Origin of the sequence: Salmonella sp. 32010601201800023SM, from assembly GCF_017572235.1 — a bacterium.
Classification (GTDB): Bacteria; Pseudomonadota; Gammaproteobacteria; order Enterobacterales; family Enterobacteriaceae; genus Salmonella; species Salmonella enterica.
On record NZ_JAGEQS010000007.1, the window covers coordinates 1 to 57671 of the forward strand.

At 53.2% G+C, this 57671-nt stretch carries 50 protein-coding genes and 1 pseudogene (1 of these 51 running past the window's edge); 25 read left to right on the top strand and 26 right to left on the bottom strand.

Features of this window, described 5'->3' with window-relative positions:
- The 3 genes and pseudogenes from J4617_RS18780 to citS form a co-directional block, all read right to left on the bottom strand.
- Positions 1-376, bottom strand: a pseudogene (locus tag J4617_RS18780) (oxaloacetate decarboxylase); the annotation flags it as partial.
- Between the two features lie 15 nt (positions 377-391).
- A complete protein-coding gene (locus J4617_RS18785) occupies positions 392-631 on the bottom strand; it encodes an oxaloacetate decarboxylase subunit gamma (protein WP_001001155.1) in 240 nt (79 codons plus the stop codon).
- A gap of 158 nt (positions 632-789) precedes the next feature.
- Positions 790-2130: a citrate/sodium symporter CitS gene (gene citS, locus J4617_RS18790; RefSeq protein ID WP_000183596.1), complete on the bottom strand. Its 1341-nt coding sequence runs from the start codon at positions 2128-2130 to the stop codon at positions 790-792.
- A 244-nt stretch (positions 2131-2374) separates the two neighbouring features.
- On the opposite strand from citS, the gene citC reads away from it, so the two are divergent.
- The 7 genes from citC (at position 2375) to dapB (ending at position 8576) form a co-directional block, all read left to right on the top strand.
- A complete protein-coding gene (gene citC, locus J4617_RS18795) occupies positions 2375-3418 on the top strand; it encodes a [citrate (pro-3S)-lyase] ligase (RefSeq protein WP_072095630.1) in 1044 nt (347 codons plus the stop codon).
- A 29-nt stretch (positions 3419-3447) separates the two neighbouring features.
- Entirely contained in the window at positions 3448-3741 is a 294-nt protein-coding gene (gene citD, locus J4617_RS18800; protein WP_000691461.1) for a citrate lyase acyl carrier protein, read from the top strand.
- A complete protein-coding gene (citE, locus tag J4617_RS18805) occupies positions 3738-4607 on the top strand; it encodes a citrate (pro-3S)-lyase subunit beta (protein WP_001247811.1) in 870 nt (289 codons plus the stop codon). Before citD ends, citE begins: the two co-directional genes overlap by 4 nt.
- 10 nt (positions 4608-4617) lie before the next feature.
- Positions 4618-6138, top strand: a complete 1521-nt coding sequence (gene citF, locus J4617_RS18810; protein ID WP_000665574.1) for a citrate lyase subunit alpha — start codon at positions 4618-4620, stop codon at positions 6136-6138.
- Positions 6138-6689 (top strand): citrate lyase holo-[acyl-carrier protein] synthase, encoded by a 552-nt coding sequence (citX, locus tag J4617_RS18815; RefSeq protein ID WP_017466090.1) that lies wholly within the window; start codon positions 6138-6140, stop codon positions 6687-6689. The genes citF and citX overlap by 1 nt, the downstream gene beginning before the upstream one ends.
- The gene (gene citG / locus J4617_RS18820) at positions 6667-7575 is read left to right on the top strand and encodes a triphosphoribosyl-dephospho-CoA synthase CitG (protein WP_017466089.1); all 909 of its coding nucleotides are present in this window, start codon (positions 6667-6669) and stop codon (positions 7573-7575) included. Before citX ends, citG begins: the two co-directional genes overlap by 23 nt.
- Positions 7576-7754: 179 nt before the next feature.
- Entirely contained in the window at positions 7755-8576 is an 822-nt protein-coding gene (gene dapB / locus J4617_RS18825) for a 4-hydroxy-tetrahydrodipicolinate reductase (RefSeq protein ID WP_000544030.1), read from the top strand.
- Between the two features lie 127 nt (positions 8577-8703).
- On the opposite strand, the gene J4617_RS23110 is transcribed toward dapB, so the two are convergent.
- Positions 8704-8979 (bottom strand): hypothetical protein, encoded by a 276-nt coding sequence (locus J4617_RS23110; RefSeq protein WP_001748914.1) that lies wholly within the window; start codon positions 8977-8979, stop codon positions 8704-8706.
- 638 nt (positions 8980-9617) lie between these two features.
- On the opposite strand from J4617_RS23110, the gene carA reads away from it, so the two are divergent.
- The 3 genes from carA (at position 9618) to caiF (ending at position 14681) form a co-directional block, all read left to right on the top strand.
- Positions 9618-10766, top strand: coding sequence for a glutamine-hydrolyzing carbamoyl-phosphate synthase small subunit (carA, locus tag J4617_RS18835; RefSeq protein ID WP_000597276.1), 1149 nt, complete (start codon positions 9618-9620; stop codon positions 10764-10766).
- Positions 10767-10784: 18 nt separating this feature from the next.
- Positions 10785-14012 carry a carbamoyl-phosphate synthase large subunit gene (gene carB, locus J4617_RS18840; RefSeq protein WP_001126302.1) on the top strand — a complete coding sequence of 1076 codons (3228 nt, stop codon included), beginning with the start codon at positions 10785-10787 and terminating at the stop codon, positions 14010-14012.
- A 273-nt stretch (positions 14013-14285) separates the two neighbouring features.
- The gene (caiF, locus tag J4617_RS18845; protein ID WP_000333324.1) at positions 14286-14681 is read left to right on the top strand and encodes a carnitine metabolism transcriptional regulator CaiF; all 396 of its coding nucleotides are present in this window, start codon (positions 14286-14288) and stop codon (positions 14679-14681) included.
- A 77-nt stretch (positions 14682-14758) separates the two neighbouring features.
- Here caiF and caiE read toward each other — a convergent pair whose 3' ends face one another.
- From caiE to caiT, 6 genes are all read right to left on the bottom strand, one after another.
- A complete protein-coding gene (caiE, locus tag J4617_RS18850; protein ID WP_000122863.1) occupies positions 14759-15355 on the bottom strand; it encodes a carnitine operon protein CaiE in 597 nt (198 codons plus the stop codon).
- A gap of 108 nt (positions 15356-15463) precedes the next feature.
- Complete coding sequence (caiD, locus tag J4617_RS18855) at positions 15464-16249, bottom strand: crotonobetainyl-CoA hydratase (RefSeq protein WP_000004385.1); 786 nt, start codon at positions 16247-16249, stop codon at positions 15464-15466.
- Positions 16250-16302: 53 nt separating this feature from the next.
- Positions 16303-17856 (bottom strand): crotonobetaine/carnitine-CoA ligase, encoded by a 1554-nt coding sequence (gene caiC / locus J4617_RS18860; RefSeq protein ID WP_017466088.1) that lies wholly within the window; start codon positions 17854-17856, stop codon positions 16303-16305.
- Positions 17857-17918: 62 nt separating this feature from the next.
- Positions 17919-19136 (bottom strand): L-carnitine CoA-transferase, encoded by a 1218-nt coding sequence (caiB, locus tag J4617_RS18865; RefSeq protein ID WP_001016212.1) that lies wholly within the window; start codon positions 19134-19136, stop codon positions 17919-17921.
- A gap of 111 nt (positions 19137-19247) precedes the next feature.
- Positions 19248-20390, bottom strand: coding sequence for a crotonobetainyl-CoA dehydrogenase (gene caiA / locus J4617_RS18870; protein WP_000347134.1), 1143 nt, complete (start codon positions 20388-20390; stop codon positions 19248-19250).
- A 34-nt stretch (positions 20391-20424) separates the two neighbouring features.
- Complete coding sequence (caiT, locus tag J4617_RS18875) at positions 20425-21942, bottom strand: L-carnitine/gamma-butyrobetaine antiporter (RefSeq protein ID WP_000787073.1); 1518 nt, start codon at positions 21940-21942, stop codon at positions 20425-20427.
- A gap of 480 nt (positions 21943-22422) precedes the next feature.
- Between caiT and J4617_RS18880 the strand changes: the two genes are divergently transcribed.
- From J4617_RS18880 to J4617_RS18910, 7 genes are all read left to right on the top strand, one after another.
- Positions 22423-23193 (top strand): electron transfer flavoprotein FixA, encoded by a 771-nt coding sequence (locus J4617_RS18880; RefSeq protein WP_000692189.1) that lies wholly within the window; start codon positions 22423-22425, stop codon positions 23191-23193.
- Between the two features lie 15 nt (positions 23194-23208).
- Positions 23209-24150 carry an electron transfer flavoprotein subunit alpha/FixB family protein gene (locus tag J4617_RS18885; RefSeq protein ID WP_017466087.1) on the top strand — a complete coding sequence of 314 codons (942 nt, stop codon included), beginning with the start codon at positions 23209-23211 and terminating at the stop codon, positions 24148-24150.
- A gap of 49 nt (positions 24151-24199) precedes the next feature.
- Positions 24200-25486, top strand: coding sequence for an FAD-dependent oxidoreductase (locus J4617_RS18890; protein WP_001287774.1), 1287 nt, complete (start codon positions 24200-24202; stop codon positions 25484-25486).
- Positions 25483-25770, top strand: a complete 288-nt coding sequence (fixX, locus tag J4617_RS18895; RefSeq protein ID WP_000203737.1) for a ferredoxin-like protein FixX — start codon at positions 25483-25485, stop codon at positions 25768-25770. The genes J4617_RS18890 and fixX overlap by 4 nt, the downstream gene beginning before the upstream one ends.
- A 146-nt stretch (positions 25771-25916) precedes the next feature.
- Positions 25917-27257, top strand: a complete 1341-nt coding sequence (locus J4617_RS18900) for an MFS transporter (protein WP_001187054.1) — start codon at positions 25917-25919, stop codon at positions 27255-27257.
- Positions 27258-27345: 88 nt separating this feature from the next.
- Entirely contained in the window at positions 27346-27576 is a 231-nt protein-coding gene (locus tag J4617_RS18905) for a YgdI/YgdR family lipoprotein (protein ID WP_001172089.1), read from the top strand.
- A 291-nt stretch (positions 27577-27867) separates the two neighbouring features.
- Complete coding sequence (locus tag J4617_RS18910) at positions 27868-28284, top strand: hypothetical protein (protein WP_161460226.1); 417 nt, start codon at positions 27868-27870, stop codon at positions 28282-28284.
- A gap of 223 nt (positions 28285-28507) precedes the next feature.
- On the opposite strand, the gene srfN is transcribed toward J4617_RS18910, so the two are convergent.
- Positions 28508-28798, bottom strand: coding sequence for a DUF1471 family virulence protein SrfN (srfN, locus tag J4617_RS18915; RefSeq protein WP_000745961.1), 291 nt, complete (start codon positions 28796-28798; stop codon positions 28508-28510).
- Between the two features lie 897 nt (positions 28799-29695).
- On the opposite strand from srfN, the gene J4617_RS18920 reads away from it, so the two are divergent.
- From J4617_RS18920 to folA, 4 genes are all read left to right on the top strand, one after another.
- Positions 29696-31585 (top strand): sulfatase-like hydrolase/transferase, encoded by a 1890-nt coding sequence (locus J4617_RS18920; protein ID WP_000066312.1) that lies wholly within the window; start codon positions 29696-29698, stop codon positions 31583-31585.
- A 405-nt stretch (positions 31586-31990) separates the two neighbouring features.
- A complete protein-coding gene (gene kefF / locus J4617_RS18925) occupies positions 31991-32521 on the top strand; it encodes a glutathione-regulated potassium-efflux system oxidoreductase KefF (protein ID WP_017466160.1) in 531 nt (176 codons plus the stop codon).
- Positions 32514-34376, top strand: a complete 1863-nt coding sequence (kefC, locus tag J4617_RS18930; protein ID WP_017466159.1) for a glutathione-regulated potassium-efflux system protein KefC — start codon at positions 32514-32516, stop codon at positions 34374-34376. The genes kefF and kefC overlap by 8 nt, the downstream gene beginning before the upstream one ends.
- A gap of 198 nt (positions 34377-34574) precedes the next feature.
- Positions 34575-35054 (top strand): type 3 dihydrofolate reductase, encoded by a 480-nt coding sequence (gene folA / locus J4617_RS18935; RefSeq protein ID WP_000624379.1) that lies wholly within the window; start codon positions 34575-34577, stop codon positions 35052-35054.
- Between the two features lie 105 nt (positions 35055-35159).
- On the opposite strand, the gene apaH is transcribed toward folA, so the two are convergent.
- From apaH to lptD, 6 genes are read right to left on the bottom strand one after another with little or no spacing between them, the layout of a single operon-like run.
- Positions 35160-36008, bottom strand: coding sequence for a bis(5'-nucleosyl)-tetraphosphatase (symmetrical) ApaH (gene apaH / locus J4617_RS18940; protein WP_000257211.1), 849 nt, complete (start codon positions 36006-36008; stop codon positions 35160-35162).
- A gap of 10 nt (positions 36009-36018) precedes the next feature.
- Entirely contained in the window at positions 36019-36396 is a 378-nt protein-coding gene (gene apaG / locus J4617_RS18945) for a Co2+/Mg2+ efflux protein ApaG (protein ID WP_000610894.1), read from the bottom strand.
- Positions 36397-36398: 2 nt separating this feature from the next.
- Positions 36399-37220, bottom strand: coding sequence for a 16S rRNA (adenine(1518)-N(6)/adenine(1519)-N(6))-dimethyltransferase RsmA (rsmA, locus tag J4617_RS18950; protein WP_001065397.1), 822 nt, complete (start codon positions 37218-37220; stop codon positions 36399-36401).
- The gene (gene pdxA, locus J4617_RS18955; protein ID WP_000093001.1) at positions 37217-38206 is read right to left on the bottom strand and encodes a 4-hydroxythreonine-4-phosphate dehydrogenase PdxA; all 990 of its coding nucleotides are present in this window, start codon (positions 38204-38206) and stop codon (positions 37217-37219) included. Before pdxA ends, rsmA begins: the two co-directional genes overlap by 4 nt.
- Positions 38206-39492: a peptidylprolyl isomerase SurA gene (surA, locus tag J4617_RS18960; RefSeq protein ID WP_000800482.1), complete on the bottom strand. Its 1287-nt coding sequence runs from the start codon at positions 39490-39492 to the stop codon at positions 38206-38208. Before surA ends, pdxA begins: the two co-directional genes overlap by 1 nt.
- A gap of 53 nt (positions 39493-39545) precedes the next feature.
- On the bottom strand, positions 39546-41906 hold the full coding sequence (lptD, locus tag J4617_RS18965; protein WP_000746116.1) for an LPS assembly protein LptD: 2361 nt from the start codon (positions 41904-41906) through the stop codon (positions 39546-39548).
- A gap of 253 nt (positions 41907-42159) precedes the next feature.
- Here lptD and djlA point away from each other — a divergent pair, with 253 nt between their 5' ends.
- Entirely contained in the window at positions 42160-42972 is an 813-nt protein-coding gene (djlA, locus tag J4617_RS18970; protein WP_001200595.1) for a co-chaperone DjlA, read from the top strand.
- Positions 42973-43066: 94 nt separating this feature from the next.
- Here djlA and rluA read toward each other — a convergent pair whose 3' ends face one another.
- From rluA to J4617_RS18990, 4 genes are all read right to left on the bottom strand, one after another.
- Positions 43067-43726, bottom strand: coding sequence for a bifunctional tRNA pseudouridine(32) synthase/23S rRNA pseudouridine(746) synthase RluA (gene rluA, locus J4617_RS18975; protein ID WP_000525198.1), 660 nt, complete (start codon positions 43724-43726; stop codon positions 43067-43069).
- Between the two features lie 11 nt (positions 43727-43737).
- Positions 43738-46644 carry an RNA polymerase-associated protein RapA gene (gene rapA, locus J4617_RS18980; RefSeq protein WP_001116970.1) on the bottom strand — a complete coding sequence of 969 codons (2907 nt, stop codon included), beginning with the start codon at positions 46642-46644 and terminating at the stop codon, positions 43738-43740.
- Positions 46645-46817: 173 nt separating this feature from the next.
- Positions 46818-49169: a DNA polymerase II gene (polB, locus tag J4617_RS18985; RefSeq protein WP_017465615.1), complete on the bottom strand. Its 2352-nt coding sequence runs from the start codon at positions 49167-49169 to the stop codon at positions 46818-46820.
- Between the two features lie 43 nt (positions 49170-49212).
- Entirely contained in the window at positions 49213-49833 is a 621-nt protein-coding gene (locus J4617_RS18990; RefSeq protein ID WP_017465616.1) for a YdcF family protein, read from the bottom strand.
- A gap of 517 nt (positions 49834-50350) precedes the next feature.
- Between J4617_RS18990 and J4617_RS19000 the strand changes: the two genes are divergently transcribed.
- Complete coding sequence (locus J4617_RS19000) at positions 50351-50770, top strand: DUF4751 family protein (RefSeq protein ID WP_001103147.1); 420 nt, start codon at positions 50351-50353, stop codon at positions 50768-50770.
- A 5-nt stretch (positions 50771-50775) separates the two neighbouring features.
- Here J4617_RS19000 and araD read toward each other — a convergent pair whose 3' ends face one another.
- The 3 genes from araD to araB all read right to left on the bottom strand — a co-directional run bounded on the left by araD (position 50776) and on the right by araB (position 54834).
- Positions 50776-51471 (bottom strand): L-ribulose-5-phosphate 4-epimerase, encoded by a 696-nt coding sequence (gene araD, locus J4617_RS19005; RefSeq protein ID WP_000888682.1) that lies wholly within the window; start codon positions 51469-51471, stop codon positions 50776-50778.
- A gap of 140 nt (positions 51472-51611) precedes the next feature.
- Positions 51612-53114: an L-arabinose isomerase gene (araA, locus tag J4617_RS19010; protein WP_000151696.1), complete on the bottom strand. Its 1503-nt coding sequence runs from the start codon at positions 53112-53114 to the stop codon at positions 51612-51614.
- 10 nt (positions 53115-53124) lie between these two features.
- A complete protein-coding gene (gene araB / locus J4617_RS19015; RefSeq protein ID WP_017465617.1) occupies positions 53125-54834 on the bottom strand; it encodes a ribulokinase in 1710 nt (569 codons plus the stop codon).
- Positions 54835-55174: 340 nt separating this feature from the next.
- Between araB and araC the strand changes: the two genes are divergently transcribed.
- Positions 55175-56020, top strand: a complete 846-nt coding sequence (gene araC / locus J4617_RS19020) for an arabinose operon transcriptional regulator AraC (RefSeq protein WP_000852387.1) — start codon at positions 55175-55177, stop codon at positions 56018-56020.
- 118 nt (positions 56021-56138) lie between these two features.
- Entirely contained in the window at positions 56139-56906 is a 768-nt protein-coding gene (locus J4617_RS19025; protein ID WP_001148369.1) for a DedA family protein, read from the top strand.
- A 38-nt stretch (positions 56907-56944) separates the two neighbouring features.
- On the opposite strand, the gene thiQ is transcribed toward J4617_RS19025, so the two are convergent.
- Both thiQ and thiP read right to left on the bottom strand, forming a co-directional pair.
- Entirely contained in the window at positions 56945-57652 is a 708-nt protein-coding gene (gene thiQ, locus J4617_RS19030; protein ID WP_017465618.1) for a thiamine ABC transporter ATP-binding protein ThiQ, read from the bottom strand.
- Positions 57636-57671 carry the 3' portion of a thiamine/thiamine pyrophosphate ABC transporter permease ThiP gene (gene thiP / locus J4617_RS19035; protein ID WP_017465619.1) on the bottom strand. It continues 1575 nt past the right edge of the window, so only the last 36 of its 1611 coding nucleotides appear in the window; the start codon falls outside the window, past its right edge; its stop codon occupies positions 57636-57638. Before thiP ends, thiQ begins: the two co-directional genes overlap by 17 nt.

Sequence of the window (57671 nt, forward strand, 5' to 3'; positions counted from 1 at the left end):
CCTTCATATTACGCGGGTCGTTCATGGCGTCGAAAACGCGGAACACATCCATGCCGTTTTTCACCGCCCGCTCAACGAAGCGCTCCACCACATCATCGGCGTAGTGGCGGTAGCCGAGCAGGTTCTGGCCGCGCAGCAGCATCTGCAGGGGGGTCTTCGGCATGGCCTTTTTAAGCTCGCGCAGGCGCAGCCACGGGTCCTCACCGAGGAAACGGATACAGGCGTCAAAGGTGGCGCCGCCCCAGCACTCCAGCGAGCCGTAGCCGACATCGTCGAGCTGAGCGGCAATCGGCAGCATATCGTCAAGGCGCAGGCGGGTGGCGAAAAGGGACTGGTGGGCATCGCGCAGGACGACATCGGTAATGGCAATAGTCATGGATCCCTCCGGGAATTAAGCGTTAAGTCGGTGATGGTGAATGGCGGCGGCAATCACCGGCTTTAAGCGGGTGAAGTCGTCCACGACGGGAACGGCGCGCGGTGCGGGCGCGGCGACGGGTTCCGGGAAGAAGCGAGTAATCACGGCAGACATGCCGCGAATGGCAAAGATGAGCAGGAACAGAAAGCTCAGTACGAACCCCATCCCTAAAAACATCAGGGTGAAACCTTCACCCAGTAGTACAGCTTCATTCATGAATCATTTTCCATAATGAGAGGCACGACGGTGGCCTTGACGACAACCTTCCTGGTGAATCCGGCTAAGGAGTAGAGTGGATTTCCCTTGGCCACCTCTGGCTTTGGCCTCTACTTTTCTCCAGGTCATTTGCGGCAAAGACACCGCCGTGCGTTTTTTTACACCATCATGCTGAACACGATGCTAGCGATAACCAGCACAATACCGCCGCCCAGACGAGAGGAAATTTGTGCATATGAAATGAGATTCATACGGTTACAGGCGGAGAGCACTTCCAGATCGCCGGAACCGCCGCGGTTGGCCATACAAAGACCCGCAGTAATGGATGATTCAATCGGGTAGAAGCCAATCAACCAGCCCCCGATAGCTGCGCCAACGACAGCGCCGACCACGATGATCGCGGCGATAACGACGTTGGCGAACGTCAGGGCATCGATGATCTCTTGCAGATCGGTGTAGCAAACGCCCACACCGACCATCAGCACCCACAGCAGTTGTTTAGAGAAGAAGTCAGAAAGACGTTTCGCCCCGGCTTTAATCTCCGGAGAGCAAAGACCTGATGCGTTCAGCGCAGCAACAATCAGTACCATCCAGGCGAAGTAGTGAATAGAGACGCCGCCGATGCTTGGCAGAATTTTCTTGGCAACAACATAGGCCAGCAGGAAGCAAGTGGTGGATAACACCATGCCAACCGCCGTTTCACGATGGGTAATCTGACCGGCCTTTTCATCATCTTCGGTTTTGAAGGAAGCCTTACGAACCAACTCACCTTCACCGCTAAGCCAGGTGTATTTTTTGCCTATCATATCGAGGAGGGCGGCGAAAATAATGGCGAAGATATTCGCAATGGTCAGAATAGCAATAGCCGTTGAGTAGTACTCTTCGCGAGAACGTCCGGTAACCGAGTGATAAATTTCAGACAGAGGCACGGCGCCCGCGCCGTTACCACCGCCCATAATCGGCAGAACGTACAGCATCATGATACGGTCGACCGGGATACCGAAGCACAGACCAATGACGATACCGAAAAGGGAAGCGCCGACAATCCCGGCGAGGATGGTTGGGATATAGCCCAGCAGTGATTTTAATAGCAGCTTACGGTTTACCGACAGGATCGCGCCTGTGATCAACACTGCGATAAACAGGTTAAGGAAGTTGCTTTTATCCATTACGTTGCTGATCGCATCAATTTCTTTCTGCGTAAATATGCCAGCATAGACAAAATAAGCTGCAACCAGAAATATCATAACCGGTGCGCCGCCAATATATTTATTGAAGATCGGTAAACGTTTGCCGATTTCACCAAAAATGGCCCCCATAACAAACATAAGAGCAAAACCACCGACTAAGTCAGTCGGTATAGCGTTATAGAAATGAGACAGTAATAAAGTAATTAATGCAAAAGCATAAAGCGGTAGCGGCATACCAAAGATTTTGAATCTGAGTAAATCGCCAGCCCCCTTTTTCTCCGTCGCCGAAGCCTGGGTCATGTTGGTCATAAACATTTTCCTGTGTATTGATGGGTAACAAGACCCGCGCATACTAATAAATTCAATGAACCGTGAGATGTGACTATCTTCACTGAATGGTTGTGTTTTTAATTAATTTAATTATTTTTATTAACTCTGGTTAATTAAGGAAATAAAAACCATAAAGCTTATAAAAGCAAGGGGGAAAGTGTGATGTCTATTCCAGACGAGTAATACAAACGCTGGCGAAATATGCGACGTTATTTGCTGACGGATGCAGAATAGAGTGAATCTAATATTTAAACGCATTTATTTGCAAAAGGATGTATTGCGTCGCGAGTCGGTCGCCATGTTTCTGGAGGGCGTGGGACTCGCCCTGGAAGATGATTGTGAAATCGCGGTATGCGCATATTGGCAGGGTGAGATAGTTGGATGCGGCTCGCTGGCCGGAAACGTACTGAAATGCATCGCCGTTTCCCCGGTTTTACAAGGGGAAGGGCTCAGCCTCAAACTGCTGACCGAGCTGCTTACATTGGCCTACGAGTTAAACCGCAGCGAGCTTTTCCTGTTCACTAAGCCGCAAAATCGGTTGCTGTTTTCTGGCGCGGGGTTTTGGCCCATTGCGCAGGCAGGTGAGCTGGCGGTGTTAATGGAGAACAGCAGTGAACGGTTAGCGCGCTTTTGTCGCCAACTGGCGCTTTATCGTCAACCGGGAAAAACGATCGGCGCCATCGTCATGAACGCCAATCCGTTTACCTTGGGCCACCGTTACCTGGTGGAGCAAGCGGCTGCGGCCTGTGACTGGTTGCATCTGTTTGTAGTCAAAGAAGATGCTTCATTTTTTTCCTATACCGACCGTTGGGCGCTGATCGAACAAGGAATCGCGGGCATTGACAACGTCACGTTGCATTCCGGCTCCGCTTATATGATCTCGCGTGCGACGTTTCCCGGCTATTTCCTCAAAGAAAAAGGGGTTGTGGACGACTGCCATTGCCAGATCGATCTGCAACTCTTCCGTGAACATCTGGCTCCAGCGCTGGGGATTACCCATCGTTTTGTCGGCAGTGAACCGTTTTGTCCTCTGACCTGTGCCTATAACCAGCGAATGCACGACATTTTGCACGATCCGAAGCGTAGCGGCCCGGTTATTGAGGTCGTCGAGCTGGCGCGGGTGGAGAAAAACGGCGCGGCTATTTCCGCCTCTCGCGTCAGAAAACTGTATAGCGAACGTAATTGGTCGGCAATAAGCGCGCTGGTGCCTGCTGGCACCCTGGCATATCTGCAGCGGCATGCCGCCAGACACACTGAAACCATATGACGTAACACCGTTAACAAGGAACATAACTAATGAAAATCATTAAAGATGCCCTGGCAGGCACGCTGGAATCCAGCGATGTGATGATCAGGATTGGTCCATCCAGCGAGCCAGGAATTCGGCTGGAGCTAGAGAGTCTGGTGAAGCAGCAGTTTGGCGCGGCGATTGAGCAGGTGGTGCGCGAAACGCTGGCGAAGCTGGGCGTTGAACGCGCGCTGGTTAGCGTCGATGACAAAGGCGCGCTGGAGTGTATTTTACGCGCCCGAGTGCAGGCGGCGGCGTTACGCGCTGCAGAACAAACGGAAATTCAATGGAGTGCGTTATGAGACCACGTCGCAGTATGTTGTTTATCCCCGGCGCAAATGCGGCCATGTTGAGTACCTCGTTTGTCTACGGTGCGGACGCGGTGATGTTCGACTTAGAAGACGCCGTAGCGTTACGTGAGAAAGATACCGCCCGTCTTTTGGTTCATCACGCGCTTCAACATCCGTTCTATCAGGATGTTGAAAAAGTGGTGCGCATTAATCCACTGAACACGCCGTTCGGTCTGGCCGATCTTGAGGCCGTCGTGCGTGGTGGCGCGGATATCGTGCGTCTGCCGAAAACCGACAGCAAAAACGATGTGCTGGAGCTGGAAGCGCAGGTTGAACGGATCGAACGTGAATGTGGACGTGAAGTCGGCAGTACCAGGCTGATGGCGGCGATCGAATCAGCGAAAGGCGTGGTCAATGCCGTCGACATCGCCACCTCCAGCCCGCGCATGGTGGCAATTGCGCTGGCGGCATTTGATTACGTGATGGATATGGGCACCAGCCGGGGCGATGGCACCGAGCTGTTCTACGCCCGCTGCGCAGTGCTGCATGCGGCGCGCGTTGCGGGTATTGCCGCCTATGATGTCGTTTGGTCGGATATCAATAATGAAGAAGGCTTCCTGAAGGAAGTGCAGTTGGCGAAAGGGCTTGGTTTTAACGGTAAGTCCTTAGTGAACCCACGTCAGATTGAGCTGTTACATCAGGCTTATTCTCCGACACGTAAAGAAGTTGAGCATGCGTATGAGGTGATTGCCGCCGCTGAAGAGGCTGAGTCTCGCGGTCTGGGCGTCGTTTCACTCAACGGCAAAATGATTGACGGCCCGATTATCGACCACGCGCGTAAAGTGGTGGCGCTGTCGGCTTCCGGTATTCGTGATTAAGGAAGGAACCATGAAAGAGACTGTAACCATGCTCAACCAGCAATATGTCGTACCGGAAGGATTACAGCCCTACCAGGGGGTAACAGCGAACAGCCCGTGGCTTGCCAGTGAAACGGAAAAGCGTCGGCGTAAAATTTGTGACTCGCTTGAAGAGGCTATCCGTCGTTCCGGGCTTAAAAATGGCATGACGATATCCTTCCACCATGCGTTTCGTGGTGGCGACAAAGTCGTCAATATGGTGATGGCGAAACTGGCGGAAATGGGATTCCGCGATCTGACGCTTGCCTCCAGCTCATTAATTGATGCCCACTGGCCGCTTATCGAACACATTAAAAATGGCGTGGTGCGGCAGATTTACACCTCCGGGCTGCGCGGCAAGTTAGGGGAAGAGATCTCCGCTGGCCTGATGGAAAACCCGGTACAGATCCACTCTCACGGCGGCCGCGTAAAACTGATTCAGAGCGGTGAGCTGAATATTGATGTCGCTTTCCTCGGCGTGCCGTGCTGCGATGAATTTGGTAATGCGAACGGTTTTAGCGGTAAGTCACGCTGCGGCTCTTTGGGGTATGCGCAGGTTGATGCGCAGTACGCTAAATGTGTGGTGCTCCTGACTGAAGAGTGGGTCGAGTTCCCCAATTATCCGGCCAGTATCGCGCAGGATCAGGTTGATTTGATCGTGCAGGTGGATGAGGTAGGGGATCCGGAAAAGATCACCGCGGGCGCGATTCGTCTGTCCAGCAACCCGCGTGAACTGTTGATCGCCCGGCAGGCGGCCAATGTGATCGAACACTCAGGTTATTTTTGTGACGGTTTCTCGCTGCAAACCGGCACCGGTGGCGCTTCTCTGGCGGTCACCCGTTTCCTGGAAGACAAAATGCGTCGCCACAACATTACGGCGAGTTTTGGCCTGGGCGGGATCACCGGCACCATGGTGGATCTGCATGAGAAAGGGTTGATCAAAGCGCTGCTGGATACGCAATCATTCGATGGCGATGCAGCCCGTTCACTGGCGCAGAATCCACATCATATTGAAATCTCAACCAATCAATACGCGAACCCCGCCTCTAAAGGCGCGGCATGCGAACGCCTGAATGTGGTGATGCTGAGCGCGCTGGAAATTGACGTGAATTTCAACGTTAACGTGATGACCGGTTCAAACGGCGTACTGCGTGGCGCATCGGGCGGCCATAGCGATACGGCAGCAGGGGCCGATCTCACCATTATTACCGCACCGCTGGTCCGTGGCCGAATCCCATGCGTGGTGGAAAAAGTGCTGACTACCGTCACGCCTGGGGCAAGTGTTGATGTGCTGGTTACCGACCATGGTATTGCGGTGAACCCTGCGCGTCAGGATCTGCTTGATAACCTGCGTGCTGCGGGCGTGGCGCTGACGACCATCGAACAACTGCAACAGCGCGCCGAGCAACTGACGGGCAAACCGCAGCCGATTGAGTTTACCGATCGGGTGGTGGCTGTGGTGCGTTATCGCGACGGTTCAGTGATTGACGTGATTCGCCAGGTTAAAGGCTGATGAAGGGCACAGACCTGCTGAACCAGGGCCAGGCAGTTACGCTGGAGGAGATGCTACAAGCGCGCGATAAACGTGCCGCCAGGCAGCGTCAGGCGTTGAACTGCTATCGGCTACCGTTGATTTCCCTCACGCTGGTTGCACCGGGCGCCGTTAAAAACTCAGCGGTCTGGCGGCGTGTCGCCGATTACGCAATTGCCGAAATACTGGCGCTTTGCGAACAGATGGAGTGGGTCAACGTCTGGGAAATGCAGGTAAATGAACGCAGCGGCCCGGAATGGATGGCAGCGGTCTGTGCGCCGGCAATGGCGTTGAAACAGCACATGTCGACACTAGAGATGAGCCATCCGTTAGGGCGGCTTTGGGACATCGACATTATTGATAGCGACGGTAAGTCGCTATCACGCCGTGAACTCGGGCATCCTGCCCGGCCATGTTTGATATGCCAGCAGGATGCTCATCTCTGTGCCCGGGGCAAGCATCACACCCTTGACCTTTTGTTGGATGAAATTGCACGAAGGATTGAATGCTATGAACGTGAGCGTTGTGACTGAACGGCGTACGCCAGCGTACTCATCGCTGGCGGCTGGCGAACTTAGTGGGTTGGTTGCAAGAGCGCTGCTGACGGAAGCCAGGCTGACACCAAAACCCGGTCTGGTCGATATTCGTAATTCGGGAGCGCATAGGGATATGGATCTGGCGGCATTTGAACGTAGCACTACCGCCATTGCTCCATGGATGGAAAAGTTTTTTATCATGGGCAACAACACGGCGGCGCTGGCGGCAGAAAATGTCCTGGTGATGCTGCGTCCGCTGGGGATGGCCTGTGAGAACGATATGCTACAGGCGACCAATGGTGTGAATACCCATCGCGGGGCGATTTTCGCTTTTGGCCTGCTGAGCGCAGCGATTGGCCGACTTCTCGCGCGGGGAGAACCGTTGGAGCAAAATCGTATCTGCGACCAGGTTGCCCGCCTGAGTCGGAATATTGTTGCCCACGAGCTCTCAGCAAAAAAAGCGGGAAAACTGACAAAGAGTGAAACCCATTTCCAGTGTTATGGCCTGTCGGGCGCGCGGGGAGAAGCGGAAAGCGGTTTTCGAACCGTCAGAACGCAGGCTTTGCCGGTGTTTAACCGGGTCGTGCAGGAGCATGACGATACCCATCTTGCCCTACTGCAAACATTGTTGCATCTGATGGCGTGGAATGATGATACCAATCTGGTGTCGCGGGGAGGCCTGGAAGGGCTTTACTACGTGCAGCAGCAGGCACAAAAATTGTTGTGGCAAGGGGGCGTATTGGTTGAGGGGGGCATTGAAGCGATGCAGTCCCTCGATGATGAACTCATCCTGCGTAACTTAAGCCCTGGCGGTAGCGCGGATTTACTGGCAGTGACCTGGTTTTTAAGTCATTTTCCTGCCGGTTCCCTCTATCCTGAGTAAGTTTCTCTTCTTTCATTATCTCCAGCAATGATTCATCCTGCGGGATGAATCATGTCTTTTACTGATATCGCTCCCTGTTTATCATTAATTTCTAATTATCGGCGATTTTAGATGGCGGCCTCCGGGCGCGCTGGTTACTCTGAAAACGGTTTACGCAATTTTTACAAAAGAGAATAGCTATGCATGAAGCACAAATCCGCGTCGCCATTGCCGGCGCCGGTGGCCGCATGGGACGGCAGTTAATCCAGGCCGCCATGGCGATGGAAGGTGTTCAGCTGGGTGCCGCGCTGGAGCGCGAAGGCTCTTCCTTGCTGGGCAGCGATGCTGGCGAACTGGCAGGGGCGGGAAAGTCCGGCGTGATCGTTCAAAGCAGCCTTGAGGCGGTAAAAGATGATTTTGACGTTTTCATCGATTTTACCCGTCCGGAAGGCACGTTGACGCATCTGGCGTTTTGCCGCCAGCATGGTAAAGGGATGGTGATTGGTACTACCGGCTTTGACGACGCCGGTAAACAAGCCATTCGCGAGGCGTCACAAGAGATTGCGATCGTTTTCGCCGCAAACTTTAGCGTCGGTGTTAACGTCATGCTCAAGCTGCTGGAGAAAGCCGCGAAGGTAATGGGCGACTATAGCGATATTGAAATTATTGAAGCGCACCACCGCCATAAAGTGGATGCACCGTCGGGTACGGCGCTGGCAATGGGCGAGGCAATCGCCGGGGCGCTGGATAAAGATCTGAAGGACTGCGCGGTCTACTCGCGTGAAGGTTATACCGGCGAGCGCGTACCGGGCACGATTGGCTTTGCGACCGTTCGGGCGGGCGACATCGTCGGCGAACATACCGCGATGTTTGCCGATATTGGCGAGCGCGTAGAGATTACGCATAAAGCTTCCAGCCGCATGACGTTTGCAAATGGCGCGTTGCGATCGGCGTTATGGCTAAAAACGAAGAAAAATGGGCTATTTGACATGCGGGATGTGCTGGGGCTGGATGTATTATAGCGACTAAATACCTTCGTGATGTGGTTGTGGTAATCAAGATTAATTGATTACAAAGGGCAATATATTATTGCCCTTTTGTTTTTTTGCCCCCCGGTTATTCGGTCAGATAAATAACGCCTTTCACCATTCATGTTTCGACAGTTTCTTCGCCCACGACATGTTCTGCCGTTGTTTTCGCGTTAAGAATAGTCCGTTTAAAGACATCCGGGCCAACGGCATCCATTTGCGTGACGTAATTGCCATTACGATAAATGCGGTTAATTGGCCCTTCAGACGCATCGGTACGGGTCATTACGTTCAACGGGAAAAAATTACTGCCTGAACTGACGTTAGTCATATTCAGCCGCAGTGACTTACCGTATGCAAAAGGCACCTCGACCAGACTGATAAGACTGATATCCATCGGAGGGGGAGTGCTGTTCCTTGGGGGCGTTTTATCTCTTTTACTTCAATGGGTTAGCTTTTTTATGCTGTAGTGAGGCTGGTTGTGTTCCAATCTTATGCGCTAGTCTTAAAGAAAAAGAAGTTTGATCTTTATATCGCGATTGTAATTCTTATTACATTGTCTTAATTTGCTGTTTTTTGTCGATTTTTTGATGTGTTTGATTTGTTTTTTATTTTCATAACAACTTGATTTTTAAATTATTTTTGTCGTTAATTTGATTTATTTTGAATTTTTATGCATTTAATGGCATTAATGATTATTAAATGAATTTTTATCGTTGTTTTTTGTTGTTTTGATGTGAAATTTGACCATTTGGTCCACTTTTTATCATGACAGCCAGCTTTTTGCGAACTCAAGGAAGCGCAAGCGTTTTCTATCGTCACTTAGTTGATCTTTTTGCCTCTTAAACAGAATAACTTCCTTATAATGTGCAAAATAACATAAAAAATACCCGCTTTAAGTTGACTTTTATCCGGCTTAACTTCAGAATGCCGCCGTTTGCCAGAAATCCACGGGTAAGCAAATTTGCATTGCTTCATACTGACTGAATGAATTAATATGCAAATAAAGTGAGTGAATATTCTCTGGAGGGTGTTTTGATTAAGTCAGCGCTATTGGTTCTGGAAGACGGAACCCAGTTTCACGGTCGGGCCATAGGGGCAACAGGTTCGGCGGTTGGGGAAGTCGTTTTCAATACTTCAATGACCGGTTATCAAGAAATCCTCACTGATCCTTCCTATTCCCGCCAAATCGTCACTCTTACTTATCCCCATATTGGTAATGTCGGCACCAATGAAGCCGATGAAGAATCTTCTCAGGTTCATGCGCAAGGTTTAGTGATTCGCGATCTGCCGTTGATTGCCAGCAACTTTCGTAACACAGAAGACCTCTCTTCTTACCTCAAACGCCATAACATCGTGGCGATTGCTGATATCGATACCCGCAAGCTGACCCGACTGCTGCGTGAGAAAGGCGCACAGAACGGCTGCATCATTGCAGGCGATAGCCCGGATGCGAAGCTGGCGCTGGAAAAAGCGAAAGCATTTCCTGGACTTAACGGTATGGATCTGGCGAAAGAAGTGACCACGGCGGAAACTTACCGCTGGACGCAGGGTAGCTGGACGCTGAAAGACGGTTTACCGGAAGCGAAATCTGAGGATGACCTGCCGTTCCATGTGGTGGCCTATGATTTCGGCGCGAAGCGCAACATCCTGCGTATGCTGGTGGATCGCGGCTGCCGCCTGACGGTGGTGCCAGCGCAAACCTCTGCTGAAGAGGTGCTGAAAATGAATCCGGACGGCATCTTCCTGTCGAACGGCCCTGGCGACCCGGCCCCGTGCGACTACGCCATCGAGGCGATTAAGAAATTCCTCCAGACCGACATTCCTGTGTTCGGCATCTGCCTCGGCCATCAGCTGCTGGCGCTGGCGAGCGGTGCGAAGACCGTTAAGATGAAGTTCGGCCATCACGGCGGCAACCATCCGGTAAAAGATATGGACCGAAACGTGGTGATGATCACCGCGCAGAACCACGGCTTTGCGGTGGATGAAGACTCGCTGCCCGCCAACCTGCGCGTGACCCACAAGTCGCTGTTCGACGGCACCCTGCAAGGGATTCACCGTACCGATAAACCGGCGTTCAGCTTCCAGGGTCACCCGGAGGCGAGCCCAGGCCCGCACGATGCGGCGCCGCTGTTCGACCACTTTATCGAGCTTATTGAGCAATACCGTCAGTCCGCGAAATAATCAGGAGTAATAAGAGCCATGCCAAAACGTACAGATATAAAAAGCATCCTGATTCTGGGCGCGGGCCCGATTGTTATCGGTCAGGCGTGTGAGTTTGACTACTCCGGCGCTCAGGCGTGTAAAGCGCTGCGCGAAGAGGGTTACCGCGTTATTCTGGTGAACTCCAACCCGGCCACCATCATGACCGACCCGGAAATGGCCGATGCCACCTACATCGAGCCGATTCACTGGGAAGTGGTGCGCAAAATCATCGAAAAAGAGCGTCCGGATGCGGTGCTGCCGACCATGGGCGGCCAGACCGCGCTGAACTGTGCGCTGGAGCTGGAGCGTCAGGGCGTGCTCGAAGAGTTCGGTGTGACCATGATTGGCGCCACCGCCGACGCCATTGATAAAGCCGAAGACCGTCGTCGCTTCGATATCGCGATGAAGAAAATTGGTCTCGACACCGCGCGTTCCGGTATCGCGCACACTATGGAAGAAGCGCTGGCGGTTGCCGCTGACGTGGGCTTCCCGTGCATCATCCGGCCTAGCTTTACCATGGGCGGCACCGGCGGCGGTATCGCTTACAACCGTGAAGAGTTCGAAGAAATCTGCGAACGCGGTCTGGACCTCTCGCCAACCAACGAGCTGCTGATTGATGAATCGCTGATCGGCTGGAAAGAGTACGAGATGGAAGTGGTGCGTGATAAAAACGACAACTGCATCATCGTCTGCTCTATCGAAAACTTCGATGCGATGGGTATCCATACCGGCGACTCCATCACCGTGGCGCCCGCGCAGACTCTGACCGATAAAGAATACCAAATCATGCGTAACGCCTCGATGGCGGTGCTGCGTGAAATCGGCGTCGAAACCGGCGGTTCTAACGTCCAGTTCGCAGTGAACCCGAAAAACGGTCGTCTGATCGTTATCGAAATGAACCCGCGCGTCTCCCGCTCCTCGGCGCTGGCGTCGAAAGCCACCGGTTTCCCGATTGCCAAAGTGGCGGCCAAACTGGCGGTGGGTTACACCCTTGACGAACTGATGAACGACATCACCGGCGGGCGTACTCCGGCCTCCTTCGAGCCGTCCATCGACTATGTGGTTACTAAAATTCCGCGCTTTAACTTTGAGAAATTCGCCGGTGCCAACGACCGTCTGACCACCCAGATGAAATCGGTCGGAGAAGTGATGGCGATTGGTCGCACCCAGCAGGAATCCCTGCAAAAAGCGCTGCGCGGCCTGGAAGTCGGCGCCACCGGTTTTGACCCGAAAGTGAGCCTCGACGACCCGGAAGCGCTGACCAAAATCCGCCGCGAGCTGAAAGACGCGGGCGCAGATCGTATCTGGTACATCGCCGATGCTTTCCGTGCGGGCTTGTCTGTGGATGGCGTCTTTAACCTGACCAACATCGACCGCTGGTTCCTGGTGCAAATTGAAGAGCTGGTGCGTCTGGAAGAGAAAGTGGCTGAAGTCGGGATTACTGGCCTCAACGCCGACTTCCTGCTTCAGCTCAAGCGTAAAGGGTTTGCCGATGCGCGTCTGGCAAAACTGGCTGGCGTACGCGAGGCGGAAATCCGTAAGCTGCGTGATCAGTATGACCTGCACCCGGTTTACAAACGCGTGGATACCTGCGCGGCGGAATTCGCCACCGATACCGCCTACATGTACTCCACTTATGAAGATGAGTGCGAAGCGAACCCGTCCGTTGACCGCGATAAAATCATGGTCCTCGGCGGCGGCCCGAACCGTATCGGCCAGGGTATCGAATTTGACTACTGCTGCGTACACGCCTCGCTGGCGCTGCGCGAAGACGGTTACGAGACCATCATGGTCAACTGTAACCCGGAAACCGTCTCCACCGACTACGACACTTCCGACCGTCTGTACTTCGAGCCGGTGACGCTGGAAGACGTGCTGGAAATCGTGCGCATCGAGAAGCCGAAAGGCGTTATCGTGCAGTACGGCGGCCAGACTCCACTGAAGCTGGCGCGCGCGCTGGAAGCGGCAGGCGTGCCGGTTATCGGCACCAGCCCGGACGCCATCGACCGTGCGGAAGACCGTGAACGCTTCCAGCATGCGGTTGACCGTTTGAAGCTGAAGCAACCGGCCAACGCCACCGTCACCGCCATTGAACAAGCGGTTGAGAAGGCGAAAGAGATCGGCTACCCGCTGGTGGTGCGTCCTTCTTACGTGCTGGGCGGCCGGGCGATGGAAATTGTCTATGACGAAGCCGATCTGCGTCGCTACTTCCAGACAGCGGTCAGCGTCTCTAACGATGCGCCGGTGCTGCTGGACCGCTTCCTTGATGACGCGGTTGAAGTGGACGTGGACGCTATCTGCGACGGCGAAATGGTGCTGATTGGCGGTATCATGGAGCACATCGAGCAGGCGGGCGTACACTCCGGCGACTCCGCCTGTTCCCTGCCGGCCTACACGCTGAGCCAGGAAATTCAGGATGTGATGCGCCAGCAGGTGCAGAAGCTGGCCTTCGAGTTGCAGGTGCGCGGCCTGATGAACGTGCAGTTTGCGGTCAAGGACAACGAAGTCTACCTGATTGAAGTCAACCCGCGTGCGGCGCGTACCGTACCGTTCGTCTCCAAAGCCACCGGCGTGCCGCTGGCGAAAGTGGCGGCGCGCGTGATGGCCGGCAAATCGCTGACCGAGCAGGGCGTGACCAAAGAAATTATCCCGCCGTACTACTCGGTGAAAGAAGTGGTGTTGCCGTTTAACAAATTCCCGGGCGTTGACCCGCTGTTAGGGCCAGAAATGCGCTCCACCGGGGAAGTGATGGGCGTGGGCCGTACCTTCGCGGAAGCGTTCGCTAAGGCGCAGCTGGGCAGTAACTCCACCATGAAGAAACAGGGCCGTGCGCTGCTCTCCGTTCGCGAAGGCGACAAAGAGCGCGTGGTGGATCTCGCCGCTAAGCTGCTGAAACAGGGCTTTGAGCTGGATGCCACCCACGGTACGGCGATTGTGCTGGGCGAAGCTGGTATCAACCCGCGTCTGGTGAACAAGGTGCACGAAGGTCGTCCGCACATTCAGGACCGTATTAAGAATGGCGAATATACCTACATCATCAACACCACCGCAGGCCGCCGCGCGATTGAAGACTCCAGGGTGATTCGCCGCAGCGCGCTGCAGTATAAAGTGCATTATGACACCACGCTGAACGGCGGTTTTGCCACGACGATGGCGCTCAATGCTGATGCCACCGAGAAGGTAACTTCGGTGCAGGAAATGCACGCGCAGATCAAAAAGTCGTAAACCAAGGGTCCGGCGGATATTGCTCTAACCGGACCTGTAATATAGTGTTGAAAGGGTTTCTGTAAAGAAACCCTTTTTTTATCTTGCGTAAGGTCATTCCTGGAGAAGTCCGTTTCCGTAACCACATTTTCAATGTAATAAGCACGATATTGCTCACACTAATCAATATTTAAGTCGCATACTATCTTGCATATCCACAATTTTAATATGGCTTAGTTTTTATTAGTTTGGACAGGCCGTAGCCAGATTTTTAATTTGTGAAATGGTGTGCTTATGTGTGAAAAATATGTTGAAAGACCGCTTTATTTGTTAATTGCTGACTGGATGATGGCAGAGAACCGATGGATCACTGCCAGGGAGATTTCCCGTCAATTTGATATTGAACATTGCAAAGCAATTAATACGCTCTCCTATATTCTGTCAGAAGTGGGGGAAATTGTTTGTGAAGTGAAGATGATCCCTAACCAAATTGCAGGACGAGGCTGCCAGTGCCAGCGTTTGGTGAAAGTCGTGAGTATCGACTCTCAACTCTATCGCCGATTGAATCATAATTTGCAGGAAAGAAAAGTGAGCGTGGCGAAAGCGCCGCGACTGTCTGCCGTTCCCCCCACAGAGCTAAACCGTGAGCAGAAATGGCAGATGATGCTGTCAAAAAGTATGCGTCGCTAATTGTCTGTTTAACCTGATGGCGGGGTAAACGGTAATTGACGCGTAGGCCGGATAAGCGTGAGCGCATCCGGCATCAATTACTGTGCTGATTTTGGCTTCACGTCCGTCGTGCCTTTCAGGCGCGGCCGGTTTTCTTCGACCTGCGTTAACGGCTTCGTTTCAGATAACCCCGTTCGACAACGGATCGCAAGATCCTGATATTCTTTGGTATTGAGGCGTTTCCAGTGCAGCTCCTGGTCCGTAACCTGGCGTAGTACGCGCGCCGGTGATCCCACCAGCAGTTGCCTTGCCTCACCCTGAAATCCGGCTTTGACAAAACTCATGGCGGCGACAATGCTCTCTTCGCCAATCACTGCGCCGTCCATAATGACGCTATTCATGCCGACCAGGGCATCCCGTCCCACCACGCAGCCATGTAGAATAGCGCCGTGGCCGATATGGCCGTTTTCATGCACGATGGTATCGGTATCGCAGTAGCCATGCATAATGCAGCCATCCTGCAGATTAGAGCCTGCCTCCAGGATCAGGCGACCATAATCCCCACGCAATGACGCGAGTGGGCCAATATAAACACCGGCGCCCACGATGACATCGCCAATCAGCACGGCGCTGGGGTGGACAAACGCGTCCGGATGCACCACCGGGATCAGTCCTTCAAAGGCGTAATAGCTCATAGTTGTACCTCGGTTTTTTGCCGGATGGCGGCGTAAACACCTTATCCGGTCTACGGTTGCGCATGTGCTGTAGGCCGGATAAGCGAAGCGCCATCCGGCATAGTCACATTAACGACCTTTCCACACCGGATCGCGTTTTTCGGCAAATGCCTGCGGTCCTTCGAGCGCATCTTCTGAATGCAGCACCGACGGATAATGCTTCAGTACGCCGCTGCGGATGTAGCGGTAGCCTTCTTCTACCGGCATTTCGCTGGTCGCGCGATAAATCTCTTTCAGCGCCGCGATAGCCAGCGGGGCGCTATTGACCAGTTGTTGCGCCAGTTCGCGCGCACTCTCCATCAGTTCGCTCTGGCTGACAACGCGGTTCACGACTCCCCAACGCAGCGCTTCTTCGGCGCTCATTCGTCTGCCGGTCATTACCATTTCGTTGACGATAGCCGGTGGCAGCAGCTTAGGCAGACGCAATACGCCGCCGCTGTCAGGCACGATGCCGAGCTTGGCTTCCGGCAGCGCGAAGCTGGCGTTTTCGGCGCAGACAATAAAGTCCGCCGCCAGCGCCAGCTCAAAACCGCCGCCAAACGCGTAGCCGTTCACCGCGGCGATAACCGGCTTATCGAGGTCAAATATTTCGGTTAAACCGGCAAAGCCGCCGGGACCAAAATCGGCATCCGGCGCTTCACCTTCCGCTGCCGCTTTTAAGTCCCAGCCAGCAGAAAAGAATTTCTCCCCGCCGCCGGTAATGATTGCTACGCGTAATTCCGGATCGTCACGGAAATTAAGAAAAGCTTCACCCATTGCAAAGCTGGTTTTGGCGTCAATGGCATTCGCTTTAGGTCGGTCGAGGGTAATTTCCAGGATCGGGCCGTTACGGGTCAGATGTAATGACTCACTCATAGTTCATCTCCAGATAAATAGTTTTCCGGCGGGAGGGATTCCTGCCGGAAGGTTTATTTCAGATTTTTTTTGATTATTTTTCCTGAACAGTTGCGCGGCAGGTCGGTTCTGATCTCCATAAAAGAGGGAACCTTGAACTTCGCCATATTGTTTTCGCAGAAGCTGAAAAACTCGGCTTCGCTTAATGTTTCACCTTCATTAAGGACAATAAACGCTTTAATGGCTTCATCACGGATCGCGTCTTTAATACCAACCACCACAATGTCCTGAATTTTCGGATGCGCAGAAATAATATTTTCCAGCTCGACGCAGGAGACATTTTCTCCGCCGCGTTTAATCATGTTGCAGCGCCTGTCGACGAAATAAAAATAGCCATCCTCATCCTGATAGCCCGAATCACCGGTATGTAACCAGCCCTCAGGTTCCAGCGCTTTGGCGGTAGCCTCCGGCTGCATGTAATACTCTTTGAAGATAGTCTTGCCGGGGATGCCTTTAATACAGATTTCGCCAATTTCTCCGGCGGGCAGCGGGCGATTTTGATCGTCGCGAATTTCAGCTTCATAGCTAAAACCCACGCGACCAATGGAAGGCCAGCGCCGTTTGTCTCCGGGACGGTCGCCAATAATTCCGACAATGGTTTCAGTCATACCATAAGAGGTCAGCAGCCTGACGCCAAAGCGTTCGGTAAAGGCGTCTTTTTCCTGCGCGGATAGATTGAGATAGAACATCACTTCGCGCAGATGATGCTGCCTGTCCGTTGGCGCGGCGGGCTGGACCATCAGCGTGCGGATCATCATAGGAATGCACTCGGTCACCGTCGCCTGATATTTACGTACCTGATCCCAGAATGCCCTGGCGCTGTACTTCTCCAGGAGCACAAAGGTGCTGCCGGCGGAAAAGGCTGGCATTGCGGCGGTACACTGGCAGTCGATATGAAAAGCGGGCATCACCGTCATGTACACGTCATCATCGCGCAGGGCGATTTGCCAGGCAGAGTAGTAGCCTGCAAAACGCAGGTTATAGTGGGTAATCACCACCCCTTTTGGACGCGAGGTGGTACCGGAGGTAAACAGAATTTCCGCCGTATCGTCAGTGGATAACACGGGCGTATAGCACAGCGTGGCCGACTGGCGTGCTTGTAGTTGGGTAAAGTGGCTCACGCCGTCGTCAGCCGGAAGCTGCTCGCCAATCAGACAGATATGATTAAGCAGAGTGCTATTTTCCTGGCGTATTTCACGGTACATAGGATAAAACTGGGCGCTGGTAACCAGCAGACTCACCTGGCTGTTTTGCAGGATCCAGGCGCTTTCTTCGCCCAGTAAGCGGGCATTAATCGGCACCATAATGGCGCCGATTTTTGCCAGTCCAAACCAGCAAAAGATGAATTCCGGACAGTTATCCAGATGCAGCGCGACCCTATCACCCTTGCGGATCCCTAAGGAGTAAAAAAGGTTCGCCGTGCGGTTAATCTCTTCATTGAGCGAAGCATAGCTAAACTGCCGAACGATTCCCTCACAGGATTCGAAAATTAACGCCGTTTTATCTCCGTACACCCCGGCCAGGTCGTCCCACATCTGACGTAAGTTTTGTCCGCCAACGATATCCATATTGCTTTATCCACTGAAATCAGGCGTGAGCGCTAACCGGAAAACCGATTAGCGCATCGCGTTTAATCCTCAACTTTGGCCAGGCCTTTGCCGACCAGTTCCTTAATATCTGCTTCGCTATAACCAATGTTTTTCAGAATGGCGGCGGTATCCATGCCGTGTGACGGCATGCCACGCCAGATTTTCCCCGGGTTGTTTTTAAATTTCGGCATGATGTTCGGCCCTTTACAGGTGCGACCGTCCATTGTTTGCCACTGAGTAATCGATTCGCGGGCAACGTACTGCGGATTACCTTCCAGTTCCGGAATGGTGAGCACCTTCGCACAGGCGATATTCAGCTCAGCAAAGCGCGCCTGAACGTCGGCGATAGTGTGTGTTGCCAGCCAGGCGTCCAGTTTCTCTTCGACGAGCGGGCCGTAAGGGCATTCCACGCGATGGATGAGCTGCGTGCCTTCCGGAACTTCCGGCGTACCGAGAATGTGGGCCAGGCCAATATCTTTAAAACACTCGTTGATTTGCGTGATGCCGACCAACTCCATGACGATGTAACCATCGGCGCATTTATACAGGCCGCAACCGGCGTAGTAGGGGTCTTTCCCTTTCGTCATACGTGGACAGATTTCGCCGCCGTTGAAGTAGTCCATCATGAAGTACTGACCCATGCGCAGCATCACTTCGTACATGGCGATATCGATGCTTTCACCTTTACCCGTTTCGCGTACTTTGTGCAGGGCCGCCAGCGCGGCTGTCGTCGCGGTCATCCCGGAGAAGTAATCGGCGGTATACGGGAAGGCTGGCATTGGTTGGTCAACGTCGCCGTTTTGGATCAGATAACCACTGAATGCCTGCGCGATGGTGTTATACGCCGGAAGATTGGTGTACTCCTCGGTACCATACTGGCCGAAGCCGGAAAGGTGGGCAATGACCAGTTTCGGGTTATGTTCCCACAGCACTTCATCAGTAATACCACGGCGGGCAAAGGCCGGGCCTTTACTGGCTTCAATGAAAATATCGGTGGTTTCCATGAGTTTCAGAAACGCTTCCCGACCTTCATCTTTGAAAATATTCAGCGACAGGGCGTGCAGGTTGCGGCGTGAGAGCTGCGGGTAGTTAGGCTGTACGCGGATGGTATCGGCCCATGCGACGTTTTCAATCCAGATAACCTCGGCGCCCCATTCGGCGAACATCTGTCCGGCGAATGGACCGGCGATTTCGATTCCTGAAAAAACAACGCGTACCCCAGCAAGCGGGCCAAAGGTTGGCATTGGTAAATGATTCATCATTTTTCTCCTGGCATTTTTTGCGGTATGTAGGCCGGATAAGCACAGCGCCATCCGGCATGATTGCCTGATGGCGACGCCCCGCGTCTTATCAGGCCTACAAGGGATCGATTAGCGGTATTGCTTGAGTACCGCACGACCCAACGTCAGGATCTGCATTTCGTCAGAACCACCAGAAACACGGTCAACGCGCAGGTCACGCCAGAAACGCGTGATGCGGTGGTTGCCCGCGATACCAACACCTCCCAGTACCTGCATGGCGGTGTCTACCACTTCAAACGCGGCGTTGGCGCAGAAGTATTTGCACATTGCCGCGTCGCCGGAGGTAATCGTGCCGTTATCTGCTTTCCACGCGGCTTCCAGCAGCATATTTTTCATGGAGTTCAGTTTGATCGCCATATGCGCAAACTTCTCCTGAATCAGCTGGAAACGACCAATAGCTTCACCAAACTGCACGCGCTGATTAGCGTAACGCGCAGCGTCTTCAAAAGCGCACATTGCGGTACCGTAGTTGGTCAGCGCGACGAGGAAGCGTTCATGGTCAAACTCTTCTTTCACGCGGTTGAAGCCGTTACCTTCCCGACCGAACATGTCTTTCTCGTCCAGTTCAACGTCGTCAAAGGTGATTTCACAGCAGCTATCCATGCGCAGACCGAGTTTCTCCAGTTTGTTGACCTTGATACCCGCTTTGCTCATGTCCACAAACCACTCGGTGTAAACCGGTTTATCCGGCGATGCACCGTCTCTCGCCATGACCACGATGTACGGGGTATAGGCGCTACTGGTGATAAAGCACTTACTGCCATTGAGATAAACCTTACCATTTTTGCGCGTATAAGTGGTTTTCAGACTACCAACATCCGATCCCGCTCCTGGTTCGGTGATAGCAGAGTTCCACATCTGCTTACCGGTGCCCCGGAAGGCCATGATTTTATCAATTTGCTCCTGAGTCCCTTCACGCAGGAAAGTGTTAAAACCTCCCGGCAATTGGTACAACACGTAAGTTGGCGCGCCAAGACGTCCCAGCTCCATCCAGACGGCGGCGACGGTAACAAAACCCGCTTCCAGACCGCCGTGTTCTTCCGGGATCAGCAGGCTATCAATACCCATATCCGCCAGCGCTTTTACAAAACGCTCAGGGTAGACGCTGTCACGATCGCACTCGGCAAAATAAGCTTCCCAGTTCTCACTGGCCATCAGTTCGCGAATACCGGCGACAAACAGCTCCTGTTCGTCATTTAAGTTGAAATCCATCTTTCAGCCTCTTGATCAATTGGGTTAATAAGAATTACTTGTCTTTCCAGTGCACTTTGGCGTCTTTAATAAAGGACAGCGTCACCATAATGTTGACGAAGAACAGCGGACATCCTCCGGCGATAATCGCGGTCTGAATCGGCTTCAACCCACCCAGCGCCAGCAGAACGATACCGATGATGCCGACCAGCACCGACCAGCCGATACGCACTAACAGAGGCGGCTCTTCACCATCGCGAACTTCGCGACAGGTCGACATCGCCAGGGTGTAAGAGCAGGCGTTAATCAGCGTGACGGTGGCAATAAAGCAGAGGATGAAGAAGCCCCACATGGTGGCGGTGCTGAGCGGCAAGGCGGCCCAGGTTTCGATAATGGCGCGCGCCACGCCGTGTTGCTCAATCAGTTGCGGAATGTTGAGGATGTTTTTATCCATCAGCAGCAGCGTGTTACTGCCAAGGACAGTCCACAGGATCCAGGTTGACGCGGTCAGACCCATCACCATCCCGAAGCACAGCTCACGTACGGTACGACCACGGGAAATACGGGCCAGGAAGATACTCATCTGGATGGCGTAAATAACCCACCACGCCCAGTAGAAAACGGTCCAGCCCTGCGGGAAGCCGCCTTTACCGATGGCGTCGGTATAGAACAGCATCCGTGGCAGGTGCATTAACAGCATCCCGACGGAGTCGGTGAAGTAGTTCATGATGAAGCTGGCGCCGCTGACGATAAACACCCAGCCGAGCATCAGGAAGCTCAGGTAACTACGCACATCGCTGGCGATTCTGACCCCTTTTTGCAGGCCGCAGGCCACGCAAATCGCGTTCAGAATGATCCAGCAGGTAATGATGATGGCATCCAATTGCAGCGTATGCGGAATACCGAACAGCCATTGCATACACTCGGTGACCAGCGGGGTAGCCAGACCGAGGCTGGTGCCCATCGCGAAGATCAGCGCCACCAGGTAGAAGTTATCGACGATGGTACCGAACAACCCTTTCGCATGCTTTTCACCGACGAGCGGTACCAGCGTGGAGCTGGGGCGGATGACATCCATCTTGCGTACAAAGAAGAAGTAGGCGAAGGCCACGGAAAGGAAGCTATAGGTTGCCCACGGCAGCGGCCCCCAGTGGAACAGGCTGTACGCCAGGCCTATCTCTTTCGCGCCGGTGGAGTTTGGTTCCAGGCCGAACGGCGGGGTGGAGATATAGTAGTAGATCTCAATAGAGCCCCAGAACAGAACCGCAGCGGATGTACAGGAGGCGAACATCATGAAAATCCAGCTGGCGGTGCTAAACTCCGGTTTTTCGTCACCTAATCTCTTTTTGGCATAGGGGCCAAAAACCAGCCAGAACCAGCCGAAGAGCATGACGACCATATACCATTCAAATGCCCAACCCCAGACGTTGGTGACATAACTGAATACCGCATTAATAACGACGTTAGCGGCATCAAGATCTCTGACTGTTAGCCAGCAAAGTATCCCGACAATTATTAATGGCGGAAAAAAAACCTTCGGTTCAATTCCCGATTTTTTCTTTTCATTTTTCATAAGTGAATTCCAGTGTGAAAACGAAATTTATTTAGCGTGCCAGTCCATGAACGTTTGTTTATTTATTATTAATGATTTGTTGATAAGTTTTTAACCTCTGGGACGCCTCAATGAGTAACTCATAATGGGTATTCATTTCGGGTGATTCTGTTATCTTCGTCACACTTTTTTGCGTTGATTATTTTGTGTTTAAATTTTGATTTTTGCTTTATTTATCAATTGATTAATTGTAGTTTTTTAACTTTTTTAAGTATCTGACGTTCAATATTGTTGAGCCAGCAAACAATATTGAAAATTTTCATATTTGGCATATTTCTTTCAATATTGGTGAGGTGCGTAACACTATTGAAAGTTACGAATATCAATGTGTGACATTTTCAATATTGGTGATTAAGGTTTTATTTCCGAATTAAAGAGCGTGATATCTGTATTTAACACCGCCGATATAAATACGTTTCCTTCATGATTTCTGGAGATGCAATGAAGATAATTACTTGCTACAAATGCGTACCTGATGAGCAGGATATTGCGATTAATAATGCTGACGGAACACTCGATTTCAGCAAAGCGGATAGCAAAATCAGCCAATATGATCTGAATGCAATTGAAGCTGCTTGCCAGTTAAAACAGCAGTTGGGAGACGCTCAGGTTGTCGCCATGAGCGTTGGCGGCAAAGCGCTGACTAATGCAAAAGGGCGCAAAGATGTCCTCTCTCGTGGCCCTGATGAACTGATTGTGGTCATTGACGATCAATTTGAGCAGGCGCTGCCGCAACACACCGCTACCGCGCTGGCCGCCGCGGCGCAAAAATCAGGTTTCGATCTACTTATCTGCGGCGACGGTTCTTCCGATCTTTATGCTCAGCAGGTTGGTTTGCTGGTGGGCGAAGCGCTGAACATTCCGGCGATTAACGGCGTGAGTAAAATCCTCTCTCTTACCGACAGCACATTGACAGTAGAACGCGAACTGGAAGATGAAGTTGAAACGCTGAGCATCCCGCTCCCGGCGGTGATCGCGGTTTCCACCGACATTAACACCCCACAAATCCCTTCGATGAAAGCCATTCTTGGCGCGGCGAAAAAACCGGTTCAGGTCTGGTCGCCTGCGGATATCGGGCTGAACAGCGTACCCGCGTATTCCGTACAACAGGTTGCCGCACCGAAGCAGCGCGAGCGTCAGCGTGTGGTGATTGAAGGTGACGGTGAAGAACAAATCGCCGCGTTTGTCGAGAATCTGCGCAAAATCATTTAATTATCAGGGGATGTTATGAACAAATTTTCCAGTGTCTGGGTATTCAGCGATACCCCTTCTCGTCTGCCCGAACTGATGAGTGGCGCGCAGGCTGTAGGTGAAAAAGTTAACGCGTTCGTACTGAACGAAGCGGACAGCGCGACAGCATGTCATTTGGGCGCGGATCATGTCTGGCTGCTCAGCGGCAAACCAGAAGACCGCATGATCGAAGACTACGCTGCTGCGATGGCTGAGACTATTCGTCAGCATAGCGAGGGCGGCGCGGTGCTGCTGCCGAATACGCGTCGGGGCAAGCTGTTGGCGGCAAAGCTGGGCTATCGCTTGTCGGCTGCGGTTTCCAACGATGCCAGCGACGTCTCCCTGCAGGATGGAAAAGCGGCGGTTAAACATATGGTCTACGGCGGTCTGGCGATAGGGGCAGAAACCATCGCTTCGCCGTTTGCCGTGATCACACTCAGCAGCGGAACGTTTAACGCACAACAACCGGATGCTTCTCGCAGCGGCGAGATGCACACCGTGCAGTGGCAGGCTCCGGCCACTGCCGTGACCCGCACCGCAACCCAGGCGCGTCAGAGCAACAGCGTTGACCTCGACAAAGCGCGTCTGGTGGTCAGCGTGGGACGCGGCATCGGCAGCAAAGAGAATATCTCGCTGGCCGAAGCGCTGTGCCAGACGATTGGCGCCGAGCTGGCCTGTTCCCGCCCGGTGGCGGAAAACGAGAAGTGGATGGAGCACGAGCGCTACGTCGGTATCTCCAACCTGATGCTCAAACCTGAACTGTATCTGGCGGTGGGGATCTCCGGGCAGATCCAACACATGGTCGGCGCCAACGGCGCGCAGACGATTTTCGCCATCAACAAAGATAAAAACGCGCCAATCTTCCAGTATGCGGATTTTGGCATCGTTGGCGATGCGCTGAAGATCCTGCCTGCGCTGACGGCTGCCTTAGCGCGATAAACCATTTCGGGCAGGATACGAGGGTATCCTGCCGCTGACAGGAGTACGTATGTCCGAAGATATCTTTGATGCCATCATCGTGGGTGCAGGTCTGGCCGGTTCGGTTGCGGCGCTGGTGCTTGCTCGCGAAGGTGCACAGGTGCTGGTTATCGAGCGCGGCAATTCTGCTGGCGCGAAGAATGTCACCGGTGGGCGTTTGTATGCACATAGCCTGGAACGCATCATTCCCGGCTTTGCGGATCAGGCCCCCATTGAACGCATGATCACCCACGAAAAACTCGCCTTTATGACCGACAACGGGGCGATGACTATCGACTACTGCAATGGTGAAGATGCTTCAGCGTCGCAGGTTTCTTATTCCGTTTTGCGTAGTAAATTTGACGCCTGGCTGATGGAGCAGGCCGAAGAGGCGGGGGCGCAACTGATCACTGGTATTCGCGTGGATAACGTTGTTCAGCGTGATGGCAAAGTCGTGGGCGTGGAAGCCGATGGCGATATTCTGGAAGCCAAAGTCGTAATCCTCGCTGACGGGGTGAATTCTCTGCTGGCTGAAAAGCTGGGCATGGCCAAGCGTGTTGAGGCATCGCATGTTGCCGTCGGTGTGAAGGAACTGATCGAATTGCCGAAGTCGGTCATTGAAGATCGTTTCCAGCTACAGGGCAACGAAGGTGCCGCCTGTCTGTTTGCCGGGGCGCCAACCGATGGTCTGATGGGCGGTGGCTTCCTGTATACGAATGAAACAACCCTTTCCCTGGGGCTGGTCTGCGGACTTCATCATCTGAAAGACGCGAAAAAATCGGTCCCGCAAATGCTGGAAGATTTCAAACAGCATCCGGCAGTTGCGCCGCTGATCGCCGGTGGCAAGCTGGTGGAATATGCCGCGCACGTTGTACCCGAGGCGGGAATGAATATGCAGCCTGAACTGGTGGGCGATGGTGTACTGATTGCCGGAGACGCTGCCGGCATGTGTATGAACCTCGGCTTTACCATCCGTGGTATGGATCTCGCCATATCCGCAGGCGAAGCGGCGGCGAAGACGGTGCTTTCGGCGATGAAGCGCGACGATTTTAGCAAGCAGTCGCTGGGGGAATACCGTCAGCATCTGGACGAAGGTCCGATGCGCGATATGCGTATGTATCAGAAACTGCCAGCTTTTCTTGATAATCCCCGCATGTTTACCGCTTATCCCGAAATGGCGGTCAGTATCGCGCGCGACCTGTTCACCGTGGATGGCTCCGCTCCGGTGCCGATGCGTAAAAAAATCCTGCGCCATGCGAAGAAAGTGGGCTTCATCAACCTGATGAAAGATGGCCTGAAAGGAGTGACCGTATTATGACATCTCCCGTCAATGTGGACGTCAAATTGGGCGTCAATAAGTTCAATGTGGATGAAGATAGCCCGCACATCATTCTCAAAACCGATCCTGATAAACAGGCGCTGGAGGTGCTGGTTAAGGCCTGTCCGGCGGGACTGTATAAAAAGCAGGACGACGGTAGCGTTCGTTTTGATTACGCCGGGTGCCTGGAGTGCGGAACGTGCCGGATCCTCGGCCTTGATACGGCGCTGGAAAAATGGGAATACCCGCGCGGGACGTTTGGCGTGGAGTTCCGCTACGGCTAATAAGTACGAAGTTGTGCCCCCGTAGGCCGGATAAGATGCGGTAGCGTCGCCATCCGGCAATCATGTGGCGCCAATGCCGGATGGCGGCGGAAACGCCTTATCCGGCCTACAGATGCGCTTTGCCCGTGTTGAAACAGGACATCACCATGCAGCAGCCCAGGAACTTTGATGACCTTAAATTCTCCTCCATTCATCGCAAAATTATGCTGTGGGGAAGCGGCGGCCCGTTCCTTGATGGCTACGTGCTGGTGATCATTGGCGTGGCGCTGGAACAACTGACGCCGCTATTGCACCTTGATGCTGAATGGATTGGCGCGCTCGGCGCGGCTACGCTTGCCGGACTGTTTATCGGCACCTCGTTGTTTGGCTATATTTGCGATAAAGTCGGGCGGCGTAAAATGTTCCTGCTTGATATTATCGCTATCGGCGTTATCTCCGTGGCGACCATGTTTGTTTCCACGCCGCTTGAATTACTGGTGATGCGCGTTTTAATTGGCATTGTTATCGGCGCGGATTACCCTATCGCTACTTCCATGATTACGGAGTTTTCCAACACCCGCCAGCGCGCGTTCTCCATCGGTTTTATCGCCGCGATGTGGTACGTCGGCGCGACCTGCGCCAACCTGGTGGGCTACTGGCTGTATGACATGGAAGGCGGCTGGCGTTGGATGCTTGGCAGCGCCTTTATCCCGTGCTTAATCATTTTGATTGGCCGCTTTGACCTGCCGGAATCGCCACGCTGGCTATTGCGAAAAGGACGGGTAAAAGAGTGTGAACAAATGATGATCAAACTGTTCGGCGAACCGGTCTGCTTTGACGATGAGCCGCCGCAGGAGACCCGCTTCCTGCAGTTGTTTAACCGCCGTCATTTTCCGTTTGTACTGTTCGTTGCGGCTATCTGGACCTGTCAGGTAATCCCGATGTTCGCTATATATACCTTTGGGCCGCAGATCGTCGGGTTACTCGGCTGGGAACAGGGGCGCAACGCGGCGCTCGGCAATGTGGTGATTAGCCTCTTTTTTATGCTGGGCTGTATACCGGCGATGTTCTGGCTAAACAGTATTGGCCGTCGCCCTCTGCTTATTGGCAGCTTCGCCATGATGACTATCGCGCTGGCGCTGCTGGGACTGGTGTCAAATCTGGGCATCATACTGGTCGTGGTGGCGTTTGCGGTATACGCCTTCTTTTCCGGCGGACCGGGCATACTGCAATGGCTTTATCCTAATGAACTCTTCCCTACGGATATTCGCGCTTCGGCCGTGGGGGTCATCATGTCATTAAGCCGTATCGGAACCATTGTCTCCACCTGGGCATTACCGATTTTTATTACTCGTTACGGTATTAATAACGTCATGCTGATTGGCGCGTTGATTTCGTTAGTCGGGCTTGGCGTATCGGTGATGTTTGCCCCGGAAACTCGCGGCTTGACGCTAACACAGACCGGAAACATGACTTTGCGCGGAACGCCATCGGATAACCCTCGTTAAGAGTGTTCTGCATTTCTCCCTGCTTTTCGCCAATAACGCTACAGTTAACAGTCACATGCTAAAACAACTGAAAAGCAGGGAGAACACCATGCAAAAACGTCTTATGACCGCACTGTTTACCGCAGCAACACTATTCACCGTCGCAGGATGCTCTTCTAACCAGGCGGTTGAAACCACGGATGGCAAAACTATTGTCACCGACGGGAAACCCGAGGTCGATAACGACACTGGTATGGTGTCTTACAAAAACGCCGCCACCGGGAAAACCGAACAGATTAACCGCGATCAGCTGAAAAATATGAGCGAGCTGGATAATTAATTCAATTTTTTCTGGTTAGCCGTTCAATAATATTCTCTCTTTATGCGCATCCATTTATTCCCATGCGAATAAACGGATGCCTGAACAGGCAGGGACGCCGGAAAACGTCGAAATACGTTCGCCCGTGTTCCCGCTTTCCCCACCGCGCTGTCCGCTTACATGAGGTTACACTCATCGACATTTCTCTGAACAGCGGCTCAACATTTCCCGGAAAAAAACATATCGCAGGGCATTTATCCTTATGATTAGGTATAAATGATGAGGTATAAGGAACAGGAGTCTGTAATGAAACTGAAACTAATACCTTTTTATTTTCTCGCGCTATTTTCTGCCGCCTCCGGGGCTACGGAGATAAACGCCTGCAAAGACCTGATCGGAACATGGAAAACCACGGCAGATAACCCGCCTTATACCATGACAATATTGCCGCCAGTAGAAGGCTGCGGGGAAAAATGTGTGAAACTGAACGTGCAGTATGAACTTGACGTGACTCACCGCAACGCGCTTTATTGCCATGAAGGACAAGAGGGGGTAAAAGGGCAGGGACCCATGGTGATAGCATTTGAAGGGGCGTATGGTGGACACGCTATTGGAACCTATAACCGACAGCTGCAATTACTTTGGGCTGGCGTAATACCGAAAAATAAAAAGGGGAAATGGATAACGAAAATGGAAAATTACTGGTTCAGGCAGGTAAAAGCGCACTAAATATTACCTTAAAACAGCCCGCAAAACCGTCTTATTCACGAAGGGCTTACTGCCTGCGCGCGCACATTCCAACGGCTTGCCTGCCCCGGATGAACTGTTGATAAAAAAGAGGGCCAGCATCTGTTTCCAGACGGCCCTGAGTGGATTGTGACGTAACATGGCACCTTGCTGGCGCTCTCTTATTATTTCATGCCAGTGCCATCGTTATGGCGCAATCAGAGCTTTATTTCGTCGCATCGTTATAAACTTCGGCAACGGCTTCAAAATTCGGACCATGCTCACGTGCAGCGATAATATGGTAATATTTTCCGCCTTTCGCATCGGCTAATTCTGACAGTTTTTCGCGTAGATCAGAGGGTGAGGAAATCTGCCCGCCACTCTGGGACACATTTATGGTGCCGACCTTAACCAGTTTGAAGTGGCTGATTTCTTGTTTAGAGACCTGCTCTGCCGCAAGTGTGCTGAATGAAGCAACCGTTGCCAGTAATGCGGCGGCAATAATGCGTTTTTTCATAGTTCTGTTCCTGTTGCATTGATGATAAGGTTTGCGCAATATCAGTAATCCGTAACGAAATTATTTATCCCCTTCATACTTCAGATTGCTTATGTGTTGGCTACGGATTACTCGGCCCACCCATGGGCCTCGCCCTGACGGGCCGTCGCACGCGACGTTCAAATCTGCTCCCGGCAAATTTGTCGCTCACCTCAATCACATAATTATCTATGCTCCTGGGGACTCACTCCCTTGCCGCCTTTAAGCAACTCGAATTATTTTGGGTAATAACCTCGGTTGATTATCTGAAAATAGCCTTATTTGGTGTGACCGTCTTATATCTTGTTATAGTCACCTCTTTATGTTGTTGTCAATGTAAAATAATGCACTGCCAGCTAAAAAGAAACTTAACCCCCTGTAAATAATAATTTTTATATTATTTCTTGTAATGGCGTAATTTTTATTGAATCACGCGGCAATACGCTAGTTTTATTCATAAGCAACATAACAGAATTGAGTTATGTTTTAATTTCCCAGAGTGATATTACCGGTTGTATGTCTATGGTTGCGCGGCCTGTTACTGATAGTGTTTCTTTCGGGGCGATTTTATTGTAGCGGCATAGGGTAATCACCGTAGTTGAAGGGAAAAGGCACGAACACAGAGCTATAGAGTATGTTTAATAATGTATTTTTTTATGAAGTAATGTCTGCAGTTGTATCTCTAAAATAAAAACAATGAACTTTTCATCTAAATAATTTTTCAATGAATTATGCTCATTTATTAATATATTTCTAATTTGAAATACAAATCAATTTATAACACATATTCTTACCCGGAAGGCATTGATACATATCCACGCTTCCTCGTACAGTAATAAATGAATATGTGATAAAGTTACTGACTACAGGTATAATAATATGAGTAATAAAAAAAATCTGTCCGCAGAAGAGACGGATCTTACGCGTAGGAAACTGTTAACCAGTGCCGGTATTCTTGCCGCAGGCGGTATGTTATCCGGCGCGGTAAAGGCTGATGAAAAATGCGCCGTCAAGGCGAAACCGGCGTGGGATAAACCGTTTACTGGCGAAATCCCGGAAAAATTGCCAGAAGGATATAATATTCTGTTAGTCGTGACCGACCAGGAGCGTTTTTTTCCTACGTTTCCTTTCCCGGTACCCGGCAGAGAGCGGCTCATGAAAACGGGGGTGACATTCTGTAATCATCAGAATACCAGTAATGTCTGTACGCCTTCCCGCTCCGTATTGTATACCGGCTTACATATGCCCCAGACAAAGATGTTTGATAATCTGGGATTACCCTGGATGCCTTATGACCTTGACCCCGCTCTTGGAACCACAGGTCATATGATGCGGGAACTGGGATACTATACGGCCTATAAAGGTAAGTGGCATCTTACAGAAAAACTGGAGAAGCCTTTGCCTGACGAAAAAGATGAGGATATTGATGTCGGGGATATTCCTGAACCAGAATTACATAAAATTATGGAAAAATATGGTTTTGCTGACTATCACGGCATCGGCGATATTATAGGCCATAGTAAAGGCGGCTATTTTTATGATTCAACCACCACGGCTCAGACTATAAATTGGTTAAGATGCAAGGGGCAGCCCTTGAATGACCAACACAAGCCCTGGTTCCTGGCCGTTAACCTCGTTAATCCTCATGACGTCATGTTTATTGATACCGATAAAGAGGGAGAAAAGATACAGTGGCGTGGCGAGTTGGATCAGGATGATAATACCCTGGCGCCCACGCAGCCGCCGGAAAACGAGCTTTATCAGGCAAGCTGGCCGAACTATCCGCTGCCGGCAAACAGGCATCAATCATTCAATGAGCAGGGAAGACCGCCGGCGCATCTTGAATACCAGACGGCGCGCGCTGCGCTGGAAGGGCAGTTTCCTGATGAAGATCGTCGTTGGCGTAAACTGCTTGACTACTATTTCAACTGTATCCGCGATTGTGATACTCACCTTGACCGGATATTAAATGAACTTGATGCCCTCAAGTTAACTGATAAAACGATTGTTGTATTTACTGCCGATCATGGCGAATTAGGCGGAAGCCATCAGATGCACGGTAAAGGCGCTTCCGTTTATAAAGAACAGATCCATGTACCGATGATTATTTCCCACCCGGCGTACCCCGGTAATAAGAAATGTCAGGCGTTGACCTGTCATCTTGATATCGCGCCGACATTAGTTGGACTGACCGGTTTGCCGGAAGAAAAACAGCACCAGGCGTTAGGCAACCGCAAAGGCGTTAATTTTAGCGGATTGCTAAAAAATCCGGAGGGCGTTGCGGTTAATGCGGTGAGAAATGCCAGCTTATATTGCTATGGCATGATCTTGTATACTGATGCCCATTATCTCCACCGCGTTATCGCGCTACAAAGAGATAAACAAAAAACGGTGGCGCAAATCAAGCAGGAAATATCCCATCTGCATCCTGATTTTAGCCATCGTTCAGGGACGCGCATGATTAACGATGGCCGTTATAAGTTTGCGCGTTATTTCTCGCTAAGGGAGCATAATACGCCGGAAACCTGGGAGGATCTTATTAAGTACAACGATCTTGAACTTTACGATCTTAAAAATGATCCCGATGAGAACCATAACCTTGCTGCTGATAAACAGAAATATCAGGATCTCATTCTTACGATGAATGAAAAACTGAATAAAATTATCAAGGACGAAATTGGCGTGGATGACGGCAGTTTTATGCCGGATGCGGCCCATGAGCCGTGGGATCTTACTATTGAGCAGTTTAACCGCATGGCGAAAGATTAAGAGCCTGACCCATTAGGTTAATTTATGCGTCGGCGATCTGGCATCCACCGTGTCTGGAGGTTCAGATGCTGTTGGCGCTGCGCTTATTGGGCCTGTGTCATCATGTAATGGATTGATATTACAGTCATTACAGGCAAATTTAGCGCAGCGCCGCCCGACAAGAAGGCCTTAAACCGATTGGTCAGCGATTTAAGGCTGCTATCATCACCGACCTTCCCACACCGGATAGCGCTTTTCCGCAAACGCCTGCGGCCCTTCGAGGGCGTCTTCCGGGGCAGGATGGCGCCAACTCCTTGCTGGCGTTAATTCAATTTTTTCTGGTTAGCCGCTCAATAATATTCACTATTAGCCTGGCGAATTTGTCACTACACTTTGTAATAAAAAACAGATCATCACAGGCTAATCATGATCCTCATTATTTATGCGCATCCGTATCCGCATCATTCTCATGCGAATAAACGGATGCTTGAACAGGCAGGGACGCTGGAAAACGTCGAAATACGTTCGCTTTATCACCTCTATCCCGATTTCAATATTGACGTTGCCGCCGAGCAGGAGGCGCTGTCGCGCGCGAGTCTTATCGTCTGGCAGCATCCGATGCAGTGGTACAGCGTCCCTCCTTTACTCAAATTATGGATGGATAAAGTCCTCACCCACGGCTGGGCTTACGGTTATGGCGGTACGGCATTGCATGGTAAACATCTGCTGTGGGCGGTAACGACCGGCGGTGGTGAAAACCACTTTGCTATCGGCTCCCATCCCGGATTTGACGTCCTTTCTCAGCCGCTACAGGCGACGGCGCTCTATTGCGGCCTCAAATGGCTGCCGCCGTTTGCCATGCACTGCACGTTCATTTGCGATGACGACACCTTACAGGCGCTGGCGCGTCAGTATAAACAGCGTTTACTGACATGGAAGGAGGTGAATCATGGATAGCCATACTCTACTGCAGGCGCTGATCTATCTTGGTTCGGCGGCGCTGATTGTGCCGATTGCGGTACGTTTGGGCTTAGGATCGGTGCTGGGGTATCTGATTGCGGGTTGCATTATCGGCCCCTGGGGACTACGGCTGGTGACGGACGCCGAATCTATTCTGCATTTTGCGGAAATCGGCGTCGTGCTGATGTTGTTTGTTATTGGGCTTGAGCTGGACCCGCAACGGTTATGGAAGCTGCGCGCCTCGGTATTTGGCGGCGGCGCGTTACAAATGGTGGTCTGCGGCATACTGATTGGTCTGTTCTGCATGTTTCTTGGCCTGCGTTGGCAGGTGGCGGAACTGATTGGCATGACGCTGGCGCTTTCGTCCACGGCTATCGCCATGCAGGCAATGAATGAGCGTAACCTGACCGTTTCGCAAGTAGGGCGTAGCGCATTTGCAGTGCTCTTGTTCCAGGATATCGCGGCGATCCCGCTGGTGGCGATGATTCCGCTGCTGGCCGCCAGCGGCGCATCCACCACGCTTGGCGCGTTTGCGCTATCGGCGTTGAAAGTCGCAGGCGCGTTGGCGCTGGTGGTGTTGCTGGGACGCTACGTTACGCGCCCGGCGCTGCGCTTTGTCGCGCGTTCTGGTTTGCGGGAAGTGTTCAGCGCCGTGGCGCTATTTCTGGTGTTTGGTTTCGGCCTGTTGCTGGAAGAGGTTGGGCTGTCAATGGCGATGGGCGCGTTCCTGGCGGGCGTTCTGCTGGCGAGTTCGGAATACCGTCATGCGCTGGAAAGCGATATTGAACCCTTTAAGGGGCTGCTGCTGGGGCTGTTCTTTATTGGCGTCGGCATGTCGATTGATTTCGGCACGCTGGTGGAGAATCCGCTGCGCATTCTGCTGTTGTTGGCCGGTTTTCTGGCAATCAAAATCGTCATGCTGTGGCTGGTCGCGAGGCCGCTGGGCGTACCGGCAAAACAGCGTCGCTGGTTTGCCGTCTTATTAGGCCAGGGAAGTGAGTTTGCGTTTGTGGTTTTTGGCGCGGCGCAAATGGCGGATGTACTTGAGCCGGAATGGGCAAAAGCGCTGACGCTGGCGGTCGCGCTGTCGATGGCGGCAACGCCGATTTTTCTGGTGCTGCTGACGCGCATGGAGAAGACCGCGACGGGGGAAGCGCGCGAGGCGGATGAAATCGACGAAGAGCAACCGCGGGTTATTGTGGCCGGGTTTGGACGATTTGGGCAGATAGCCGGGCGTTTGCTGCTGTCGAGCGGGGTGAAGATGGTGGTGCTCGATCACGACCCCGATCATATCGAAACGCTGCGTAAATTCGGCATGAAGGTTTTTTATGGCGACGCGACGCGTATGGATTTACTGGAATCTGCCGGAGCGGCGAAGGCGGAGGTATTGATTAACGCCATTGACGATCCGCAAACCAATTTGCAACTGAGTGAACTGGTGAAGTCGCATTTCCCGCATCTGCAGATTATCGCCCGTGCCCGTGATGTCGATCATTATATTCGCCTGCGCCAGGCTGGTGTGGCGATGCCCGAACGTGAAACCTTCGAAGGCGCGCTCAAAAGCGGACGACAGGCGCTGGAAGCGCTGGGGCTGGGACGTTATGAAGCCCGCGAGCGCGCGGATCTGTTCCGTCATTTTAATACCCGGATGGTGGAAGAGATGGCGAAAGGGGAAAACGATCCGTTATCTCGCGCCGCCGCCTATAAACGTACCAGCGCGATGTTGAGCGAAATTATTACCGAGGACCGGGAGCATCTGTCGTTGATTCAGCGCCACGGCTGGCAGGGAACGGCTGAGGGCAAACATTCCGGGGAGGCCGCTGATGAACCCGAGGTCAAACCGTCAATCTAAAGTAAAAAATGTGATGTTCTGCAAACTTTACTGCTAATTGGCTGTTTTTGAACTACTGTAATGCTGGCGCTCCACATCAAATGAGTGGCGTCGCCAGCAGAACGAAAAATTTTCGTGCTCATCCTCTTTTCGTCAGTCGACGAAAGATTGCGCTTTACGTATAGTGGCGGCAATTTTTTTTGTATCAGGAAATAATTAATGATCAGTCTGATTGCGGCGTTAGCGGTGGATCGCGTCATCGGTATGGAAAACGCCATGCCGTGGAACCTGCCTGCCGATCTCGCCTGGTTTAAACGTAACACGTTAAATAAACCTGTCGTCATGGGACGTCACACCTGGGAGTCCATCGGACGCCCCTTACCGGGACGTAAAAATATTGTTATCAGCAGCCAGCCGGGCACCGACGATCGCGTGCAGTGGGTGAAGTCTGTCGATGAGGCGATTGCCGCTTGCGGCGATGCGCCGGAAATTATGGTCATTGGCGGCGGGCGCGTGTACGAGCAGTTCTTGCCAAAGGCGCAGAAGCTTTATCTGACGCATATTGATGCGGAAGTCGAAGGCGATACCCATTTTCCGGATTATGAACCGGATGACTGGGAATCGGTATTCAGTGAGTTTCACGATGCCGACGCGCAGAATTCTCACAGCTATTGTTTCGAGATTCTGGAGCGTCGTTAACGCTGTAGTGCCGGATGGCGGCGAAACGCCTTATCCGGCCTACTCTTGAGCCAGATGTCGCCAGATGTAGGCCTGATAAGCGTAGCGCCATCAGGCATAAACCTATCAGGCGTTGACCGCTTCGCCTTCGCCCATATCCATCTGGCGGTTTGACGGCTGCACAAAATACTGTTTATCTTCCCAGCGTAAACAGGTCAACTCCCCGCCCCAGCAGCAGCCGGTATCCAGCGCGTAAATACCTTCCGGCGTCCCTTTCCCTTCCAGCGACGCCCAGTGCCCGAAAGCAATACTGTAAGCCTCGCTCACCGGCCCCGGAATGGCGAACCACGGCTTCAGCGGCGCAGGGGCATTTTCCGGCGACGCTTTGCTGTACATATCCAGTTGACCGTTAGGAAAGCAGTAACGCATACGGGTAAAGGCATTAGTAATAAAGCGTAGCCGCGCCAGACCGCTTAACTCCGGCGACCAGTTATTCGGCATATCGCCATACATCGCGTCGAGGAAAAACGGGTACGAGTCACTCGACAGCACCGCTTCAACATCGCGGGCGCACTCTTTTGCCGTCTGCAAATCCCACTGCGGGGTAATACCCGCATGCGCCATGACCAGCTTTTTCTCTTCATCTACCTGCAACAGCGGCTGACGGCGTAACCAATTCAACAGCTCATCGGCGTCCGGCGCTTCAAGAAGCGGGGTCAGCCGGTCTTTAGGTTTGTTGCGGCTAATCCCGGCGAATACGGCCAACAGGTGTAAATCGTGATTCCCCAGCACCAAACGCACGCTATTGCCAAGCGATTTGACGTAGCGTAACACGTCCAGCGAACCGGGACCGCGGGCGACCAAATCGCCAGTCAGCCACAGAGTGTCTGTGTCTGGCGTAAATTCCACTTGCTGTAATAAGGCGATCAGTTCGTCGTAGCAACCGTGAACGTCGCCGATGAGATAAGTTGCCATTGTTATAATTTTAGTGAATGAGTGTAGGGACGGCGAGTCGAAACACGGGAATGTCGATGGTAAAGGCGTCGCCATTTTCATCGATCATTTCGTAATGACCCTGCATGGTGCCCAGCGGCGTTTCAATTACCGCGCCGCTGGTGTACTGATACTCTTCGCCAGGCGCAATGCGCGGCTGGACGCCAACCACACCTTCGCCCTGGACTTCAGTTTCACGGCCATGACCATTGGTAATCAGCCAGTAGCGGCCCAATAGCTGCACTGGCGCCCGGCCCAGATTGCGGATGGTTACGGTATAGGCAAAAACGTAACGTTCATCGTCAGGTGAGGATTGCGCCTCAATGTAGACGCTTTGCACCTGAATACACACTCTGGGCGAATTGATCATGTTTAACTCTCCTTCAAAGGCGCGTTTTCCGACAGATAGTTGGCCATCTGGCAGTACTGCGCGACAGAGATATTTTCCGCGCGCATTGCCGGGTCAATACCCATTTCCGTCAACGTCTCAACGCTAAAAAGGTTGCCGAGACTGTTACGGATCGTTTTACGGCGCTGGTTAAAGGCCTCGGTGGTAATACGGCTCAACACGCGAATATCTTTAACCGGGTAAGGCATTGTTGCGTGTGGAACCAGACGCACCACGGCGGAGTCCACTTTGGGCGGCGGCGTGAAGGCGGATGGCGGCACTTCAAGCACCGGGATCACCTGACAGTAATATTGCGCCATCACGCTTAAACGACCATACGCTTTGCTGTTCGGCCCTGCAACCAGACGATTTACCACTTCTTTTTGCAACATAAAGTGCATGTCGGCAATGGCATCAGTATAGCTAAAGAGATGGAACATCAGCGGGGTGGAGATATTATAGGGCAGATTGCCGAACACACGCAGCGGTTGGCCCAACTGCGCAGACAGTTCGCCAAAGTTCATGGTCATGGCGTCCTGCTGATAAATAGTCAGCTTCGGCCCTAAAAACGGATGGGTTTGCAAACGCGCCGCCAGATCGCGGTCAAGTTCAATGACCGTGAGCTTATCCAGTCGTTCGCCGACCGGCTCCGTCAGCGCCGCCAGGCCGGGGCCGATTTCAACCATCGCCTGGCCTTTTTGCGGATTAATAGCAGAAACAATACTGTCGATCACAAACCGATCGTTGAGAAAGTTTTGCCCGAAGCGTTTACGGGCTAAATGGCCCTGATGGACTCGATTATTCATTGGGTATTAACAATCATTTTGATGGCGAGATTAAGCGCCGTAATAAAACTGCCGACATCCGCTTTTCCACGGCCCGCCAGTTCAAGCGCGGTGCCGTGGTCAACAGAGGTTCGAATAAAAGGTAGGCCGAGCGTAATATTCACTCCCCGACCGAATCCCTGGTATTTTAGCACGGGCAGGCCCTGATCGTGGTACATTGCCAGCACCGCGTCGGCATTATCGAGATATTTGGGCTGAAACAGCGTATCAGCAGGTAGCGGCCCGTTGAGTTTCATCCCCTGCGCCCGCAGCTCGTCGAGCACCGGAATGATGGTGTCTATCTCTTCCGTGCCCATATGACCGCCTTCGCCCGCGTGCGGATTCAGGCCACAGACAAGAATGCGCGGTTCGGCAATACCAAATTTGGTCCGCAAATCGTGATGCAAAATAGCAATCACTTCGTGCAAAAGCGCAGGGGTGATGGCGTCTGCAATCGCCCGTAGCGGCAGATGCGTGGTCGCCAGCGCCACGCGAAGTTCTTCGGTTGCCAGCATCATCACGACTTTTTTCGCCTGCGAACGCTCTTCGAAAAACTCGGTATGACCGGTAAACGGAATGCCTGCGTCGTTAATAACGCCTTTGTGCACGGGGCCTGTGATCAGCGCGGCAAATTCACCGTTCAGACAGCCATCACACGCTCGCGCCAGCGTCTCTACCACATAGGGGCCATTTTCTACCGTCAACTGACCGGGGATGGCAGGCGCGCGCAGCGAGACTGGCAATAGGGTCAGCGTTCCCGCGGGCTGCGGCGCAGCGGGGACATCAGGCGAGTAAGGGAGAAGCGAGAGGGGCAGGCCGAGCATGGCGGCCCGCTCCGTCAGGAGCGCGCCGTCCGCACAGACGACCAGTTCAATCGGCCACGCGCGTTGCGCCAGTTGGACGACAAGATCGGGGCCAATCCCGGCGGGTTCGCCGGGAGTGATAACAACGCGTTGCGCACTGCTCATTAGTTACTCAAAATCTTAACGTAAGCGCTGGCGCGCTGTTCTTGCATCCAGGTCGCCGCTTCTTCTGAGAACTTACGGTTCATCAGCATACGATAAGCGCGATCTTTCTGCGCCGCATCGGTTTTGTCTACCTTACGCGTATCCAGCAATTCGATCAGATGCCAGCCGAAAGAGGAGTGTACCGGCGCGCTTATTTGGCCTTTATGCAGCTTCGTCAGCGCGTCGCGGAACGCCGGATCGAAAATATCTGGCGTAGCCCAACCCAAATCACCGCCCTGGTTAGCGGAGCCCGGGTCCTGAGAGTACTCTTTCGCCGCAGCGGCAAAGGTGGTTTTACCACTCTTAATGTCAGCCGCGATTTCTTCCAGCTTCAGGCGCGCCTGCTGATCGTTCATGATCGGCGACGGCTTAAGCAGAATGTGACGAGCGTGAACTTCGGTCACGGAGATACTCTGGCTCTGACCGCGCAGGTCGTTTACTTTCAGAATGTGGAAACCGACGCCGGAGCGAATCGGGCCGACAATGTCGCCTTTCTTCGCGGTGCTCAGCGCCTGGGCGAAAATCCCCGGCAGCTCCTGGATACGGCCCCAGCCCATCTGACCGCCTTTTAGCGCCTGCTGGTCGGCAGAGTAGGTAATCGCCAGTTTGCCGAAATCTGCGCCGTTACGCGCTTCTTCAACAATGCTTTCCGCCTGGCGCTGCGCGTCGTTAACCTGCTCGGAGGTTGGGTTTTCCGGCAGAGCAATCAGGATATGGCTCAGGTTCAGCTCGGTGCTGGCATCGTTTTGGGTGCCAATCTGTTTTGCCAGCGCGTCAACTTCTTGCGGCAAAACGGTGATACGGCGACGAACCTCATTGTTGCGCACTTCAGAGATAATCATCTCTTTACGAATCTGGTTACGGTAGGTTGAATAGTTCAGCCCATCGTAAGCCAGACGGCTGCGCATCTGATCCATCGTCATATTGTTTTGTTTGGCGATGTTGGCGATGGCCTGATCCAACTGCTCATCCGTGATCTTCACCCCCATCTTCTGACCCATCTGCAGGATAATTTGATCCATAATCAAACGTTCCAGGATCTGGTGACGCAGCGTGGCGTCGTCCGGAAGCTGCTGACCTGCCTGACCCGCGTTGAGTTTGACTGATTGCATTAAGCCATCAACGTCGCTTTCCAGCACGACGCCATTATTGACGACGGCTGCGACTTTATCGACTACCTGGGGGGCAGCGAAACTGGTATTCGCGATCATGGCGATACCGAGAAGCAGCGTTTTCCAGTTCTTCATACTTTTTCCATTTCAATTAACCGCAATGCGGATTACGTTGTAAATCAATCAGATTACATAGAGCTTTGGTACGGCAGAATGTTCGAACGCAACATTTCTTGCGTGCCGAGGCCGTAGTTAGAGCTCAAACCGCGCAGCTCAATGTTGAAGCCAATCGCGTTATCATAAATCGCGTGTTGTTTATCGTTATCCCAACCGTTCAGCTTACGTTCGTATCCGACGCGGATCGCATAGCAGCAAGAGTTGTACTGCAAGCCGAGCATCTGGTCTGCAGGTTTGCTCGAATTGGTATCGAAGTAGTACGCGCCGACAATCGACCAGCGATCGGCAATCGGCCAACTTGCCACCGCGCCCACCTGGTTGATGCCGTTTTTATACTGCTCTGCCGTGGAATAATACGAAGGCAACGTAGCCTGAATATATTCCGGGCTGGCATAGCGGTAGTTCAACTGTACCAGACGATCCTGATCCCGACGGTATTCGAGGCTGCTGCTGCTGGTAGCGACGCTATCCAGACGGGTATCGTACTGCACTCCGCTACGCAGCCCCCAGCGTTCTGAAATACGCCAGTAAGTGTCGCCTGCCCAAACCAGCGAACCGGTTTTGTCGTCATTCTCCCATTTAATGTTGTCATCGCCGGTGCGAGACTCCGTGAAATAGTAGATTTGACCAACAGAAACGTTAAAACGTTCAACGGCGGCATCATCATAAATGCGTGTTGTGACGCCGGTCGTGACCTGGTTGGCGGAAGCAATACGGTCGAGACCGCCATAAGTGCGGTCGCGGAACAGGCCGTTATAGTCGGATTGCAGCAAAGAAGAATCGTAGTTATAGATGCCGCTCTGGTCGCGGTACGGCACATACAGGTACTGCACGCGTGGTTCCAGCGTCTGGGTATACCCCGGCGCCAGCATCGCCATATCGCGTTCGAAGATGAGCTTACCGTCGACTTTAAACTGCGGCATGACGCGGTTAACCGAATCTTCCAGCTTATTTTTATTGTTTGGATCGCTGTTATAGCTGTCCAGATTCGTTTGCTGATAGTGCGTCGCCATCAGCTTCGCTTCGGTGTTCAGGCTGCCCCAGCGGTTGGAGAGCGGCAAATTGATGGTTGGCTCCAGGTGGACGCGGGTCGCTTCCGGCATATTGTCTTTGGTGTTGACGAAATGTACCGCCTGGCCGTAAATCCGGGTATCAAACGGCCCGAGATCGTTATGGTAGTAGTTAACGTCTAACTGCGGCTCCGCAGAGTAGCTGCTGGTGTTTTGATCGTTAAAGACCTGGAATTGTTTGGTCGACACCGTAGCGTCAAAGTTTTGTACGGCGTAGCCGACGCTGAATTTCTGCGTTGCGTAGCCGTCGGTACTGGAACCGTACTTACTGTCGAAATCATTAAAGTAGCTGGAGTCGCTGACTTTGGTGTAATCGACGTTAAAACGCCACACCTGATCCATCACGCCTGAGTGCTGCCAGTAGAATAACCAGCGGTGCTTATCGCCCTCTTTGGGATGATCGTCCTCGTAGACTTTATCAGAAGGCAGATAATCTAATTCCATCAACCCGGCGCCTGCCTGCGTGAGATAACGGAATTCGTTCTCCCACATAATATTGCCGCGGCGGTGCATATAGTGCGGGGTGATGGTGGCGTCCATATTGGGCGCGATGTTCCAGTAATACGGTAAGTAGAACTCGAAATAGTTCTTGGTCGTGTATTTCGCGTTCGGGATCAGGAAACCTGAGCGACGTTTGTCACCGACGGGTAGCTGTAAATAGGGGCTATAAAAGATCGGAACCGGACCTACTTTAAACCGGGCGTTCCAGATCTCCGCAACCTGTTCTTCACGGTCATGGATGACTTCACTCCCCACCACGCTCCAGGTATCGGAGCCAGGCAGACAGGAGGTAAAGCTGCCGTTTTCCAGAATGGTATAACGGTTTTCGCCGCGCTGCTTCATGAGATCGGCTTTACCGCGCCCCTGACGGCCCACCATCTGGTAATCGCCTTCCCAGACGTTCGTGTCTTTGGTGTTCAGGTTCGCCCAGCCCTTCGGCCCTTTAAGGATGACCTGATTGTCATCATAATGCACATTACCCAGCGCATCGACGGTGCGTACAGGTTCCGGCTGACCTTCCGCCTGCTTCTGATGAAGCTGCACTTCATCCGCTTGCAGGCGGCTATTCCCCTGCATAATGTCCACGTTGCCGGTAAAAACGGCATCGTCCGGGTAGTTACCTTTAGCGTTATCGGCATTGATAGTAACCGGCAGATCGTTGGTATCGCCTTTTACCAGAGGACGATCGTAGCTCGGCACGCCCAACATACACTGTGAGGCGAGATCGGCTGCCAGCCCCTGATGACTATAAAGGGCGCTGGCGATCATGGTGGCCAGAAGAGTGGGAATACGTTTTTTCATACGTTGTATTTATTGTTCCATCATCGGTAGCGTTGCGCGTGACAAACGGTCACAGCCTAACTTACTCATCTTCGCTGCGCCAGTGTTAATCCTGCCGTTTAGCGTCTGTGGTGTTAGGCACGGCATTGAATGACAGGTATGATAATGCAAATTATAGGCGATGTCCCACAATTGACCGTAGCCTTCATTCGCAGAAAAGCACCTTATTTTGTGGGAGATAGCCTCACCGATAGCGTAACGTTTTGGGGAGTCTATGCAGTACTGGGGAAAGATAATTGGCGTCGCCGTAGCCCTGATGATGGGCGGCGGCTTTTGGGGCGTGGTCCTGGGTCTGCTGGTGGGCCATATGTTCGACAAAGCCCGCAGCCGAAAAATGGCGTGGTTTGCCAACCAGCGGGAACGGCAGGCGCTGTTTTTTGCCACCACCTTTGAGGTGATGGGCCACTTAACCAAATCAAAAGGACGGGTGACGGAAGCGGATATTCATATCGCCAGTCAGTTGATGGATCGTATGAATTTACACGGCGATTCACGTACTGCCGCGCAGAACGCCTTTCGGGTCGGAAAAGCGGATAATTACCCATTACGTGAAAAGATGCGGCAGTTTCGTAGCGTCTGCTTCGGGCGTTTTGATCTGATCCGGATGTTTCTGGAAATTCAGATCCAGGCGGCGTTTGCCGATGGCTCGCTACACCCTAATGAGCGGGAAGTGCTGTATGTGATTGCGGAAGAGCTAGGTATTTCCCGCGTACAGTTCGATCAGTTTCTGCGCATGATGCAGGGCGGCGCGCAGTTTGGCGGCGGTTATCATCAACAGTCCGGCGGCGGCTGGCAGCAGGCGCAGCGCGGCCCGACGCTGGAAGATGCCTGTAATGTGCTGGGGGTTAAAACCACCGACGATGCAACCACCATTAAACGCGCTTATCGCAAACTGATGAGCGAGCATCATCCGGACAAACTGGTCGCGAAAGGTTTACCGCCGGAAATGATGGAAATGGCGAAGCAAAAAGCGCAGGAAATTCAGAAAGCGTATGAGCTAATCAAAGAACAGAAAGGCTTCAAGTGATTGAATTGCCGGATGCGGCTAGCGCCTTATCCGGCCTACGTTAATGAATGTAGGCCGGGCAAGCGAAGCGCCCCGGCATAAATTGGCTCCGAATTTAAAAATCTGCCGGGACTTTAAACGTCATGCTGGTGCCGTAAGCGGGATGGGTAATGGTCAGCATTTCGGCGTGTAACTGCAAACGCGGCGCCAGTGACAACGCTTCCGGCGAGGCGTAAAACCGATCGCCTAAAATCGGGTGGCCTAACGCCAGCATATGCACACGAAGCTGATGCGAACGTCCGGTGATCGGCTTGAGCACCACGCGGGCGGTATTATCCGCCGCAAACTCCACCACGTTATATTCCGTTTGCGCCGGTTTGCCGGTTTCATAACACACTTTCTGCTTTGGCCGGTTCGGCCAGTCGCAGATGAGCGGTAAGTCGACCAGTCCTTCCGCCGGGGAGGGATGCCCCCATACGCGCGCCACATACTGCTTTTTCGGCTCACGTTCGCGGAACTGACGTTTTAGCTCCCGCTCCGCGGCTTTGGTCAGCGCCACTACAATCACGCCGCTGGTGGCCATATCCAGACGATGCACCGATTCTGCCTGCGGGTAGTCGCGCTGGATACGCGTCATAATGCTGTCTTTGTGCGCTTCCAGACGCCCCGGCACGGACAACAGGCCGCTGGGCTTATTGACCACCATAATGTGCTCATCCTGATACAGGATAACCAGCCAGGGTTCCTGCGGCGGATTGTAGTTTTCCATCCCCATGTACGGCTCCGTTATTGGTGCGTGACGACGATAAGACGCAGCGCGTCCAGACGCCAGCCTGCCTGATTCAGGCTTTCCAGCACCTGCTGACGGTTGCTGTCGATAGCGGCAAGTTCGTCGTCGCGAATGTTCGGGTTGACGGCGCGCAGCGCTTCCAGACGCGACAGTTCCCCGGACAGTTTTTCATCCGCCTCGCGACGCGCGTTATCAATCAGCGCTCTGGCGGACTGTTCAATCTGCGTCTCGCCCAGTTGCAAAATGGCATAGACGTCCTGTTGCACGGCGTTAACCAGTTTGCTGCCGGTGTGGCGATTCACGGCGCTGAGCTGACGGTTGAAGGTTTCAAACTCGACCTGGGCGGCCAGATTGTTGCCGTTTTTATCTAACAGCATACGTACCGGCGTCGGCGGCAGGAAGCGGTTCAGTTGTAGCTGTTTCGGCGCCTGCGCTTCCACGACGTAAACCAGTTCGACCAGCAGCGTGCCGACGGGCAGCGCTTTATTTTTCAACAGCGAAATGGTGCTGCTGCCGGTATCGCCGGAGAGGATCAGATCCAGTCCGTTACGGATGAGCGGATGTTCCCAGGTAATAAACTGCGCATCTTCGCGAGACAGGGCTACGTCACGTTCGAACGTGATAGTACAGCCGTCTTCCGGCAGGCCGGGGAAATCCGGCACCAACATGTGGTCGGACGGCGTCAGCACGATCAGGTTGTCGCCGCGATCGTCCTGGTTAATGCCGACGATATCGAACAGGTTCATGGCGAACGCGATAAGGTTGGTGTCGTCGTCCTGTTCTTCAATGCTTTGTGCAAGCTGTTGGGCTTTTTCACCACCGTTGGAGTGGATCTCCAGCAGGCGGTCGCGGCCCTGTTCTAACTGGGCTTTTAGCGCTTCATGTTGCTCGCGGCAGGATTTGATCAGATCGTCAAACCCGTCGGTTTCTTCAGGCGCGGCCAGATAGTTAATCAGACTGGCGTAGGCTGAATCATAAATCGCGCGACCGGTTGGGCAGGTGTGCTCAAAGGCGTCCAGCCCTTCGTGATACCAGCGAACCAGCACCGACTGGGCGGTTTTTTCCAGGTACGGGACGTGGATCTGGATATCATGCGCCTGGCCGATACGATCCAGACGACCAATACGTTGTTCCAGCAGATCCGGGTTAAACGGCAAGTCGAACATCACCAGATTGCTGGCAAACTGGAAGTTACGTCCTTCGGAGCCGATTTCGGAACATAACAGCACCTGCGCGCCGGTATCTTCTTCGGCGAACCAGGCGGCGGCGCGGTCGCGTTCGATAATCGACATGCCCTCATGGAACACGGCGGCGCGGATGCCTTCGCGTTCGCGCAGCACCTGTTCCAGCTGTAACGCGGTGGTCGCTTTGGCGCAGATCACCAGCACTTTTTGCGAACGATGGCTGGTCAGATAGCCCATTAGCCACTCAACGCGTGGGTCGAAGTTCCACCAGGTGCCAGTATCGCCTTCGAACTCCTGATAAATTTGTTCCGGATAGAGCATATCGCGGGCGCGATCTTCCGCGCTTTTACGCGCGCCCATAATGCCGGAGACCTTAATGGCGGTCTGATACTGGGTCGGCAGCGGCAGTTTTACCGTATGCAGTTCACGTTTCGGGAACCCCTTGACGCCGTTACGGGTGTTGCGGAACAGAACGCGGCTGGTGCCGTGGCGATCCATCAGCATCGACACCAGCTCATCACGGGCGGCCTGCGCGTCGTCGCGATCGCTATTAGCGGCCTGCAACAGCGGTTCAATATCCTGTTCGCCGATCAGATCGCCCAGCCTGTTCAGTTCGTCGTTGCTGAGTTTATTGCCCGCCAGCAGCATGGCCACCGCATCGGCGACAGGACGGTAGTTTTTCTGTTCTTCGACAAACTGTTCGAAATCGTGGAAACGGTTCGGATCGAGCAGGCGCAGACGGGCGAAATGGCTTTCCATCCCCAGCTGTTCTGGCGTGGCGGTCAGCAGTAGCACGCCCGGTACGCGTTCAGCTAACTGTTCGATGGCCATATATTCACGGCTCGGCGCATCGGTACTCCACACCAGATGATGCGCTTCGTCGACCACCAGCAGATCCCACTCGGCGTCGCACAAATGTTCCAGACGCTGCTTATTACGGCGGGCGAAATCCAGCGAGCAGATCACCAGTTGTTCGGTTTCAAACGGGTTATACGCGTCGTGCTGCGCTTCGGTATAGCGTTCGTCATCGAACAGCGCGAAGCGCAGGTTGAAACGGCGCAGCATTTCTACCAGCCACTGGTGTTGCAGGGTTTCCGGCACGATGATCAATACGCGTTCCGCCGCGCCGGATAATAACTGTTGATGCAGTATCATCCCGGCTTCAATGGTCTTACCTAAGCCCACTTCATCCGCCAGCAGTACGCGCGGCGCGTGGCGACGCCCCACATCATGAGCGATATTAAGCTGATGCGGGATCAGATTGGTCCGCTGACCGCGCAGGCCGCTGTATGGCATCCGGTACTGCTCGCTCTGAAATTTACGGGCGCGATAGCGCAGCGCGAACCGATCCATTCGATCGATTTGACCGGCGAACAGACGATCCTGGGGCTTACTGAAAACCAACTTGCTGTCGAGCAGAACTTCGCGCAACGTCACATTGGTCTCTTCGGTATCCAGGCGGGTGCCGACATAAACAAGCAGGCCATTTTCTTCTTTTACTTCATCGATATGTAGCTGCCAGCCTTCATGGCTTGTAATCGTATCGCCAGGGTTGAACATGACGCGGGTCACGGGAGAATCACTGCGCGCATACAGGCGGTTTTCCCCCGTGGACGGGAAAAGTAAGGTGACGGTTCGCGCATCCATCGCAACAACGGTTCCAAGTCCCAGCTCGCTTTCTGTATCGCTGATCCAGCGTTGACCAAGTGTAAAAGGCATATGTGTTCGGCTCTATATCTTTAATTGCAGGCATTACTCGCCATTCCCAGGCGACAGCACTGGATAATTGCGAGTATACGACCCCGCTACCAGGCTAATGTGGTAGTGGCGTTAATTAGGTCCAGGAATGGAAAGGGCGCTATGGTACTGGAAGGCGGCGCTTTCGTCACGCGTCAAAATAACCCCAGTTGCCCGGTCAGTAGTGTAGCAAAATTATCTTCAACGAAGGGAAGAATTCCTTCCGCCACGGGTTGTAGCTGGCGGGTAAGATAGTGTTCGTAATCCAGCGGCGACTGCTGGTAATCCACGGGCTCGGGGCCGTTAACAGTCCAGACATATTTTATGGCGCCGCGATTCTGATACTGCGCCGGACGACCCTGCTTCAGGTTTTGTTCATCCGCCAGCCGGGCGGCGCGAACGTGCGGCGGAACGTTACGTTGGTACTCATGTAAAGGGCGACGCAGACGCTTACGATAAACCAACTGCGCGTCCAGTTCGCCCGCCATCAGTTTATCGATAGTCTCGCGCACGTAGTCTTGATAAGGTTCATTGCGAAAAACGCGCAGATACAGCTCCTGTTGAAAGCGCTGCGCCAGCGGCGTCCAGTCGGTCCGCACCGTTTCCAGACCTTTAAATACCATGCGCTGGCTGTCGCCTTCCTGAATCAGGCCCGCGTAGCGTTTTTTACTGCCAGTATCCGCGCCGCGGATGGTCGGCATCAGAAAACGGCAAAAGTGGGTTTCAAACTCCAGCTCCAGCGCGCTGGTCAAATTTTGCTGTTGTAACGTCTGCGCCCACCATTCGTTCACGTGACGCACCAGCCTGTGCCCGATTTCCGCCGCGTCGGCTTCTGAATGCGCACGCCGGAGCCAGACGAAAGTGGAATCGGTATCGCCATAAATCACGTCATAACCCTGCGCCTCAATCAGCGCTTTGGTCTGGCGCATAATCGCATGACCGCGCATGGTGATTGACGACGCCAGACGGGGATCGAAAAAGCGACAGGCCGTGGTGCCGAGTACGCCATAAAAGGCGTTCATAATGATTTTAAGCGCCTGCGAGAGCGGTTTATTACCCTGACGTTTGGCTTCATCGCGCCCGTGCCAGATTTGGCTAACAATTTCCGGCAGGCAGTGCTTTTCTCGTGAAAACCAGGCGTCAAGGAAACCTTCGGTACTGTGTTCCGGATCCGGCTGCGCCATGCCTTCGACCAGCCCGACGGGATCAATCAAAAACGTGCGGATAATCGACGGGTACAGGCTTTTATAATCCAGCACCAGTACTGAATCGTATAATCCGGGTTGTGAATCCATTACGTAGCCGCCGGGACTTGCCAGCGGCGGCACTTCGCCGAGATTGGGCGCGACATAGCCGGCGCGGTGCATTCGCGGAAAGTAAAGATGCCCGAATGCGGCGACTGAACCGCCGTGGCGATCGACCGGCAGGCCGTTGATCGTCGCGCGTTCCAGCAAAAACGGCATGATCTCGGTTTTATGGAAAATGCGCGTGACCAGCTCGCAGTCTTTCAGGTTGTAGGTGGCGAGGGCGGGTTTATCCTGGGCAAAGCGGCGATCGATCTCATCCATACGATCCCAGGGGTTATCAATGGATTTTCCTTCGCCGAGCAGTTCCTGCGAGACGGCTTCCAGCGAAAAAGACGAAAAATTCCAGAACGCGGATTTAAGCGCGTCGATACCATCGATAATGACTCGCCCTCTGGCCTGGGCGAAAAAAACGCCGTTTTTGAAGCCATGTTCGCGCCACTCCAGTTCGCTATTGTCTCGCCCCAGCCGTAAAGGGATACGGTAGCGTTCGGCATGCTTTTGCAGCATACGCAGGTCGAACTGCACCACGTTCCAGCCGATGATGACGTCAGGATCATGTTCGGCAAACCAGGCGTTGAGTTTTTCCAGCAGCTGCGGGCGGCTGGCGACATACACAAGCTCGAAGTCCAGTTGGCGGTCATCGCCATTCGCCGGACCCAGCATATAAACGGTACGCTGGCCGCAGCCTTCCAGACCAATGCAATACAGTTCGCCGTGTCGCGTGGTTTCGATATCCAGCGAGACCCATTTTAGCGGCGGTCGATAGTCGGGGTGGGGTTTAAGACGCGCATTGCGGATAACGCCGTTGCGCATCTCGCCGTCTACCCAAACGGGCGACGTAATAAAACGCTCCATCAGGTAACGTTCCGGCGGGCGTACATCCGCTTCATAAACGGTGACGCCGCTTTCGCGCAGCAGTTTCTCCATCCGCATAAGCTGGCGGTGAGTGCGGCAATACAGACCGGATACCGGCTGACGATGAAAGTCTCGCAGCTGGAGCGGCGTCAGGCGATAGTCTTTTTCCGCCTGTAGCAGCGAGGCGGCGCGGAAGGTCTGGCTGGTCGGAATAAACGCCACGGACTCTTGCGGCGCCAGCGTTGCCTGCACAGGGCCGTTGTCTGTCGCCAGCCAGAAAGAGACCTCCGTCCCTTGCGGCGTATCCCGCCAGTGCCGGGTTAAAATGAAACCTGCCTGCGCCACGATGATTACCTGTCTAAAAAATTCACGCTAATTATAACCTGTTTTAGGGGGTAATACTGTTATTTTGTACAGGCATATAACGTAAAAGCCGATATCCGCTGTAATAAAAAGTTTCTCGCAGTAAGAAGCGGGTTTTCGCCCACCAGGATTTATAGCGGGTGGATCGCGTGGGTGATGAGCGGCTATCGATACCATTATCCTGAGCGATAGTTTTCAGACGCAGCATATGCAGCGGATCGCTGACCAGTAACGCTGTGCGCCATTGTTGTTGTCGCAGTATCTGTTTTGCGTAACGAATATTTTCGCGCGTCACGGTAGAGCGCTCTTCAATAAAAATCGCCTTAGCCGGAATCCCTTTTTCCAGAACGTATTGACGGGCTATCGCCGCGTCGGAAACCGTTGCGCCAGCGCCGTAGCCGCCGGTTAATACCAACGCGCGGACAATGTGTTGTTGGTAAAGCCAGATGGCATGATCCAGTCTGGCCTGAAAAACGGGAGAAGGCGTTTTTCCGCTAACGCCTGCTCCTGCGACAATCGCGCAGTCAGCTACGCGCGTCTGGTTTTGCTGACTGAACTGATAAATAGCGATGGCATTATGGATAAACACCGTAGCCATAATGAGAATTATGCCTGCCGCGATTCTGAGGATGTAGCGATATTTCATGAATGAGTTCGTTCCCCGTGACGGGTGTAATGGATATTTTAACGATAAAATGGCTTTTAGCGTCAGATATTTTTGCTGACGTATATTTATCAATATAATGATGCCGGTATATACAGCAGATATAATTATCCTATAACTGCTAATTTTGAATCATGTTTATTTACAATTTTTACCCATGTATTAGCTGTTTTGTGTCAAGTCTGTTTTCATACATTAAGTATTTTTCAGAAAGGCGCTTGTTCGAATCTGTTACTTATTTCTCGGATTAACAAAAAAGCGATATTTTTTGTTTGTTTTACTTAATGAAAAGTGTAACAATTTCATTTGGAACATCCGCACCGTCAGGTAGAAATATAATATTTCAATTGGCCGCTATGGTTAAATAAAAATGGATTACAGTGCGAATTCGTCGGGAACTCTCTGCATAATTTAATTTTTATTTTAGAATATAATTTTATTTTGACTTTCGGGTGCGGGTGTTTTTATCAAAATTTGTGGTATTCGGGAATGATCTTTTATGAATGTGAGTATGCAGGCGCGTCTGGTAGGGAACGACCGTTATCTTTTCGTCAATACTCAACGCGCTAACCCTTCCATAAAAACCGTGAGTCGATTTTTTGAGTATAAAACATGGACAGAACAGATTTGGCGTACCGAGATTATTGAAAACGGCAATGCTTTTTTTCACTGGCAAGGACACGACAGAAAAAACGGACATCGGGATACCATTATTAACTATCTGTTAAATGGGCAACGCTGGCAGTCAACAATCGAAGATTATATTTTCTTCCATGCGCTGGAAGGAAAAGCGTGGCAGGGACATTATGACAATATTATTGAATATGTGAGTTCTGATCATTACGTCTATCAAAGCGCATTTGCTGAATATATCACCGACCAGATTCATCAACGCGCCCCCCATGGGACGCGTTTTTAGAGGCATTACTGCCCGTAATAGGCTTTTGCGCCGTGTTTGCGTAGATAGTGTTTATCCAGCAGGGATTGCTGCATGTCGGGCAACTGCGGCGCAAGCTGGCGGCAGAAGATCCCCATATAGGCCACTTCTTCCAGCACGATGGCGTTATGCACGGCATCCTCGGCATTTTTACCCCAGGCAAACGGGCCGTGCGAATGGACAAGCACGCCGGGCATTTGAGCGGCGTCAATGCCTTGTTTTTCAAAGGCTTCAACAATGACATTGCCCGTTTCCCATTCATACTCGCCATTAATTTCCGCCTCGGTCATTTTGCGAGTGCAGGGAATCGTACCGTAGAAATAGTCGGCGTGGGTGGTGCCCGTCGCCGGAATCGGCTGACCCGCCTGCGCCCAGATAGTCGCGTGGCGCGAATGGGTGTGTACGATGCCGCCGATAGTCGGAAATGCCTGGTACAACAGACGGTGGGTTGGCGTATCGGACGACGGTTTCTTATGACCTTCAACGACTTCACCGCTCTCCAGGCTGACCACCACCATATCGTCAGCGGTCATGACGCTATAATCGACGCCGGACGGCTTAATCACCAGTACGCCGCGTTCGCGATCGACGGCGCTGACGTTACCCCAGGTAAGGGTGACCAGGTTGTGTTTTGGCAGCGCCAGATTGGCTTCCAGTACCTGGCGTTTGAGATCTTCTAACATTGTTTTCTCCCTGCCGGATGGCGCTTCGCTTATCCGGCTTACGAGCGACGGTGTGCCGGATGGCGACACTAATGCCTTATTCGGCCTACAGAACCGTAGGCCCGGTAAACGCAGTGCCACCGGGCAATCCGTTTCACCAATTAACGTTTGAACCCGTAATACACCTCGTTCCAGCGCAGCGCGTCCTTAAAGGCCGGCAGACGGGTATCATTATCAATTACCGCGATTTCGATATCGTGTATTTCTGCAAACTGGCGCATATCGTTCAGATCCAGCGCGTGGCTGAAGACGGTATGGTGCGCGCCGCCAGCCAGAATCCACGCTTCGGAGGCGGTCGGCAGATCCGGCTGCGCCTTCCACAGCGCGTTAGCCACCGGCAGTTTCGGCAGGGAGTGCGGCGTTTTTACGGTGTCAATGCAGTTGACCAGCAGGCGGTAACGATCGCCGAGGTCGATCAGGCTGGCGACGATCGCCGGGCCGGTTTGGGTATTGAAAATCAAACGCGCCGGATCTTCCTTGCCGCCAATCCCGAGGTGCTGGACGTCGAGGATCGGTTTCTCTTCCACCGCGATGGACGGACACACCTCCAGCATGTGCGAGCCGAGCACCAGATCGTTGCCTTTCTCGAAGTGGTAGGTGTAATCCTCCATAAATGAGGTGCCGCCCTGCAGACCGGTTGACATCACTTTCATAATGCGAAGCAGAGCGGCGGTTTTCCAGTCGCCTTCGCCCGCAAAGCCGTAGCCCTGTTGCATCAGACGCTGTACGGCCAGACCCGGAAGTTGTTTCAGGCCGTGCAAATCTTCAAATGTCGTCGTAAAGGCGTGGAATCCGCCCTGTTCCAGGAAACGCTTCATACCGAGTTCAATGCGCGCCGCTTCCCGCACGTTCTGGCGTTTATCACCGTGGATCCGGGTGGCGGGCGTCAGGGTATAGCTGCTTTCATACTCGTCAATCAGAGCGTTGATATCGCCGTCGCCGATAGAATTCACCACCTGCACCAGATCGCCGACCGCCCAGGTATTGACCGAAAAGCCAAATTTGATTTGCGCGGCCACTTTATCACCGTCAGTCACTGCGACTTCACGCATATTGTCGCCGAAGCGGCAGACTTTTAGCTGGCGGGTATCCTGTTTAGAGACCGCCTGGCGCATCCAGGCGCCGATACGCGTATGGGCCTCTTTATCCTGCCAGTGGCCAGTGACGACCGCGTGCTGCTGACGCATCCGCGCGCCGATAAAACCGAACTCACGACCGCCGTGCGCAGTCTGGTTCAGGTTCATAAAGTCCATATCGATGCTGTCCCACGGCAGGGCGGCGTTAAATTGGGTATGGAATTGCAGTAGTGGTTTGTTAAGGATACTCAGCCCGTTGATCCACATTTTGGCCGGGGAGAAGGTGTGCAGCCAGACCACCAGCCCTGCGCAGCGATCGTCATAATTGGCGTCACGACAAATAGCGGTAATCTCATCCGGCGAGGTGCCCAGCGGTTTTAATACCAGTTTACATGGCAGTTTGGCTTCGGTATTCAGCGCGTTGACCACATGCTCGGCATGTTGAGTGACCTGACGCAGGGTTTCTGCGCCATACAAATGCTGGCTGCCAATCACAAACCATACTTCATAATTATCAAAAATCGTCATTGTCGTGTCCTTAATGAGTCAGGATTGCCTGATTGGCCGGGGTCGTTGGCGCCGGCGCGGCAGTCGGAAGATAATGTTGTTCTGCGCTTAGCGCCCACTGCTGGTAGCGGTGGTAAAGCTGTTCGAGGCGTTGCGCCTGTTCAGGGCGGGGACGCAGAGTGCGTTCTACCGCGCTTGCCATGCTTTGCTGGGCGGCAGGAATATCGGCATGGACTTTCGCAGCGACGGCGGCAAAGATAGCGGCGCCTAATGCGCAACACTGGTCGGAAGCGACGATCTGCAACGGACGATTCAGTACGTCGCAGCAGACCTGCATAATGACCTGATTTTTACGGGCGATGCCGCCAAGCGCCATCACGTTATTGACCGCGATACCCTGCTCGGTAAAACACTCCTGAATGGCGCGCGCGCCGAAGGCGGTCGAGGCGACCAGACCGCCAAACAGCGCTGGCGCGTCGGTGGCGAGATTGAGATCGGTAATGACGCCTTTCAGACGCTGATTAGCGTTTGGCGTGCGGCGACCGTTAAACCAGTCGAGCACCACCGGCAGGTGATCCAGGGACGGATTTTTCGCCCAGGCGTCGGTGAGCGCTGGCAGTAGCTGCTTCTGGCTGGCGTTAATCTGGGTTTTCAGTTCCGGGTGCTGCGCGGCAAGTTGCTCCAGCGGCCAGCTCAACACGCGGCTAAACCAGGCGTAGATATCGCCGAAAGCAGATTGCCCCGCTTCCAGACCGATAAAGTTCGGCACCACGCTGCCGTCAACCTGACCGCAAATGCCTTTCACGGCGCGATCCCCGACGCTCTGTTTATCCGCAATCAGAATGTCGCAGGTAGACGTGCCGATGACTTTTACCAGCGTATTGGACTGTGCGCCCGCGCCGACCGCGCCCATGTGGCAGTCGAACGCGCCGCCGGAAATCACTACGCTTTCCGGCAAGTCGAGGCGCTGCGCCCATTCGGCGCACAGGGTGCCCACGGGCAGATCGGCGGTGAAGGTTTCGCTAAATAACGGGTAGCGCAGATGACGGTTAATGCACGGATCGAGTTCATCAAAGAAGCTCGCGGGCGGCAGACCGCCCCAGCTTTCATGCCACAGTGTTTTGTGCCCGGCGCTGCAGCGGCCACGGCGGATATCTTGCGGGCGAGTGGTGCCGGAAAGCAGCGCCGGCACCCAGTCACACAGTTCAATCCACGAGACGGCGGCCTGCGCGACGGCGCTATCCTGGCGGGTGACGTGCAGAATCTTCGCCCAGAACCATTCGCTGGAGTAAATGCCGCCAATATAGCGGGAGTAGTCGACCTTGCCTGGCTTATGGCACAGACGAGTGATTTCGTCGGCCTCTTCCACGGCGGTGTGATCTTTCCACAGCACAAACATCGCATTCGGGTTCTCGGCGAACTCCGGACGCAGCGCCAGGACGTTACCGTCGGCGTCAATCGGCGCTGGCGTAGAGCCGGTGCTGTCAACGCCAATGCCAACGACATTTGCGCGTTGCGCGGCGCTTAATTGTGCCAGAACGGCTTTCAGCGCGGCCTCCATTGACTCCATGTAGTCGCGCGGATGATGACGGAACTGGTTGTTCGGGCCGTCGCAATAACGGCCTTCTTGCCAGCGCGGATACCACTCTACGCTGGTGGCGATCTCGTCGCCGGTGGCGCAGTCCACTGCCAGAGCGCGCACTGAATCACTGCCAAAATCGAGGCCAATTGCAATTGCCATCGTCTTACTCCATCCAGAAAAACAGGTATGGAGAAACAGTAGAGAGTCGCGGCAAAAACCGTCAGGCAGGATCCGCTAATCTTATGGACAAAAATGCTAATGCTTTGCAAAGTGTGACGCTGTGCAAATATTCAATGTGGACATTCCAGCCATAGTTATAGACACTTCTGTTACTTAATTTTATCGCCTGAACTGTACGCTTTTGTTACAAAGCGCTTTTCACAAGCGGGGTTGATACGTGCTTTCATCAAGCGCAAGGTCTTGCGGAGACGTAAGCACTGTCGTTCTGGTCAATATGGACAATTTGTTTCTTCTCTGAACATCGGGGGGTAGAGAAATCATGGCTGAAACGCAAAATGATCCGCTATTGCCGGGATATTCATTTAATGCCCATCTGGTCGCCGGACTGACGCCAATTGAAGCGAATGGATATCTGGATTTTTTTATCGATCGTCCGTTGGGCATGAAGGGATATATTCTTAACCTGACCATCCGCGGAGAGGGCGTCATTAATAATAATGGCGAGCAGTTTGTCTGTCGGCCTGGCGATATATTATTGTTTCCGCCGGGCGAGATTCATCACTATGGACGGCATCCGGACGCCAGCGAGTGGTATCACCAGTGGGTTTATTTCCGGCCTCGCGCCTACTGGCAGGAGTGGCTGACCTGGCCGACAATCTTTGCCCAGACAGGATTTTTCCGCCCGGACGAGGCGCGCCAGCCGCATTTCAGCGAACTGTTCGGGCAGATCATCAGCGCTGGGCAAGGGGAAGGTCGCTATTCTGAGCTACTGGCGATCAATCTGCTGGAGCAGTTGTTGCTCAGACGTATGGCGGTAATTAATGAGTCGTTGCATCCGCCGATGGATAGCCGTGTGCGTGATGCCTGCCAGTATATCAGCGACCATCTGGCGGACAGCCATTTTGATATCGCCAGCGTCGCCCAGCATGTCTGCCTGTCGCCCTCCCGGTTATCGCATCTGTTCCGCCAGCAGTTAGGCATTAGCGTATTGAGTTGGCGCGAAGATCAGCGTATCAGCCAGGCGAAACTCCTGCTTAGCACCACGCGAATGCCGATAGCGACCGTTGGGCGCAATGTTGGATTTGACGATCAGCTCTATTTTTCTCGGGTATTTAAAAAATGCACCGGGGCAAGTCCTAGCGAGTTCAGGGCCGGATGTGAATAAAAAGTGAATGATGTGTCCACAAAGATGTCATAAGCCGTAACTATTCGGATAATTGACGGCTTGACGAAGGGGGACGGGGTAAGCAGAATCCCTGCTTCATCACGCTGACGGACACACTATGCAAGCACTGCTGGAACACTTTATCACCCAATCCACTCTGTATTCGCTTATCGCCGTGTTGCTGGTCGCCTTCCTGGAATCGCTGGCGCTGGTGGGGTTGATTTTACCCGGCACGGTACTGATGGCGGGGCTGGGCGCGCTTATCGGCAGCGGCGAGCTCAATTTTTGGCATGCCTGGCTGGTGGGTATTATCGGCTGTCTGATGGGCGACTGGATTTCGTTCTGGCTGGGGTGGCGCTTTAAAAAGCCGCTACACCGCTGGTCTTTTATGAAAAAGAACAAGTCGCTGCTGGATAAAACCGAACACGCGCTGCATCAGCACAGTATGTTCACGATCCTGGTCGGACGTTTTGTCGGTCCGACGAGGCCGCTGGTGCCGATGGTGGCAGGGATGCTGGATCTTCCCGTGGCGAAATTTATTGGGCCGAACTTGATTGGCTGTTTGCTGTGGCCGCCGTTTTATTTCCTGCCGGGCATTCTGGCGGGAGCGGCAATCGATATTCCTTCCGATATGCAGAGCGGAGATTTCAAATGGCTGCTGCTGGCGACGGCGTTGCTGCTGTGGGTCGGAGGCTGGCTATGCTGGCGGCTGTGGCGCAGCGGCAAAGCGGCAGTCGATCGTTTAACCGCGTATTTTCCCCGCAGCCGTTTGCTGTATCTGGCGCCGTTGACGCTCGGGATCGGCGTGGTCGCGCTGGTGGTGCTGGTTCGCCACCCGCTGATGCCGGTATATATCGATATTCTGCGCAAAGTTGTGGGTTACTAACGATTCCTTTGCCGGATGGCGGCTTCGCCTTATCCGGCCTACAAAATATGGGATTTGATGCCCAATAGCGCTGAGGCACTGGCTTGACCGCTTAGTAGCTCGTCTGTTTTGCCTTGCCACGCAATGCGTCCGTCGGCGACGACGATTGACCGGGGCGCAATTCGCGCCGCATCTTCCACGCTGTGCGAGACCATCAACAGCGTGAGCTGTCGCTCGCGGCAGATATCGCTGACCAACGTCAGCATCTCCTGGCGCAGCGCGGGATCGAGCGCGGAGAACGGTTCATCCAGCAGCAGTACCGGCTGTTCACGTACCAGGCAGCGCGCCAGCGCTACCCGCTGACGCTGGCCGCCGGACAGTTCGCCCGGTAAACGCGTCATCAGACTCTCAATGCCCATCTGACGTGCGATAGCGTCCCGTTTTTCCCGCTGGCTGGCGTTGAGCGTTAACCCGGGGTTTAGCCCCAGACCGATATTTTGCTGCACATTCAGGTGGCTGAATAAATTATTCTCCTGAAACAGCATTGAGACCGGACGGCGTGAGGGCGGCGTAAGCGTATGATCTTCACCGGCAATCAGTAACGTACCGCTGGCAGGCGCAAGAAAACCGGCAATTAAATTCAACAACGTGCTTTTCCCCGCGCCGCTGGGGCCAAGAATCGCCACCTGCTCGCCGCGTTCTACCTCCAGCGTAAAACGCATCGGCAAATGATGGTAAAGCCAGGTGATATCAATCAGTTTTAGCATGTCGGCCCGGTAGTTTCTC

Excerpts from the sequence above, each read along its gene's own strand:
- J4617_RS18785 (WP_001001155.1), bottom strand. The coding sequence starts at position 631 with ATGAATGAAGCTGTACTACTGGGTGAAGGTTTCACCCTGATGTTTTTA.
- citS (WP_000183596.1), bottom strand. The coding sequence starts at position 2,130 with ATGACCAACATGACCCAGGCTTCGGCGACGGAGAAAAAGGGGGCTGGC.
- citC (WP_072095630.1), top strand. The coding sequence starts at position 2,375 with ATGCAGAATAGAGTGAATCTAATATTTAAACGCATTTATTTGCAAAAG.
- citD (WP_000691461.1), top strand. The coding sequence starts at position 3,448 with ATGAAAATCATTAAAGATGCCCTGGCAGGCACGCTGGAATCCAGCGAT.
- citE (WP_001247811.1), top strand. The coding sequence starts at position 3,738 with ATGAGACCACGTCGCAGTATGTTGTTTATCCCCGGCGCAAATGCGGCC.
- citF (WP_000665574.1), top strand. The coding sequence starts at position 4,618 with ATGAAAGAGACTGTAACCATGCTCAACCAGCAATATGTCGTACCGGAA.
- citX (WP_017466090.1), top strand. The coding sequence starts at position 6,138 with ATGAAGGGCACAGACCTGCTGAACCAGGGCCAGGCAGTTACGCTGGAG.
- citG (WP_017466089.1), top strand. The coding sequence starts at position 6,667 with ATGAACGTGAGCGTTGTGACTGAACGGCGTACGCCAGCGTACTCATCG.
- dapB (WP_000544030.1), top strand. The coding sequence starts at position 7,755 with ATGCATGAAGCACAAATCCGCGTCGCCATTGCCGGCGCCGGTGGCCGC.
- J4617_RS23110 (WP_001748914.1), bottom strand. The coding sequence starts at position 8,979 with ATGGATATCAGTCTTATCAGTCTGGTCGAGGTGCCTTTTGCATACGGT.
- carB (WP_001126302.1), top strand. The coding sequence starts at position 10,785 with ATGCCAAAACGTACAGATATAAAAAGCATCCTGATTCTGGGCGCGGGC.
- caiF (WP_000333324.1), top strand. The coding sequence starts at position 14,286 with ATGTGTGAAAAATATGTTGAAAGACCGCTTTATTTGTTAATTGCTGAC.
- caiE (WP_000122863.1), bottom strand. The coding sequence starts at position 15,355 with ATGAGCTATTACGCCTTTGAAGGACTGATCCCGGTGGTGCATCCGGAC.
- caiD (WP_000004385.1), bottom strand. The coding sequence starts at position 16,249 with ATGAGTGAGTCATTACATCTGACCCGTAACGGCCCGATCCTGGAAATT.
- caiC (WP_017466088.1), bottom strand. The coding sequence starts at position 17,856 with ATGGATATCGTTGGCGGACAAAACTTACGTCAGATGTGGGACGACCTG.
- caiB (WP_001016212.1), bottom strand. The coding sequence starts at position 19,136 with ATGAATCATTTACCAATGCCAACCTTTGGCCCGCTTGCTGGGGTACGC.
- caiA (WP_000347134.1), bottom strand. The coding sequence starts at position 20,390 with ATGGATTTCAACTTAAATGACGAACAGGAGCTGTTTGTCGCCGGTATT.
- caiT (WP_000787073.1), bottom strand. The coding sequence starts at position 21,942 with ATGAAAAATGAAAAGAAAAAATCGGGAATTGAACCGAAGGTTTTTTTT.
- J4617_RS18880 (WP_000692189.1), top strand. The coding sequence starts at position 22,423 with ATGAAGATAATTACTTGCTACAAATGCGTACCTGATGAGCAGGATATT.
- J4617_RS18885 (WP_017466087.1), top strand. The coding sequence starts at position 23,209 with ATGAACAAATTTTCCAGTGTCTGGGTATTCAGCGATACCCCTTCTCGT.
- J4617_RS18890 (WP_001287774.1), top strand. The coding sequence starts at position 24,200 with ATGTCCGAAGATATCTTTGATGCCATCATCGTGGGTGCAGGTCTGGCC.
- fixX (WP_000203737.1), top strand. The coding sequence starts at position 25,483 with ATGACATCTCCCGTCAATGTGGACGTCAAATTGGGCGTCAATAAGTTC.
- J4617_RS18900 (WP_001187054.1), top strand. The coding sequence starts at position 25,917 with ATGCAGCAGCCCAGGAACTTTGATGACCTTAAATTCTCCTCCATTCAT.
- J4617_RS18905 (WP_001172089.1), top strand. The coding sequence starts at position 27,346 with ATGCAAAAACGTCTTATGACCGCACTGTTTACCGCAGCAACACTATTC.
- srfN (WP_000745961.1), bottom strand. The coding sequence starts at position 28,798 with ATGAAAAAACGCATTATTGCCGCCGCATTACTGGCAACGGTTGCTTCA.
- J4617_RS18920 (WP_000066312.1), top strand. The coding sequence starts at position 29,696 with ATGAGTAATAAAAAAAATCTGTCCGCAGAAGAGACGGATCTTACGCGT.
- kefF (WP_017466160.1), top strand. The coding sequence starts at position 31,991 with ATGATCCTCATTATTTATGCGCATCCGTATCCGCATCATTCTCATGCG.
- kefC (WP_017466159.1), top strand. The coding sequence starts at position 32,514 with ATGGATAGCCATACTCTACTGCAGGCGCTGATCTATCTTGGTTCGGCG.
- folA (WP_000624379.1), top strand. The coding sequence starts at position 34,575 with ATGATCAGTCTGATTGCGGCGTTAGCGGTGGATCGCGTCATCGGTATG.
- apaH (WP_000257211.1), bottom strand. The coding sequence starts at position 36,008 with ATGGCAACTTATCTCATCGGCGACGTTCACGGTTGCTACGACGAACTG.
- apaG (WP_000610894.1), bottom strand. The coding sequence starts at position 36,396 with ATGATCAATTCGCCCAGAGTGTGTATTCAGGTGCAAAGCGTCTACATT.
- rsmA (WP_001065397.1), bottom strand. The coding sequence starts at position 37,220 with ATGAATAATCGAGTCCATCAGGGCCATTTAGCCCGTAAACGCTTCGGG.
- pdxA (WP_000093001.1), bottom strand. The coding sequence starts at position 38,206 with ATGAGCAGTGCGCAACGCGTTGTTATCACTCCCGGCGAACCCGCCGGG.
- surA (WP_000800482.1), bottom strand. The coding sequence starts at position 39,492 with ATGAAGAACTGGAAAACGCTGCTTCTCGGTATCGCCATGATCGCGAAT.
- lptD (WP_000746116.1), bottom strand. The coding sequence starts at position 41,906 with ATGAAAAAACGTATTCCCACTCTTCTGGCCACCATGATCGCCAGCGCC.
- djlA (WP_001200595.1), top strand. The coding sequence starts at position 42,160 with ATGCAGTACTGGGGAAAGATAATTGGCGTCGCCGTAGCCCTGATGATG.
- rluA (WP_000525198.1), bottom strand. The coding sequence starts at position 43,726 with ATGGGGATGGAAAACTACAATCCGCCGCAGGAACCCTGGCTGGTTATC.
- rapA (WP_001116970.1), bottom strand. The coding sequence starts at position 46,644 with ATGCCTTTTACACTTGGTCAACGCTGGATCAGCGATACAGAAAGCGAG.
- J4617_RS18990 (WP_017465616.1), bottom strand. The coding sequence starts at position 49,833 with ATGAAATATCGCTACATCCTCAGAATCGCGGCAGGCATAATTCTCATT.
- J4617_RS19000 (WP_001103147.1), top strand. The coding sequence starts at position 50,351 with ATGAATGTGAGTATGCAGGCGCGTCTGGTAGGGAACGACCGTTATCTT.
- araD (WP_000888682.1), bottom strand. The coding sequence starts at position 51,471 with ATGTTAGAAGATCTCAAACGCCAGGTACTGGAAGCCAATCTGGCGCTG.
- araA (WP_000151696.1), bottom strand. The coding sequence starts at position 53,114 with ATGACGATTTTTGATAATTATGAAGTATGGTTTGTGATTGGCAGCCAG.
- araB (WP_017465617.1), bottom strand. The coding sequence starts at position 54,834 with ATGGCAATTGCAATTGGCCTCGATTTTGGCAGTGATTCAGTGCGCGCT.
- araC (WP_000852387.1), top strand. The coding sequence starts at position 55,175 with ATGGCTGAAACGCAAAATGATCCGCTATTGCCGGGATATTCATTTAAT.
- J4617_RS19025 (WP_001148369.1), top strand. The coding sequence starts at position 56,139 with ATGCAAGCACTGCTGGAACACTTTATCACCCAATCCACTCTGTATTCG.
- thiQ (WP_017465618.1), bottom strand. The coding sequence starts at position 57,652 with ATGCTAAAACTGATTGATATCACCTGGCTTTACCATCATTTGCCGATG.